A 57,671-nucleotide genomic window follows, 5' to 3' on the forward strand; every position below is an offset into this window, starting at 1 on the left:
CCTGGAACAACGGCCCATACTCCAGACCGATCGCCGCCATGTCGTCATACAGGTGCCCGACATCAACCGGCCGGGCACCCGCCGGCGGCCACTGCGCCAGCCCGAGCAGCGGCTGCTCCGTCTGTCCGGCCAGGATGCCCTGCCCGTGCTGGACCCACTCGCCCGCGCCGGCGTTGCGGGAGTGGATGCTCACCTGGCGGCCACCCGACTCATCGCATGGCCCGGCCACCAACTGGACGTGTACTCCGCCGTCGGCCGGCACCAGAAGGGGCGCCTGGAGGGTCAGTTCGAGCAGGTGCGGGGAGTCCAGTTCCTGGCCGACGCGGAGCGCCAGCTCCACCAGCGCCGCGCCCGGCACCACCACCCGGCCGTTGACCTGGTGATCGGCCAGCCACGGCTGCGCGGCGAGCGACAACCGGCCCGTGAAGGTGTGGGTGTCGGAGTCCGGTGCGGAAATGGCGGCACGAAGCATGGGATGGTGGATGGCGCCCAGTCCGGCGGCGTCCACATCACCGGAGTCAGGGCTGACCGGCACCCAGAACCGCTCGTGCTGGAAGGCATAGGTCGGCAGGTCCACGAACCGGCCCGAAGCGAGGACCGCTTCCCAGTCCACGCCGATACCGTGAACATGCAGCCGGCCCAGCGCTTCGACCAGCGCCCGGACCTCGTCCCGGTCCTTACGCACAGCCGGCACGAACACCGCATCCACGCTCTGCTGCGCCAACCCCGTCAGCACCCCATCCGGACCCACCTCCAGGAAATGAGCCGCCCCGCAAGCCGTCACCCCATCCGCGAACCGCACCGCACCACGCACGTGCTCGACCCAGTAGGCAGGGTCGGTCAGCTGACCAGGCTCGGCCAGACGACCCGTCACGTTCGAGACGACCGGAATCGCCGGCTCGTGGAAAGTGATGTCGCTGATCGCCTCCGCGAAGTCGGCCAGCATCGGCTCCATCAACGGCGAATGGAACGCATGCGACACCCGCAACCGGCGCGTCCGCACCTGCGCGCGGCTCTCGATCTCCGCGATCGCGGATTCGTCACCGGACACCACCACCGCAGCCGGACCGTTCACCGCCGCGATGCCGGCGCGGTCCTCGTACCCGTCGAGCAGCGGCAGGACGTCCGCCTCCGGAGCTGCGACGGCCAGCATCGCCCCACCGGAAGGCAACGCCTGCATCAACCGCGCACGAGCCGCCACCAACGTGCAGGCATCCTCCAACGAGAACACCCCCGCCACATAAGCAGCAGCAATCTCCCCGATCGAATGCCCCACCAACACATCCGCCCGCACACCCAGAGAGGTCAGCAACCTGTACAGCGCCACCTCAAAGGCGAACAACGCAGGCTGCGTCATCCCGGTTTCGTTGAGCACACCGTCCGGGTCGGCGAACATCACCTCACGCAGCGAATGCGGCAACAACGCCTCGAACCGGCCGCAGATCTCCTCCAACGCCTCCGCAAACACCGGGAAGTGCTCAACCAGCACCGACCCCATCCCGACCCGCTGGCTACCCTGACCCGCGAACAACAGGGCCAGCTTCCCGCCAGAACCGCTACCCGAGATCGCAGCAGAGGGATCGTCGGCCAGCGCCCGCAACCCGGCCACCAACTCGTCCCGATCGCCGCCCACGACGACCGCACGCTGCTCCAGCACCGCCCGGCCCGTCGCCAACGACCACGCCACATCCGACACCGGCACCGGCACCGACGACCGCGACTCCACCCACGACGCGAGCCGACCGGCCTGCGCCCGCAACGCCCGCACATCCTTCGCCGACACCAGCCACGGCACCACCGGCGCCTGTCCCACCGGCTCAGGCTCCGGCTCCGCGACCGGGCCCTGCTCGATGATCACGTGAGCGTTCGTGCCACTGATGCCGAACGACGAGACGGCGGCGCGGCGTGGCCGGTCTGCCCGGTCCCACGGGCGGGCCTCGGTCAGCAACTCGACCGCGCCGGCCGTCCAGTCCACGTGCGGCGACGGCTCGCCCACGTGAAGCGTCTGGGGCAGCATGCCGTTGCGCAGCGCCATGACCATCTTGATCACACCGCCCACACCGGCGGCGGCCTGCGTGTGACCGATGTTCGACTTCACCGACCCGAGCCAGAGCGGCTCCTGCCGATCCTGCCCATACGTGGCGATGAGCGCCTGCGCCTCGATCGGGTCACCGAGCTTCGTGCCGGTGCCGTGTGCCTCGACCGCGTCGACGTCCGCCGCCGACAGCCCTGCGTTGGCCAGCGCCTGCCGGATCACCCGCTGCTGCGAGGGCCCGTTCGGGGCGGTCAGGCCGTTGCTGGCGCCGTCCTGGTTGACCGCGCTGCCCCGCACCACGGCGAGCACCTGGTGCCCGTTACGTTCCGCGTCGGACAGCCGCTCCACCAGGAGCATGCCGACGCCCTCGCCCCAGCCGGTGCCGTCGGCGTCGGCGGAGAACGCCTTGCACCGGCCGTCGGGGGACAGGCCGCGCTGCCGCGAGAACTCCACGAAGGTGCCGGGCGTGGCCATCACGGTCACGCCGCCGGCCAGCGCCAGATCGCACTCGCCCGACCGCAACGCCTGGACTGCCAGGTGCAGGGCCACCAGCGAGGAGGAGCAGGCCGTGTCGACCGTGACGGCGGGGCCTTCCAGGCCCAGGCTGTAGGACACCCGGCCGGAGGCGATGCTGCCCGAGCTGCCCGTGCCGATGAGCCCTTCGAGCTCGCCCGGCACGGCCGACAGCTGGGGCGCGTAGTCGTGGTACATGACTCCGGCGAACACGCCGGTCCGGCTGCCGCGCAACCGGGTCGGGCTGATCCCGGCCCGCTCGATGGCCTCCCACGACGTCTCCAACAGCAGCCGCTGCTGCGGATCCATGGCGAGCGCCTCACGCGGCGAGATCTCGAAGAACCCCGGGTCGAACTGGGCGGCGTCGTAGAGGAACCCGCCGTGCCGCGCGTACGAGGTGCCGCGGCTGTCGGGGTCGGGGTTGTAGAGCTTGTCCAGGTCCCAGCCACGGTCGGAGGGGAACTCCCCCACCCCGTCGCGGGCCTGCGCCACCAGCTCCCACAGGTCCTCCGGCGACAGCACACCACCCGGATAGCGACACGCCATCCCCACGATCGCGATCGGCTCGTCGACCACCTTCGTGGCGGTCACGGCGGCCTGGGCGGCCTGCCCACCGGCCAGCTCGCCGGCCAGGAACTGTGCCACGGCCTCGGCCGTCGGGCAGTCGAAGACGAGGGTGGCCGGCAGGCGCAGCCCGGTGGCCGCGTTCAGCTGGTTGCGGAACTCGACGGCCGTGAGGGAGTCGAAGCCGAGCTCCTGGAACCGTTTGGCCGGCTCGACCGCCTCCGCGCCGTCGAAGCCGAGCACGGTCGCCGCATGGGTGCGGACCAGTTGGAGGAGGTCGGTCGGGTTCGTGCCCACCGTGCTCGTCCTGCGCGCGGGCACGCGGACCAACCCGTGCAGGAGCGCGGGCAGCGTACCCGCCTGTGCCTGGGCCTGGAGAGCCGGGATGCTCAGCACGGCCGGGACCAGGACGGGGTGTTGTGCGCGTACTGCGACGTCGAACAGGGCGAGCCCGTCGGCGACGGGCATGGGCATGATGCCGCCGCGTTCGAGGCGGCGCAGGTCGGACGCGTCGAGCTCGCCCGCCATGCCGCCGGTCGCCCACAGACCCCAGGCCAGCGAGGTGGCCGGAAGCCCTTGGGCCTGCCGCAGCTGGGCGAGCGCGTCCAGCGAGGTGTTGGCGGCGGCGTAGTTGCCCTGGCCGGCGCTGCCGAGCACCCCGGAGATGGAGGAGAACAGCACGAACGCCTTCAGATCGAGGTGCTGCGTGAGTTCGTGCAGGTGCCAGGCGGCGTCGGTTTTGGGCTTGAGCACGGCGTCCAGGCGCTCGGGGGTGAGGGCGGCGATGACGCCGTCGTCCAGGACGCCGGCCGTGTGCACCACCCCAGCCAGCCCGTCCACGCCCTCCAGCAGCCGGGCGAGCGCGTCGCGGTCGGCCACGTCGCACGCGGCCACGTCCACCTCGGCACCCAGTTCGGACAGCTCCGCGGCCAGGTCGGCCGCGCCAGGCGCGTCCGCCCCGCGCCTGCTGACCAGCAACAGGTCTCGGACGCCGTGCTCGGTGACCAGATGGCGCGCCACCAGCGCACCCAGCCCACCCGTGCCACCGGTGACCAGCACCGTGCCGTCGGGTCCGAACACCGGGTCGCGATCGGCCGGATCGGCGACCCGGCTCACACGCGGCACCAGCAGCTGACCGTCCCGCACCGCGACCTGCGACTCGCCGGTCGCCAGCGCCTGGGTCACCACTTCCGCGGCGTCGGTGTCCGCGTCCAGGTCCAGCAGCACGAACCGGTCCGGCTGCTCGGACTGCGCGGCCCGCACCAGGCCCCACGCCGCCGCCTGCGCCGGGTTCGGGACATCGTCCTGTCCCACCGCGAAGGCCCCGCGCGTGACGACGACCAGCCGCCGCCCCGGCTCGTCGGCGGCGCCGAACTCCTGCAGCGCGGCCAGCACGTCGTGCGTGGCCCGCCTGGTCGTGTCCGGGGCCGGCGTCTCGGACACCGGCACGTCGAAGATCTCGTACGGCGGCTCGGACCGAGCGGCGCGGCCGGCGGGCCGTACCCAGCCGACCGTGAACAGGCTGTCGTGACGGGCCGTCTCCTGTACGGCGGCGCTCGGGCGGAGCGTCACCGAGCCGACCTCCATGACGGGCGCCCCGGCGGTGTCGGCCATGGTCAGGGCGACCACACCGTCGTTACCCGTGGGCGCGATCCTGACCCGCAGGACCGTCGCGCCATCTGCGTGCAGCGTCACCTGGTTCCAGGAGAACGGGACGTACGGCCGTCCTGGCTCGGCCCGCGGCAGCAGACCGGCCATGGGAATGGCGTGGAGGGACGCGTCCAGGAGCGCCGGGTGCAGCCCGAAGCGCCGGGCCTCGGCCTGGGCCGTCTCCGGCAGGGCGAGTTCGGCGTAGACGGCGCCGTCCCGCTGCCAGACGTTCTGGAGGCACCGGAAGGTGTCGCCGTACTCCATGCCGGTCGCGGCCAGGTCGTCATAGACGCCGCCCGTGTCGACGGGCTGAGCGCCGGGAGGCGGCCACTGCGCGAGGTCGAGGCCCGGCTCGGGGACGGCCTGGGTGAGCACGCCCTGGGCGTTCTGCCGCCAGTCGGTGCTCTCCTCCGCCCTGGAGTAGATGGTCACCTGGCGGCTGCCCGATTCGCCGGGCTCTGTCACCACCACCTGGAGATGCAGGCTCCCCCGCTCCGGCAGGACCATCGGCGCCTGGAGGGTGAGCTCGTCGAGCATCGAGCAGCCGGTCTCGTCGCCGGCCCGTACGGCGAGCTCCACCTGCGCCGTCCCCGGCACGATCACCTGGCCGGCCACCACGTGATCGGCCAGCCACGGCTGTTCCGCCAGCGACAGGCGGCCGATGAGCGTGAGGGTGCCCGTTCCGGGGGCGGGCACGGTGGCGGTCAGCAGCGGGTGGTTCACGGCCGCCAGCCCGCCGCCCGAGGCGACGTCGCCGGTGGCGTAACCGGCGTCGAGCCAGTACCGGCGGCGCTGGAACGCGTAGGTGGGCAGGTCGACGAATCGGGTGGGGACGCCGGCGAAGTAGGCGTCCCAGTCCACGGTGACGCCTTCGACGTGCAGCCGTCCCAGCGCTTCGACCAGCGCCCGGACCTCGTCCCGGTCCTTACGCACAGCCGGCACGAACACCGCATCCACGCTCTGCTGCGCCAGCCCCGTCAGCACCCCATCCGGACCCACCTCCAGGAAATGGGCCGCCCCGCAAGCCGTCACCCCATCCGCGAACCGCACCGCACCACGCACGTGCTCGACCCAGTAGGCAGGGTCGGTCAGCTGACCAGGCTCGGCCAGACGACCCGTCACGTTCGAAACAATCGGCAGGCCCGGCTCGTGGAAAGTGATGTCGCTGATCGCCTCCGCGAACTCGGCCAGCATCGGCTCCATCAACGGCGAATGGAAAGCGTGCGACACCCGCAACCGGCGCGTCCGCACCTGCGCGCGGCTCTCGATCTCCGCGATCGCGGATTCGTCACCGGACACCACCACCGCAGCCGGACCGTTCACCGCCGCGATCCCCACCCGGTCCTCACGACCAGCCAAGAGCGGCAGGACCTCGACCTCCGGGGCAGCCACCGCCAGCATCGCCCCACCAGAAGGCAACGCCTGCATCAACCGCGCACGAGCCGCCACCAACGTGCAGGCATCCTCCAACGAGAACACCCCCGCCACATGAGCAGCAGCAATCTCCCCGATCGAATGCCCCACCAACACATCCGCCCGCACACCCAACGAAGCCAGCAACCTGTACAGCGCCACCTCAAAGGCGAACAACGCAGGCTGCGTCATCCCGGTTTCGTTGAGCACACCGTCCGGGTCGGCGAACATCACCTCACGCAGCGAATGCGGCAACAACGAATCAAACCGGCCGCAGATCTCGTCCAACGCCTCCGCGAACACCGGGAAGTGCTCAACCAGCACCGACCCCATCCCGACCCGCTGGCTACCCTGACCCGCGAACAACAACGCCAGCTTCCCGCCAGAACCACTCCCGGCGATCACTCCCGCTGTGTCCTCGGCCAGCGCCCGCAACCCGGCCACCAGCTCGTCCCGATCAGCACCCACGACCACCGCGCGCTGCTCCAGCATGGACCGCGCGGAGATCAGCGCCTTACCGGCGACGGCGGGTTCGACGTCGTTCGCCGAAGCCCAGGCGGCGAGCCTGCCCGCCTGTTCGTGCAGCGCGCCGGCGTCGTTGGCCGAGACCAACCACGGCACGGCGGGCAGGACGGGAGCGTCGGCGGGCTCGGGAACGGCCGGGCCCTGCTCGACGATCACATGGGCGTTGGTGCCGCTGACGCCGAACGACGAGACGCCGGCGCGGCGCGGACGGTCGAGCTCGTCCCACGGGCGGGCCTCGGTCAGCAGCTCCACCGCACCCGCCGACCAGTCCACATGCGGAGAAGGCTCGTCGGCGTGCAGCGTCTGGGGCAGCACCCCGTGCCGCATGGCCATGACCATCTTGATGATCCCGCCCACACCGGCGGCGGCCTGCGTGTGACCGATGTTCGACTTCAGCGACCCGAGCCAGAGCGGCTGCTCGCGGTCCTGCCCGTACGTGGCCAGAATGGCCTGCGCCTCGATCGGGTCACCGAGCTTCGTACCGGTGCCGTGCGCCTCCACCGCGTCCACGTCAGCCACCGACAGGCCGGCGTTGGCCAGCGCCTGCCGGATCACGCGTTCCTGGGAGGGCCCGTTCGGGGCGGTCAGGCCGTTGCTGGCGCCGTCCTGGTTGATCGCGGTCCCGCGTACGACGGCGAGGATGTGGTGCCCGTTGCGCTGGGCGTCCGACAGCCGCTCCACCAGGAGCATGCCCGCGCCCTCACCCCAGCCGGTGCCGTCGGCGTCGGCGGAGAACGCCCTGCACCGGCCGTCGGCCGACAGGCCGCGCTGCCGGGAGAACTCCACGAAGACGTTGGGCGTGGCCATCACCGTCACGCCGCCGGCGAGGGCGAGGTCGCATTCGCCCGACCGCAGGGACTGCGCCGCCAGGTGCAGCGCCACCAGCGACGACGAGCAGGCCGTGTCCACGGTCACCGCCGGCCCTTCGAGGCCGAACGTGTACGCGACCCGGCCGGAGGCGATGCTGCCCGCGCTGCCGTTGAGCACGAACCCTTCGAATCCGTCCGGCGCCTGCGGCAGGCGGGTGCCGTAGTCGTGGTACATCACACCGGCGAACACGCCGGTGCGGCTGCCGCGCATGGCCTTCGGGCTGATCCCGGCCCGCTCGATCGCCTCCCACGACGTCTCCAGCAGCAACCGCTGCTGCGGGTCCATCGCGGTCGCCTCGCGTGGCGAGATGCCGAAGAGCCCGGGGTCGAACCGGTCGGCGTCGTGCAGGAAACCGCCCTCACGGGCGTAGCTGGTGCCGTGGTGGCCGGGGTCGGGATCGTACAGGCTCTCCAGGTCCCAGCCACGGTTGTCGGGGAAGGTGCTGATCGCGTCGCCCGCCTGGGTGAGCAGCCGCCAGAGGTCCTCGGGGGAGGCCACGCCGCCGGGATAGCGGCAGGCCATGCCGACGATCGCGATGGGCTCGTCGGCGGGCGCGGTCCGCACGGCTGCCTGCTCGGCCCTGGAGGCGCCGCTGAGCTCCGCGTACAGGTGCTCGGCCAGCTCGCCGGGGGTGGGGAAGTTGAACAGCAGCGTGGCGGGCAGTCTCAGGCCGGTGGCGGTGTTGAGCCGGTTGCGCAGCTCGACGGAGCTCAGCGAGTCGAAGCCGAGGTCCTTGAACGCGGTGCCGGTGTCCACCGTGTCGGCGTTGGCGTGGCCGAGCACGTGCGCGACGTTCGTCCGGATGAGGGACAGCAGCGCGCCCCTGTCGGCCCGCGCGCTCGCGGACCTGGGCGCGGCCGTCTTCCGCGTCGGCGCCTTGACCAGGGCGCGGAAGACGGCGGGGATCTCGTCCTGGCGGCGCAGCGCGGCCGTGTCCAGGCGGGCCACGATCTGCACGGGCTTGTCGAGGGCGATCGCCGCGTCGAACAGGGACATGCCCTCCGCCACGGGGAGCGGCGCGAGCCCGACCCTGCTGAGCCGCGCCACGTCGAGCTGGCTGAGCGCGCCGGCCATGCCGTTGTCGGACTCCCACAGCCCCCACTGGAGGGAGACGGCCGGCAGTCCCCGGGCCCGGCGGTGCAGGGCCAGGGCGTCCAGGTACGCGTTGGCGGCCGCGTAGTTGGCCTGCCCCGCGCTGCCGACGGTGGCGGCGACCGACGAGTACAACACGAAGAACGACAGGTCGAGGTCCTGGGTGAGCTCGTGCAGGTGCCAGGCCGCGTCCGCCTTCGGCCCGAAGACCCGGTCGACGTGGTCGGGCGTCAGCGAGGTCACGGCGCCGTCGGCCACGATCCCGGCCAGGTGCACGACGCCCGTCAGGGGATGTTCGGCGGGGATGCCCGCCAGCAGGGCGGCGAGCTCGTCGCGGTCCGCCACGTCGCAGGCGGCCACGGTGACCTGCGCGCCGAGCTCTGTCAGCTCGCTCACCAGGTCGCCGGCGCCGGGCGCCGCGGGACCGCGCCGGCCGGCCAGCAGCAGGTGGCGTACGCCGTGCTCGGTGACCAGCCGCCGCGCGGCCAGCGCGCCGAGATCTCCTGTGCCGCCGGTCAGCAGCACCGTTCCACCCGCCGCCGCACCCGGACGCTCGGTCGCGGGCGGGCTCGTCACGGGGACGATGCGGGGCACGTGGATCTGCCCCTGCCGCAGGGCGGTCTGCGGCTCGCCGGACGCGCAGGCACGCAGCATCGCGTCCGCCGAATCGGGGTGCTCGTCGGTGTCGACGATGACGAAGCGGCCGGCGTGCTCGGACTGGGCTGAGCGCACCAGCCCCCAGACGGGCGCGGTGGACAGGTCCGGCGCCTCGCCTTCCGTCACGCTCACCGCGCCGATGGTCACCAGCGCCAGCCGGGACCGCGCGAACCGCTCCTCGGCCAGCCACTCCTGGAGGAGCGCGAGCACCTCGTACGTCCTGTCGCGGCCGTCGCCGGACCCGACCGGCGCCAGGACCAGGTCGGGAACCTCCTGGTCAGATCCGACCGCATCGCCCAGTGACGACAGGTCGTCGAGCATCAGCACCCGCTCCGGCACCGGCCCGGCGGCGGTCGAGGTCACCCAGTCCAGCGTGTACGGGGTGCTCCCGGCCCGCAGGGCGGTCGTGACAGGCCGGACCACCAGCGAGTCCACCGTGAGGATGGGCGCGCCGGTGTGGTCCGCGACGCTCAGCGCCAGCTCGCCCGGCCCCTTCACCGTCGTACGGACACGTGCCGCCGTCCCGCCCGCCGCGTGCGGGGAGACGCCGGACCAGGCGAAGGGCAGGTAGGGCTGGCCCGGCTCGGTACGCGGCAGGAGGTCACCCAGCGTGATGGAATGCAGCACGGCGTCGAGCAGCGCCGGGTGGAAACCGAATCGCTCCGCGCCCGCCTGTGCCTGCTCGGGCAGCACGATCTCGGCGTAGACCGTGCCGTCGTGCTGCCAGGCGCCCGCCAGTCCCTGGAACGCGTCGCCGTACTCCAGGCCCGTCACCGCGAAGTCGTCGTAGAGGGCGCCGACGTCGATGGGCCGCGCGCCGGGCGGCGGCCACTGCGCGAGATCGAAAGCGGGCTCGGCGGCGACCGGGCCGAGGGTTCCCTGGGCGTGCCGCTGCCATGCGGGGTCGCCTTCCGTACGGGAGTACACGGCGACGCCGCGCCGCCCCCCGTCATCCGGCCCGTCGATGACCACCTGGAGTTGTACGGAGTGCTCGTACGTGATGACGAGCGGAGCCTGGATGGCCAGCTCGGAGAGCGTCTCGCAGTCCTCGGTCTCCGCGGCGGCCCGCAACACGATCTCAAGGAAGGCGGTGCCGGGCAGGATGACCGTGCCGTTGACCACGTGGTCGGCGAGCCAGGGCAGCGCGGCCAGCGAGAGCCGCCCGGTGAGGGTGATGGAGTCGGAGTCGGGCGCGGGCACGGCGGCGCTGAGGATCGGATGCTCCACCGCGCTCAGCCCGGCGGCCGTCACGTCACCGACCGACCTGCCCGACTCCAGCCAGAACCGCTCATGCTGGAACGCGTACGTCGGCAGATCGACCAGCCGGCCCGGGGCCAGCGCCGCCGTCCAATCCACAGCAACGCCCTCGACGTGCAGCCGCCCCAAAGCCTCGACCAGCGCCCGGACCTCGTCCCGGTCCTTACGCACAGCCGGCACGAACACCGCATCCACGCTCTGCTGCGCCAACCCCGTCAGCACCCCATCCGGACCCACCTCCAGGAAATGAGCCGCCCCGCAAGCCGTCACCCCATCCGCGAACCGCACCGCACCACGCACGTGCTCGACCCAGTAGGCAGGGTCGGTCAGCTGACCAGGCTCAGCCAGACGACCCGTCACGTTCGAAACAATCGGCAGGCCCGGCTCGTGGAAAGTGATGTCGCTGATCGCCTCCGCGAACTCGGCCAGCATCGGCTCCATCAACGGCGAATGGAACGCATGCGACACCCGCAACCGGCGCGTCCGCACCAGCGCCTGGCCCTCGATCTCCGCGATCGCCGCCTCGTCACCGGACACCACCACCGCAGCAGGACCGTTCACCGCCGCGATCCCCACCCGGTCCTCACGACCAGCCAGCAACGCCAGCACCTGCTCCTCAGGCGCGGCGACGGCCAGCATCGCCCCACCGGAAGGCAACGCCTGCATCAACCGCGCACGAGCCGCCACCAACGTGCAGGCATCCTCCAACGAGAACACCCCCGCCACATAAGCAGCAGCAATCTCCCCGATCGAATGCCCCACCAACACATCCGCCCGCACACCCAACGAAGCCAGCAACCTGTACAGCGCCACCTCAAAGGCGAACAACGCAGGCTGCGTCATCCCGGTTTCGTTGAGCACACCGTCCGGGTCGGCGAACATCACCTCACGCAGCGAATGCGGCAACAACGGCTCAAACCAGGCGCAGATCTCCTCCAACGCCTCCGCAAACACCGGGAAGTGCTCAACCAGCACCGACCCCATCCCGACCCGCTGGCTACCCTGACCCGCGAACAACAACGCCAGCTTCCCGCCAGAACCGCTACCCGAGATCGCAGCAGAGGGATCGTCAGCCAGCGCCCGCAACCCCGCCACCAACTCGTCCCGATCGCCGCCCACGACGACCGCACGCTGCTCCAGCACCGCCCGGCCCGTCGCCAGCGACCACGCCACATCCGACACCGACACCGGCACCGGCACCGGCACCGGCACCGACGACCGCGACTCCACCCACGACGCGAGCCGACCGGCCTGCGCCCGCAACGCCCGCACATCCTTCGCCGACACCAGCCACGGCACCACCGGCAGCGGCCGGTCCTCGTGGACGGTCTCGCCGACGGGATCGCCCTGCTCGATGATCACGTGAGCGTTCGTGCCGCTCACGCCGAAGGAGGAGACGGCGGCGCGTCGGGGGCGGTCTGCCTGGTCCCACGGGCGGGCCTCGGTCAGCAGCTCGACCGCGCCGGCCGTCCAGTCCACGTGCGGAGAAGGCTCGCCCACGTGAAGCGTCTGGGGCAGCACCCCGTGCCGCATGGCCATCACCATCTTGATGACCCCCGCGACGCCGGCGGCGGCCTGGGCGTGCCCGAGGTTGGACTTCAGCGAGCCCAGCCAGAGCGGCTGGTCCTGCCGCTCCTGGCCGTAGGTGGCGATGAGCGCCTGAGCCTCGATCGGGTCGCCGAGCTTCGTGCCGGTGCCGTGCGCCTCGACCGCGTCGACGTCCGCCGCCGACAGGCCCGCGTTGGCCAGCGCCTGCCGGATCACCCGCTGCTGCGACGGGCCGTTGGGGGCGGCCAGGCCGTTGCTGGCGCCGTCCTGGTTGATCGCGCTGCCCCGGATGACCGCGAGGACCTGGTGGCCGTTGCGGCGCGCGTCGGACAGCCGCTCGACGAGCAGCACGCCGACGCCCTCGCTCCAGCCGGTGCCGTCGGCGTCGGCGGAGAACGCCTTGCACCGGCCGTCAGGGGACAGGCCGCGCTGCCGCGAGAACTCCACGAACGTGCCCGGCGAGGCCATCACCATCGCACCGCCGGCCATCGCCAGGTCGCACTCGCCCGACCGCAGGGCCTGCGCCGCCAGGTGCAGCGCCACCAGCGACGACGAGCACGCGGTGTCCACGGTCACCGCTGGGCCCTCGAACCCCAGCGTGTACGACACCCGCCCGGAGGCGACGCTGGCCAGGCCGCCGGTGAGGAGATAACCCTCCACGTGGTCGGCGCCCTCGTACCGGCGGGGGCCGTACTCCATGGGCGCGATGCCGGTGAACACCCCGGTCTGGCTGCCGCGCAGCGTGGCGGGGTCGATGCCGGCGTCTTCGAGGGCCTCCCACGAGGCCTCCAGCAACAACCGCTGCTGCGGATCCATCGCCAGCGCCTCGCGCGGCGAGATGCCGAAGAACGCCGCGTCGAAGTCGGCGGCGTTGTAGAGGAAGCCGCCGTGCCGGGTGTAGGTGGTGCCGCGCTTGCCGGGGTCGGGGTCGAAGAGCCGGTCCAGGTCCCATCCGCGGTCGGTCGGGAACTCGCCCACCGCGTCGCGGGCCTGCGCCACCAGCTCCCACAGGTCCTCGGGCGAGCGCACGCCGCCTGGGTAGCGGCAGGCCATGCCGACGATCGCGATCGGCTCGTCGTGCCCGGTCGGGCGGACCGCCGTGGCGGCGGTGGCGGAGCCGCCGAGCAGCTCGGTGCGCAGGTGCTCGGTCAGCGCCTGCGGCGACGGGTAGTCGAACAGCAGGGAGCTGGGCAGGTGCAGGCCTGTGGCGGTGTTGAGCCGGTTGCGCAGCTCGACGGCGGTCAGCGAGTCGAAGCCCGCCTCCTTGAACGCGCCCGTGGCGCTGATGACGTTCGGCGTCACGTGCCCGAGCACCAGGGCCGCCTGGCCGCGTACGAGGTCGAGCAGCGTGCGTTCCTGCTCCTCGGGGCTCTGCCCGCGCAGGGCCTGCGCCAGCGGCACCTCGTCCGGCCCGCCGGCCGCGCGGCGCTCGATCGGCTTGCGCAACATCGCGCGCAGCATGACCGGGGCGGGGTCGGCGACGCCCGCCAGGCTGAGGCGGGCGGGCACCGTCGTGACGGCGTTCCCGGCGAGCGCGGAGTCGAGGAGTTCCAGCGCCTTGCCCTGCGGCATCGGGGCGACGCCGAGCCTGGCCCACCGGGCGAGGTCGGCGGTGGCGAGCGTGCCGGCCATGCCGCCGGCGGAGTTGTCCCACAGTCCCCAGGCCAGGGCGGTCGCGGGCAGGTCCAGCGCGCGGCGGTGCCGGGCGAGGGCGTCGAGGAAGGCGTTGGCGGCGGCGTAGTTGGCCTGGCCGGCGCTGCCGACGGTGGCGGCGACCGACGAGAACAGCACGAACGCGGACAGGTCGCGGTCGCGGGTCAGCTCGTGCAGGAGCCAGGCCGTCTCGGCCTTGGTACGCCACACGGTGTCGAGCCGTTCAGGGGTCAGCGCGGGCACGACGCCGTCGTCGAGGACGCCGGCGATGTGCACGACGCCGGTCAGGCTCTCGCAGGAGCCGACGAGCCCGGCCAGCGCGTCCCTGTCGGTGACGTCGCAGGCGACCAGCTCGGCGTGCGCGCCGAGCTCGGCCAGCTCGGCGGCCAGCGCCACCGCGCCGGACGACCGCGGGTCGCGGGTGACGAGCACGAGGTTCCGTACGCCGTGCGTGGCGACGAGATGCCGGGTCACGGTACGGCCCAGCGCGCCGGTGCCGCCGGTGACCAGCACCGTGCCGTCGGGGTTCCAGGGCGAGTCGCCCGCCGGCCGGTCCCGGCGGGCCAGTCTCGGAACGTGGATCGTGCCGGCTCTGATCGCCAGCTGGGGCTCGTCGTAGGCGAGCGCGGCGGCGACGATGCCGTCGGCGGCCCTTACAGTGGCGCTGTCGGTGGGGCCGTCGGTGGCGCTGTCGATGGGCCCGTCGAGGTCGAGGAGCACGAACCGGTCCGGGTACTCGGTCTGGACCGACCGGACCAGCCCCCACACGGCCGTGGCGGCGAGGTCGGGGGTGTCGCCGGTCGCGCCCTCGGTGACGATCACGAGGCGGCCGGACGCGGACCGGTTCCCGCTGAGCCGCTCCTGGACGGCGGCCAGCACGCGCAGTACGGCAGCGCGGGCGCGGGCGGGCTCGTCACCGTCGTCGGCGGGGCTCTCCCAGGGCAACAGCACGTCGCCGGACCCGGCCGCGGGCCCAGCGGCGGGCCCAGGAGCAGGCGCGGCTCCGGCGGCGGGCACCGGGACCCAGTCGACCTCGAACAGCCCGACGTGCTCGGTGGGCCGTTCGGCGGGGCCGGGCGCCTCCAGCCAGTACCGCTGCCGCTGGAAGGCGTAGGTGGGCAGGTCGACGTGGAGCGCGGGGGTGGCGCCGAAGTAGGCGTCCCAGTCGACGGTGACGCCGCTGGCGTGGAGCCGTCCGAGGGCCTGGACGAAGGTGCCGGCCTCCTCGCGGTCCCTGCGCGCGGCGGGGATGAAGACACCGTCGGCGAGCGCCTGCTGGGCCATGCCGGTGAGGATGCCGTCGGGCCCGACCTCCAGGAGGACGGCCGCGTCGGCGGCGGCCACGCCGTCGGCGAACCGCACCGCCACGCGCACGTGCTCGACCCAGTACGAGGGATCGGTCAGCCGGCCGGGCTCGGCCAGCTGACCCGTCACGTTCGAGACGACCGGGATCGCCGGCTCGTGGAAGCCGATTCCGCTGATCGCCTCGGCGAACTCGGCCAGCATCGGCTCCATCAACGGCGAATGGAACGCATGCGACACCCGCAGCCGGCGCGTCCGGACCTGCGCGCGGCTCTCGATCTCCGCGATCGCGGACTCGTCACCGGACACCACCACCGCAGCCGGACCGTTGACCGCCGCGATGCCGGCGCGGTCCTCGTACCCGTCGAGCAGCGGCAGGACGTCCGCCTCCGGGGCGGCGACGGCCAGCATCGCGCCGTCCTTGGGGAGCGCGTCCATGAGCCGGGCCCGCGTGGCGATCAGCGTGCAGGCGTCGGCGAGGGAGAAGACCCCGGCCACGTGGGCGGCGGCGATCTCGCCCACCGAGTGGCCGATCAGCACGTCCGGCCGCACGCCGAACGACTCCAGCAGCCGGTACAGCGCCACCTCGAAGGCGAACAGGGCGGGCTGCGTCATCCCGGTCTCGTTCAGCACACCGCCGGGGTCGGTGAACATGACCTCGCGCAGCGGGTACGGCAGCTGCGGATCGAGGAGGGCGCACGCCTCCTCCAGCGCCTCGGCGAACACGGGGAACGTCTCGGCGAGCTCGCGGCCCATGCCAGGCCGCTGGCTGCCCTGCCCGGTGAAGAGCAGGGCGAGCCGGCCGGCCTGGCCGCTGCCGGTGAGCACGCCTGGCGCGTCGGAGCCGCCGGCCAGCGCCCGCAGGCCGGCCAGCAGGTCGTCGCGCTCGCCGCCGACGATCACCGCCCGGTGGTCGAGTGCGGCCCGTCCGGCGGCCAGAGCGGCGCCGGCGGCGGTGATCGGGATGTCAGGCGTCGCCCAGGCGGCGAGCCGTCCGGCCTGCCCGGCCAGCGCCTCGGGGGTCTTGGCGGACAGGATCCAGGGCACCGCGGGGAGGTCGAACTCCTCGTCGGGGGCGGGTACGACCGGGTCGCCCTGCTCGATGATCACGTGGGCGTTGGTGCCGCTGATGCCGAAGGAGGAGACGGCGGCGCGGCGCGGGCGGTCGAGCTCGTCCCACGGGCGGGCCTCGGTCAGCAGCTCCACCGCACCCGCCGACCAGTCCACATGCGGCGACGGCTCATCCACATGCAGCGTCTTCGGCAACGTGCCGTGCCGCAGCGCCATCACCATCTTGATCACACCGCCCACACCCGCAGCCGCCTGCGCATGACCGATGTTCGACTTCAACGACCCCAACCACAACGGCCGATCCCGATCCTGACCATAAGCAGCGATCAGCGCCTGCGCCTCGATCGGATCACCCAGCGACGTCCCCGTCCCATGCGCCTCCACCACATCCACCTCAGCCGCCGACAACCCCGCATTCGCCAACGCCTGCCGGATCACCCGCTGCTGCGACGGACCGTTCGGCGCCGTCAACCCGTTACTCGCACCGTCCTGATTGATCGCCGAACCACGCACCACCGCCAGCACCCGATGACCGAGCCGCCGCGCATCCGACAACCGCTCCACCAGCAACATCCCGACACCCTCAGCCCACCCCGTGCCGTCAGCACCAGCCGAGAACGCCTTACAACGACCATCAGGCGACAGACCCCGCTGCCGCGAGAACTCCACGAACATGCCAGGTGAGGCCATCACGGTGGCGCCGCCGGCCAGGGCCAGGTCGCACTCGCCGGTCCGCAGCGACTGCGCGGCCAGGTGCAGGGCGACCAGGGACGAGGAGCACGCGGTGTCCACGGTCACCGCCGGGCCCTCGAACCCGAACGTGAAGGCGACCCGCCCGGAGATGACGCTGGCCGTGGTGCCGGTCAGCACGTACCCTTCGGCGCTGCCGGTGGCCTCGTGCAGGCGCGGCCCGTAGTCCTGCGCCGTGGCGCCGGCGAACACGCCGGTCCTGCTGCCCCGCAACCCCGCCGGATCGATCCCGGCCCGCTCCATCGCCTCCCACGACGCCTCCAGCAACAACCGCTGCTGCGGATCCATCGCCAACGCCTCACGCGGCGAGATCCCGAAGAACGCCGGATCGAACTCCCCCGCCTCGTACAGGAACCCGCCATGCCGCGCATACGTGGTCCCGTGACTGTCCGGATCGGGGTCGTACAGCGCCGCCAGATCCCAGCCCCGGTCCACGGGGAACTCCCCGATCGTGTCCTGCTCGCGGATCACGACGTTCCACAGGTCGTCAGGGGAGCTCACGCCGCCGGGGAAACGGCAGGCCATGCCGACGATCGCGATCGGCTCGTCCGCCACGGGCCTGGCGGCCACCACGGCCTGGGTGACGTGCTCGCCGGCCAGTTCGGCGCGCAGGAAGCCGGCCAGCGCCTGCGGCGACGGGTAGTCGAACAGCAGCGAGCTGGGCAGCTGGAGCCCGGTGGCGGTGTTGAGCCGGTTCCGCAGCTCGACGGCGCTGAAGGAGTCGAAGCCGAGCGCCTTGAAGGCGGTGCCGGTGTCCACGGTCGCGGCGTTGGCGTGGCCGAGGACGAGCGCGATGCAGGTGCGTACGAGCTCGAGGATCGCCTGCTCCTGCTCGGCCTCCGGCAGGCCGCGCAGCCGGTCGGCGAGCGACTGCGTCTCCTCTCCCGAGGCGGACGGCTCCGGAGCCGCGTGCGGGGGCGGGGGCGGCGCGGAGCCGTCCGCCTCGGGAAGCCAGTGGTAGGTGCGCTGGAAGGCGTAGGTGGGCAGCGGGACGCGGCGCGCGCCCGGCAGCACGGCGTCCCAGTCGAGCGTGGCGCCCCTGACCTGCAGCCCGGCCAGCGCCAGCGCGGCGCTGCGGCATTCCGCCCCAGGATCGCGCAGTGTGGCGACGAACTGCGTGTACGGGCTGGCGGGCAGGCAGTGCTGCCCCATGGCGGCCAGCACCGACCCGGGCCCCACCTCGACGAACGTGGTGACGCCCGTGTCGGCCAGGGCGCGGATGCCGTCGCAGAACCGTACGGCCTCGCGGACGTGCCACACCCAGTGTCCCGGCGAGCACAGGTCCTCGGCGGACGCGACGGCCCCGGTGAGATTGGAGACGATGGGGATGGCCGGCTCGCGGTAGGTGAGCGACTCGGCCACCTCCCTGAACTCCGCCAGCATCGGGTCCATCAGCGGGGAGTGGAAGGCGTGGCTGACCCGCAGGCGGTGGGTCTTGCGGCCGCGGCCGCGGAACTCCTCGGCGATCTCCATGACGCGGCTCTCCGAGCCGGAGACCACGGTGGAGTCCGGGCCGTTGATCGCGGCGATGCTGACCGTGGTGTCCAGGAAGGGCAGCACCTCCTCCTCGGTGGCCTGCACGGCGACCATCGCGCCGCCGGCCGGGAGGTTCTGCATCAGCCTGCCGCGCGCCGCGACCAGGGCGCAGGCGTCGGCCAGCGACAACACGCCGGCGACGTGGGCGGCCGAGATCTCGCCGATGGAGTGGCCGATGAGCCGGGCGGGGCGCACGCCCCAGTGCTCGTACAGGCGGGTGAGGGCGACCTCGAAGGCGAAGAGCGCGGGCTGGGCGAACCCGGTCTGGTCGAGCAGGCCGGCCTCATGGGAGCCCTCGTCGGCGAACATCACGTCGAGGAGCGGACGGTCGAGCGTGCCGTCGAAGCAGGAGGCGATCTCGTCGAGCGCACGTGCGAAGACCGGGTGCGCCGCGTACAGCTCGCGGCCCATGCCGGGCCGCTGGCTGCCCTGCCCCGAGTAGAGGAAGGCGATGTCGCCGGTGCTCGGCCGGCCGGTCACGATCCCGGCGGCCGGCTCGCCCTTGGCCAGCCGGTCCAGCACTCCGGCCAGCGCGTCGGCCGGCACGTCGGCCGGCGCTGACGGCTCGTCCACGACGAGCGCCGCCCGCCGGTCGAAGGCCGTACGGGTCGTGGCCAGCGAGTACGCCAGGTCGGCGAGGCCGGCACCCGGCTCGTCGAGCAGTCCGTCGAGCAGGTGGTCACGCAGCCGGCCAGCCTGGGCGCGCAGCGCGGCCTCGCTCTGCCCAGCCACCGGCACGACCACCGGCACGGCCAGCGGCTTGTCCTGGTGCGTGGAGGCGGCGGCGGGGGCCGCCTGCGGGGGTTCGGCGAGCACCACGTGGCAGTTGGCGCCGCCCATGCCGAAGGAGCTGACGCCGGCCACCAGCGGCGCGTCCTCGCGCGGCCACGCGGACGTCTCGGTGTTGACGCGCAGGTTGAGCTCGTCGAACGGGATCTGCGGGTTGGGCGTCTCGAAGTTCAGCGACGGCGGCAGCGTGCGGTGCCTGATGGCCAGCACCGTCTTCAGCAGGCCGACGATGCCCGCAGCGCCTTCGAGGTGGCCGACGTTGGTCTTGGCGGAGCCGACGACCAGCGGCGTGCCGGAGTCCTTGGCGGTGCCGATGGCCGCGCCGAGCGCGCGGGCCTCGATCGGGTCGCCGACGCGGGTCCCCGTGCCGTGCAGCTCGACGAACTGCACGTCGGCGGCCTCCACGCCGGCCCGCCCGCAGGCCAGCCGGATGACCTCCTCCTGGGCGCGCTGGTCGGGCACGGTGAGCCCGTCGCCGCCCCCGTCGTTGTTGATGGCGCTGCCGGCGATCACGCAGTACACCCGGTCGCCGTCGGCGAGCGCGCGGGCCAGCGGCTTCAGCACGACGACGCCGCCGCCCTCGCCGCGGACGTAGCCGTTGGCGCGGGCGTCGAAGGTGAAGCACCTGCCGTCGGGTGACAGGGCGCCGAACCGCAGCGCGGCGAGCGTGCTGTCGGCGGTCAGGTTGAGGTTCACGCCGCCGACGATGGCCAGGCCGGTCTCGCCGTTGCGCAGGCTCTCGCACGCCAGGTGCACGGCGGTCAGCGAGGCCGACTGCGCGGAGTCGACGGTCATGCTGGGCCCGTTGAGCCCCAGCGTGTACGAGATGCGGTTGGCGAGCAGGGCCCGGCTGATGCCGGTGAGGCTGTGCCGGGTCAGCGCCGCGCGCCCGTTGCCCTGGAGCAGCTGGGCGTAGTCGCCGGCCATGGCGCCGATGAAGACGGAGGCGGCGCTGTCGCGCAGGCTCGCCGGGACGATGCCGGCGTCTTCGAGCGCCTCCCAGCTCAGTTCCATGAGCAGCCGCTGCTGCGGGTCGATCATCTCGGCTTCGTTCGGGGAGACGCCGAAGAAGTCGGCGTCGAATTCCGCTATCCCGTCGATGAAGCCGCCGCGCAGGGAACTCGTCTCCGGCGCGTTCCACCGCCCGCTGGGCACGTCGGTGATCGCGTCGCGGCCGTCGCGCAGCAGCCGCCAGAAGGATCGCGGGTCCGGAGCCTGGGGGAGCCGGCACGAAATTCCGACGATCGCCACCGCGTCGTCGGAAAAACTACGAGAGGAGAGTTCGTAGGACATTGAACCAATCCAAATTCCGACGGAGCGGGAACAGGGCGGGGAAACGCTCTTGCGTGGTCAGCTGACGACGTCGTACTTGCCGAATCCGGTGGCCACGGTCACCGGCTCACGAAAGAGGTCGAGCGGAGCTTGGGGGTTGAAGGCGCCGGAGTGCGCGTACGCGTCGAGCGTGCCGTCGGGGCGCAGGCCGAGCAGGTCGGGCCGCCCGTCGAGGTCGATGTCCGTGAGCGTCATGATGCGCATGTCCTGCCAGCCGCGGGCGACGGTGTACCACGTGCCCTCGGCCGTCGTGCCCGGCTTGCCGGCGAACTCGAACAGGTCCATGTCGCCGTTGGCGCGGCGGACCAGGAGGTCGGGCGTGCCGTTGCCGGTGAAGTCGGCCATCGCGACGGGGAAGTCGTCGACGTCGACGTCGACGAGCCGCACCGGCTCCTTGTCGTAGGTGTCGTTCCTGACGACGCCCTGGTCGCGGTGCGGGAAGAGGTCGATGTTGCCGGCGTTCTTGCCCCGGCCGAACGTGTCGTCGGTGCCGGTGCCCGTCACGTCGGCGAAGCCGATGGTCTCCCATTCGCGGCCGTCGTCGCGCTTGCTGGACACGCGGAGCGGTTCGGCGAACGGGCCGATCTCGCCGGGCCCGCCGAGGTTGCGCAGCAGGAAGAAACCGAATTCGCCGTTCTCGCCGGGATTGATGTCGTATTCGCTGGTGCTGAAAGCGCATATGTCGGCGCGTCCGTCGCCGGACGCGTCCACGGCGCGGACGAAGAAGAAACGCCACCAGCCGAATCCGTCCCCGATCCTCACCGGCGCGCGGAACGTATCGGTCCCGTTGAACTCACCGCTGTGCGGGTGAACGAAGAGCTCGCCGGTTTCCGTGTCACGTACCAGCAGATCCGGCAGCCCGTCGCCCCGAAAGGACCGGCACTGACCGTTCGCGAAATTCGGCGCCATTGTTTAACGCTCCTCCCCGCCAGGATTTCCCGGTCAAGCGACATCAGTATTTGCGAGGCGGGATAAGGCGGGTAACCCCTAGCAGCCCACTAAATCGGCCGGTCGGCCCCAGTGCGGGAGGGCGCGGGCATGCCGCGGACCCGGCGCGCGGGGTGGCGCGCCGGGTGCCGGGTGAGGCGGCTCAGGCGAGGCGGGAGCGGGAGCGGCTCAGGCGACGCGGGAATGGACGCGGCTCAGGCGTCGCGGGAGCGGAACAGGGCGAACGCCGCGATCAGCAGCACGGCGGTGAAGGCGGCCATCACCCCGAACCCCGGCCACGGGAGCATGCGCTCGGCGTTCTGCACGGTGGTGGTGATCTGCAGGCCGGCCTGGATGGGCCAGTACGTCTGCACCCAGGCGCCGACCCCGTCGGGCAGCAGCCTGGGCCCGATGATCGGGATGATGAAGTTGACCGCGACCAGCACGGTCGTGGCGCTCATGGTGGAGCGCAGCAGGCCGCCCAGCGCCACGCCCGACAGGCCGACCAGCACCCAGAGGAGCCCCATGCCGACGACGGCGCGCAGGACGCCCGGCTCGCCGAGGGAGGCGGTGGGGGCGCCGCCGGAGCCGAGCACGGCCTGCCCGAGGAAGAACGAGCCGAAGCTGGACACCCAGCCCATCAGCAGGGCGATCAGCGCGAACGTGGCCACCTTGGCGCCCAGCAGCCGGCCGCGCCGCGGCACCACGGTCGTGCTGGTGCGGATCAGGCCCGTGGCGTATTCGTGGGTCACCACGAGCACGCCCAGCGCTCCCACGGTGATCTGGGCGAACAGGAACCCGCCGTACATGCTGATGTAGGCGGGGTCGAACACCGCCCTGGTGGCCTCGGAGGCGGCCTGGTAGTTCTCGCTGGCGCCGTTGGCGGTCAGGGCGCCGGGGAACACCATGAGCGCGACGGCGGTCAGCATGGTGGGGATGTTGGACGGGATCGTCCGGAACTTGGTCCATTCGGAGCGGACGGTGTCCGCGAACGCCACGCTCATGCCACACTCGCCTGGAACTCGATGCTGTCACGGGTCAGATCCATGTACGCCTGTTCCAGGGAACGTTGCGGCGTCAGCTCCGTCAGCACCACCTTGGCGTCGAGCGCGGCCTTGCCGACTTCCCTGGCCTCCAGGCCGGTGACGATGAGCGCCCCGTCGGCGCCGGGGAGCACGGTGCCGCCGGCCTCGGTCAGCTTGGCGGCGAGCCGCTCCTGGTCGTCGGCGCGTACGAGCACGTTGGAGCCCTGCCGGATGAACTCGGCGATCCCGATGTCGGCGATCAGCTTTCCCTTGCCGATGACGATGAGGTGGTCGGCGGTCTGCGCCATCTCGCTCATCAGGTGGCTGGAGACGAGGACGGTGCGGCCCTCGGCGGCCAGTCCGCGCATCAGCTCGCGGATCCACTTGATGCCCTCGGGGTCGAGCCCGTTGACGGGTTCGTCGAATAACAGCACCTTCGGGTCTCCGAGCAGCGCCACCGCGATGCCGAGCCGCTGCCCCATGCCCAGCGAGAAGCCTCCAGCGCGCTTGCGCGCCACCGACTCCAGCCCGACCACCTGCAGGACCTCGTCCACGCGCTTGGCGGGGATCCCGTTGGTCTGGGCGATGCAGAGCAGGTGGTTGCGTGCCGTGCGCCGGGGGTGCACGGCACGGGCGTCGAGCAGGGCGCCCACCTCGCGCATCGGCCGGGGCAGGCCGACGTAGGCGCGCCCGTTGACCGTCACGCTCCCGGCATGGGGACGGTCGAGGCCGAGGATCGCCCGCATGGTGGTCGATTTGCCCGCCCCGTTGGGTCCGAGAAAACCGGTGACCCGCCCAGGATGGACATTGAATGACAAACCATCCACTGCCGTCTTATTGCCATAACGCTTGGTCAAATCGGTTATTTCGATCATTTTTCCAGTCCCTTCACAGACGGGAGATGGAGCGCTGCTTCCACACCATCAGTCAAGATCTTTGCACTCGACCCGTCTATAGGGTGCCCCTTCCGATAAAGGAACCGCCAGGGCATTAAGCATGGGACGGAACTTCAACCGGGTCTCCTCAAGCTCCGCGTCCGGGTCGGAACCCGCCACGATCCCGCACCCCGCGTACAACGTGGCGGTGCCCTCCTCCAGGTGGGCCGAGCGGATGGCCACCGCGAAGTCGCCCTCCTGGTCGTCGTTCATCCACCCGACAGGGCCGGCGTACCAACCGCGGTCGAAGGGCTCGGCCTCGCCCAGCCACTCGAGCGCCGCGCGCCGCGGCTGCCCGCCGACGGCGGGCGTCGGGTGCAGCCGCTCGACGAGGTCGAGCACGCTGGCCGACTCCGGGTCGGCTACCTCGCCGACGATGCGGGTGTGCAGGTGCCGCAGGTTGGGCAGGTCGAGCACGTGCGGCTCGTCCGGCACCGTGACAGTGCCGCAGACCTGCTCGAACGCGCGCCGCAACGTCGCGGTGACGATCTTCTGCTCGCGCCGGGACTTGTCGTCCTCCAGCAGGGCCGCGCGCAGGCACGCGTCCTCCGCCGGGGTCGCGCCGCGGGGCATGGACGCCGCCAGGCTCATCGACTCGGCCCGCCCGCCGCGCAGGCTGACCAGCCGCTCCGGCGTCGCGCCGACAAAAGCCTGCCCGTACGCCGCCACGGCGAACGCGGTGCTGCCCGGCTGCGTGTCGAGCAGCGTCCCCATGACCGAGGGCAGGTCGTAGCCGCAGGGCGAGGTGACCCGCAACTGCCGGGCCAGCACCGCCTTGTCGAACCGGCCGCGCCGGATCTGCTCGACGGTGTGCGCGACCAGCGCCTTCCACTCCGACGCCGACGGGACCTCGATCATGTTCGTGCCCGCGAGCTGCGGGCTGGGGCATGGCCGCACCCCGGCGGAGCCGAGCAGGGCGGCGGCGTCCGCGGCCGTCCGCGCGGGACCGTCGGCCGTGGTGCCTCGCGGGTCGACGCACACGCTGAGCGCCAGCGTGGCCCTGCCGTCCCGGTCCTGCGTGATCAGCACGCGCGGCACCCACATCAGGGCCTCCGGCAACGAACCGGGACGCGGCGCGAAGGCGAAGCCGCCGACCAGCGCAGGAACGCCACGCGCTCCGGGACCGTCGGCCACGGCTGTCCTGGCCGCCTTCTCCCAGCCGCGCCGGATGCCGGCGAACCTGTCGCGGCCGAAATGCGTGAAGTCCGTGGCGCTGCCCATGGCGATGACGCTGGTTTCGGGCGACACCCAGACGAAGGTGCGCGTGGACCGCTCGAACAGCGGTCTGAGCAGCCCGGCCGGATCGAAGGGGCCGATGTCCTGGCGCCAGATCGCCAGGGCGGGGCACGCGTTGTTGCGCGCCTCGATGGTCGCTTTGGCGTGCACTTCCCGGAAACCCTGCAGGTCGATGTCTACGACGTGCATCGGCGATCGTCCTCTGCGTGCGTGGGGTCAGTGGAACATGCCGGCGAGCGTCTTCTTACTGACCTTGCCGAGCGGGGTGAGCGGGAGTCGGGGAACGATCTCCAGGCGGTCGGGGAACTTGAAGGCCGCGACACCGCGGTCGCGCAGGAAGGCGGCGAGCTCCGCCAGCGTCGGCGCCGTGCCGCGAGGCACCACGCAGGCGCAGGTCCGCTCGCCGAGCACCTCGTCAGGCAGGCCGACCAGGGCGACCTCCCTGACACCTGGATGGGCGAGCAGGTGGTTCTCCACCTCCTCGGCCGCGATCTTCTCCGCCCCCCTGTTGATCTGGTCCTTGACGCGTCCTTCGAAGATCACATGCCCGGTCGGCAGCAGCCGTACCAGGTCTCCGGTCCGGTAGAAGCCGTCTGCGGTGAACGTCCTGGCGTTGTGCTCGGGTGCCCGGTAGTACCCCCGCACCGTGTACGGGCCGCGCGCCAGGAGCCGGCCCACCTCGCCGGGAGCGACGTCGCTGTCGTCCTCGTCCACGACCCGGACCTCGTCCGCCGGGGAGACGGGCAGCCCCTGGCTGACGAGGACCACGTCCTGCGGGTCGTCCCACCGGTGGAACCCGCACAACCCCTCGGCCATGCCGAAGGCCTGCTGGAGCCGGCAGCCCAGCGCGGGCTCCACCCGGCGGGCCATCTCGGGCTGGAGCTTCGTCCCGCCGATCGTGACCCGCCGCAGGCTGGACAGGTCGTACTCGTCCCACTCCGCCGCCTCCATCCACAGCAGCGCCGCGCCAGGGATCAGCCCGGTCTCGGTCACTCTTTCCCGTTCGATGAGCGGGAAAGCCTCGTCCGGGCTGGGGCCCGGGGCCAGCACGAGGGTCCCGGCCGCGTGGAAGGTGGCCAGCAGCCCGTGGGTCAGCGGCCAGTTGTGGCTCAGCGGCAGGCTCACCAGGTGAACGGTCTCCTCGCCGTAGTCGCACGCCTCGGCCACCGCGCGCCCGCTGTACGACCATTCCTGGTGGGCGCGCGGCACCAGCTTGGGAACGCCGGTCGTCCCGCCCGACAGCAGGAAGAGCGCCACGCCGGCGGGGTCGGGCCTGGGCAGGTCGACCGGATCGCCGTCCAGGGGAAGCGCGGCGAAGTCCCCCGGATCCCCCGCGACCAGCACGTGCTTGAGCGTGGGCACCCGCGCCGTCACCTCGGCGGCCAGCCCTCGGTAGTCGAAGCCGACGTGCACGTCGGGAATGACGTACGCCACCGCGTCGGTGAACTCGCAGAAGTACGTGATCTCGCTGCTGCGGTGGGCCGGCAGCGCCAGGACCGGCTGGGCGCCGATCCTGAACAGCGCGAACATCAGCGTGACCAGCTCCGGGATGTTCGGCAGCTGCACGACCACGCGGTCGTCGGCGCCGATGCCGATCCGGTGCAGGCCGGCCGCCATCCGGTCGGTCCTGGCGTCCAGCTCGGCATAGCTCCACCGCTCCCCGCCCGCCACGAGGGCGGTCCTGCCGGGGTACGAGCGGGCCAGCCCGCGCAGGAGCTCGCCCAGCGTCTCGTCGCGCCAGTAGCCGGCCGAACGGTACCGCTCGGCGAACTCCTCAGGCCAGGGGGTGCATCCATCCAGCACGTGTCCGTCCTTTCCTCGGCGGGGGCCTCGCGGGCCGACCGCGATCTCAGCCGGGATGGCTCAGCTCATGGCCTCGGCGAGCAGGTGCTCGGCCAGCTCGGCCGGGGTCGGGTAGTCGTAGATCGCGTCGGCCGCCACCTCGATGCCGGTCAGCTCGACGAGCCGGTTGCGCAGCTCCACCGCGGCCATCGAGGAGAAGCCGAGCTCGAAGAACTCCGCGTCCTGCTCGACCGCGTCGGGCATGGGCAGCTGCAGGATCGCCGCCGCCTCGCCGCGCACCACGCCGAGCACGATGTCCCGGTGCTCCTCGGCCGGACTGCCGGACAGCAGCCGGCGGAAGGCCGCCGCGTCGTCGACGGCCTCGCCGGAGCCGTCATCCTCCCCGGCCGCCTGCGGGATCTCCTCCAGCAGCCGGACGTGGCCGGACGCGTTGAGCGCGGCCCAGTCGGTGTCGGCGAGCACGAGCGTCCTGTCGCCCTGGTGCAGCGCGTGGCGGATGGCCGACGCCGCGTCCCCGGGCTCCTTCAGCCCGGCGGCCACGGCCAGCGCGGGCTGTCCCGCGGCCAGCCGCTCGTCCGCCAGCGCGGCGAAGAACTCGTACGCCTCGGCGCCGTCCCCGCCCCAGGCGGCCCGCGCGGGGGCCAGCATGACGAAGATTCCCACGCCGGCGGCTCTGGCCGGCTCGTCCAGCACGCGAGCCGCCTCCGCCGTCGTGCACACGACCGCCGACACCCCTCCGGCGCCCGCATGCCCGTTCACCGCGCCGGTCGGGTTCAGGACACCCGCGGCCGCGGCGAGGCCGGTCATGCCCGGCTCCCCCGGAGGGCCGGCGGCCGGTCCGGTGAGGACGGTCACGCCCGGCTCGCCTTCGAGGCCGGCGGCCGGTTCGGTGAGGACGACCCGTTCCGCGCCGTTGCGGGCGGCCCATCTGGCCAGTTCCGTGGCGGTCTCGTCGAGGTGGCCCGCCAGCAGGACCGTGCCGCCGGGCCGCCACTCGCGACCGACCGGGGTGCCGCGCGGCGGCGCGGGCCGCAGCCTGCGGGCGAAGACCCCGCCGGAGCGTACGGCCACCTCGGCCTCGCCCGTCAGCCCGGACAGGACCCCGCACAACCGGCGGATGGCCTGGTCGTCGAGCCTGACCGGCAGATCGATCAGCCCGCCGCGCCGCAGCAGCCCCTCGCCGGCCGCGCTCCGGAGGCCGCCCCAGTCCGCGGCCGTCTCGGGTCCGGCCACGCGGTCGGACGGCACCACCTGGATCGCGCCGCGGGTGAGGAACCAGACCGGCGCCGAACCCTCGGGGACCGCCGGAGCCCGCACGCCGTCCGGCAGCAGGCACACGATGCCCGCCACGCCACCGTCGGAGGTACCAGGCAGCACGACGGTGTCAGCCGCGCCTCCGCCGGAAGAGCCGGGCGTCTGGGGCAGCACCACCGTGTCCGCCCCGTGGGCGGCCAGCCCCGCTGCCAGTGCCTCCACCGGTGCGGCGTCGTCCCCCACCACCAGCCAGGTACCGGAGAGCGCGGGGGCGGGCAGGTCCGTGAGGGGGCGCCAGCCGAGCTGGTAACGCACGTCCCCGTGGCCGGCGCCGTCCTGGCCGCGCAGCCGGGCCAGCGCGGGCAGCAGGTCGGCGACCGTGGCGCCGCTCTCCAGGCCGAGCACCGCGAGCAGGCCGTCGAGGTCGTCGCGGCCGACGGCGTCCCAGAGCCCCTGGTCGGGCCGTACGTCCTCCTCCTGGCGAGGAGGGTCGGGCCAGTACCGCTGGCGCTGGAAGGGGTAGGTGGGCAGCGGCACGGCCCGCCCTGAGCCGATCACGGCGGCCCAGTCGACGCCGACCCCGTGCGTGTACGCCTGGGCCAGGGCCTCGATCAGGGTGCCGGTCTCGGCCCGGTCGCGGCGCAGCGCCGGAGCGGCCACCCCGGTCCAGCCGTCCAGGCAGTCCTTCACCATGGCGGACAGCACCGCGTCGGGGCCGAGCTCGATGAAGGTGGACACGCCCTGGTCGCGCAGGGTCCGTACGCCGTCGCAGAAGCGCACGGCCTGGCGCAGGTGGCGGGCCCAGTACTCCGGCGAGGTCAGCTCCTCGACGGTGGCGAGCTCGCCGGTGACGTTGGAGACGACGGGGATCTCCGGCGGCTGGAAGGCCAGCCCGCGGGCGACGTTCACGAACTCCTCGATCGCCGGCTCCATCAGCGGCGAGTGGAACGCGTGGCTGACGGTCAGCCGCCTGGTCTTGCAGCCGCGCGAGGCCAGCCGCTCGGCCAGCTCCAGCACGCTCGCCTCGTCGCCGGACAGGACCAGCGACGAGGGGCCGTTGACGGAGGCGATGCCGACGCGCTCCTCGTGCCCGGCCAGCAGCGGCAGCACGTCCTCCTCGGTCGCGCCGCGCACCGAGACCATGGCGCCGCCGGGCGGCAGCGCCTGCATGAGGCCGCCCCTGGCGGCCACGAGCGTGACCGCGTCGTCCAGCGACAACACGCCGGCGACGTGCGCGGCGGCGATCTCGCCGATCGAGTGTCCGGCCAGGAAGTCGGGCCGCACGCCCCACGCCTCCAGGCAGCGGAACAGGGCGACCTCGACGGCGAACAGCGCGGCCTGGGTGTACCGGGTCTGGGCGAGCAGGTCGGCGTCGCCGGTGATGACCTCGCGCAGGGGCCGGTCGAGGTGCCGGTCGAAGCGGGCGCAGACCTCGTCGAAGGCCGCGGCGTACTCGGGGTAGGCCGCGTACAGCTCCTCTCCCATGCCCGGCCGCTGGCTGCCCTGGCCGGTGAAGAGGTACGCCGTCCGTCCACGGGCGGCCGAGCCGGTGATCACGTTGTCGGCGGGAGTGCCGGCGAGCGCGGACTCCAGCCCGGCGACGAGCTCGTCGCGGGTGGCGCCCAGGACGACCGTCCGCCGCTTGAACGAGGCCCGCGTCGTGGCCAGCGACCAGGCGACGTCCGCGGCCCGCCGGTCGGCGCCCAGGTGGTCGCGGAGCCTGCGGGCCTGCGCCTTCAGCGCCTCCGCGCTCTTGGCCGACAACACCCACGGGATGACCGGGCGCGGGGTCTCCTCGGCCTCGGCGGGTTCGTCCCGCTCCGGGGCCTGCTCGATGATGACGTGGGCGTTGGTGCCGCTGATGCCGAACGAGGAGACGCCCGCGCGGCGCGGCCTGCCCGTCTCCGGCCACGGGACGGCCTCGGTGAGCACCTTGACCGCGCCCGCGTCCCACGCGACGTGGGTGGTGGGCTCGTCCACGTGCAGCGTCCGCGGCAGCACGCCGTGCCGCATGGCCATCACCATCTTGATGATGCCCGCGACGCCGGCCGCGGCCTGGGTGTGGCCGAGGTTCGACTTCACCGAGCCGAGCCAGAGCGGCCGGTCCTCCGGGCGGTCCTGACCGTACGTCGCGACGACGGCCTGCGCCTCGATCGGGTCGCCCAGCGTGGTGCCGGTGCCGTGGCCCTCGACGGCGTCGACGTCGGCGGTGGTCAGCCGCGCGTCGGCCAGCGCCTCCTCGATGAGCCGCTGCTGCGAAGGGCCGTTGGGCGCGGTCAGGCCGTAGCTGGCGCCGTCCTGGTTGATCGCGGTGCCGCGCACCACGGCCAGGATCGGGTGGCCGTTGCGCCGGGCGTCCGAGAGCCGCTCGACCAGCAGCAGGCCCACGCCCTCCGCCCAGCCGGTGCCGTCGGCGCCCGTGGCGAACGACTTGCAGCGGCCGTCGGGGGCGAGGCCGCGCTGGCGGCTGAAGTCGACGAACACGCTGGGCGTGGAGAGCACGGTGACGCCGCCGGCCAGGGCGAGCGAGCACTCGCCGCGCCGCAGCGCCTGGATCGCCATGTGCAGGGCCACCAGCGACGACGAGCAGGCCGTGTCGATGGTGACCGACGGGCCCTCGAAGCCGAAGGTGTACGACACGCGGCCGGAGGCGACGCCCGCCGAGATGCCGGTGCCGACCAGGCCCTCCAGGTCGCTCGTCGGGTTCTGCAGGTGGAAGCCGTAGTCGTGGTACATCAGGCCGACGTACACGCCGGTCCGGCTGCCGCGCAGCGTGCCCGGGTCGATGCCGGCGTTCTCCATCGCCTCCCACGAGCCCTCGAGCAGCAGCCGCTGCTGGGGATCCATGGCCACGGCCTCGCGCGGCGAGATGCTGAAGAACGCCGGGTCGAACGTGGTGGCGTCGTAGACGAAGCCCCCCTCGCGGGTGTACGTGGTGCCCGGGTGCTCCGGGTCCGGGTGGTAGAGCTCGTCCAGGTTCCAGTTGCGGTCGGCGGGGAACATCGACATCGCGTCGCCGCCCTCGGCCACCAGGTTCCACAACCCGTCCGGGTCGGTGACGCCGCCGGGCAGCCGGCAGCTCATGCCGACGATGACGATCGGCTCCTCCTCGCCGGACTGCGTCCTGGCCGAGGCGGCCGACCGTGGCCCGTCGAGCAGCCGGGTCCGCAGATATTCGACCAGGCCGGCGGGTGTCGGGTAGTCGAAGACGAGGGTGGCGGGCAGCCGCAGGCCGGTGGCCGCGTTCATGCGGTTGCGGAATTCGACGGCGGTCAGCGAGTCGAACCCGGCCTCGTTGAACGGGCGGTCCTGCTCGACGGCGCTGGGGTCCCGGTAGCCGAGAACGGTCGCCACCTGGCCGAGCACGAGGTCGAGCAGCACCCTGGCGTGCTCGGACTCCGGCATGCGGGCCAGGCGCTCGCGCAGCTCCGACGCGGCGGCCGGGTCGTTGCCCACCACCCGCCGCTTCGACGTGGGGACCAGTTCCTGCAGGATCGTGGGGAGCGCCCCGAACTGGGCCGCCATCCGCAGCGCGGCGAACTCCAGCCGGATCGGCACCAGCGCCGCCCGGTCCGCGGCGCAGGCGGCGTCCAGCAGCGCGAGCCCGTCGGCGGTGGACAGCGGCGCGACCCCGGTGCGGGCCAGCCGCGCCCTGTCGGTCTCGCTGAGCGTCCCGGTGAGCCCGCTGTCCTGCTCCCACAGGCCCCACGCCAACGACAGCGCGGGCAGGCCGAGCCTTCCGCGCCGCTCGGCGAGGGCGTCGACGAACGCGTTGGCCGCCGCGTAGTTGCCCTGGCCCGGCCCGCCGAAGACGCCGGCCGCCGAGGAGAACAGCACGAACGCGGTCAGCGGCAGGTCCTCGGTCAGCTCGTGCAGGTTCAGCACGGCGTCGGCCTTGGCCCGCAGCACGGTGTCGATCCGCTCGGGCGTCAGCGCGGACAGCACGCCGTCGTCCAGGGCGCCGGCGGTGTGCACGACGCCGGTCAGCGGATGCTCGGTGGGGATGCCGGCCAGCACGTCCGCCAGCGCCTGCCGGTCGGAGGCGTCGCAGGAGGTGACGGTGACGTCGGCGCCGAGCGCGGTCAGCTCCGACATCAACTCGGCCGCGCCTTCCGCGGCGGGGCCGCGGCGGCTGATCAGCAGCAGATGGCGGACGCCGTGCTCGCTCACCAGGTGGCGGGCGACGATCCCGCCGAGGGTGCCGGTGCCGCCGGTGATCAGTACGGTCCCGTCGGGGTCCCACGAGGCGGCGGCCGGTCGCGTGTCCACGGGTGCCTCGGAGCCCGCCCCTGCTTCCGCGGGTGCGTTGGCACGCTGCCGGGACAGTCGCGGCACCAGGGCCTCGCCCCCGGCGAGCGCGATCTGGGGTTCGCCGGACGCGACCGCGGCGGGCAGCGCCTGCCACGACTCGTCCGTGCCGTCGAGGTCGAGCAGGACGAAACGGCCCGGGTTCTCCGACTGCGCCGAACGGATCAGCCCCCACACCGCGGCGACCGGCAGGTCGCCGCCCTGAGCCATCGTGCCCTGGGTGACGATGACGAGGGGCACGTCGGCGTACCGCTCCTCGGCGAGCCACGCCTGGGCTGCGGCCAGCACCTCGCCGGTCGCGTTGCGGGCTCCCGCCGCCGGATCGGCTCCGGGGTCGGGAGCGCACACCAGGAACGCCAGGTGCGGCGTGGCGCCGTCCAGGTCGAGGGCGCTCACCTGGGCTCCCGCCGCTTCGAGCGCGGCCGTGAGCCGGGTGCCGTCGCCGCCGACGATCGCGTACCGGGCGCCGTCGTGCCCGGTGACCGGGCCGGCGGCCGGGCCTGCGGGCACCCAGTCGAGGGCGAACAGGGCGTCACGCAGCGGGTCGGTGGCGGCCTTGAGGTCGGCGGCGGCCATCGCGCGGACGACCAGCGAGTCCACGGAGGCGACGGGCGCGCCGGTGGCGTCGGCGACCTCGATCCGCACCGCGTTGGAGCCCTCGGGCGCGAGCCGGACCCGCAGCGTGGCGGCTCCGGTGGCGGCCAGGCGCACGCCGGTCCAGGCGAACGGCAGCACGGGCCCGCCGGTGGCCTGGGCGGGGAAGAAGTCGCCCACGGCGAGCGGCTGCAGCGCCGCGTCGAGCAGCGCCGGGTGCAGCCCGAAGCCGCCGGCCTCGGTGCCTTCCGGCAGGGCGACCTCGGCGAACAGCTCCCGGTCGCGCCGCCACACGGCCCGCACGCCGCGGAAGGCGGGGCCGTAGTCGACGCCGATGCCCGACAGCAGCTCGTACACGCCGTCGGCGCCGACGGCGGTCGCTCCGGCGGGCGGCCACGACGCCTCTGCGAAGGCGGCCGCCCCGGTGTCCCTGGCGAGGAAGCCGGTGGCGTGCCGGGTCCACGGCTCGTCGTCGAGCCTGGAGTGGATGGTCAGCGCCCGCCGCCCGTCCTCGTCGGGCGCGCCGACGGCCACCTGCACCTGGACGCCGCCGCGCTCGGGCAGGACCAGCGGGGCCTGCAGGGTCAGCTCCTCCAGCAGGTCGCAGCCGGCCTCGTCGCCGGCCCTGACGGCCAGCTCCACGAAGGCGGTGCCGGGCAGCAGCACCTGCCCGCTGACCATGTGGTCGGCCAGCCACGGGTGGGTCTTCAGCGACAGCCGGCCGGTGAGCAGCACGCCTTCGCCGTCGGCCAGCGACACGGTGGCCGCCAGCAGGGGGTGCCCGGCCTGGCCCATGCCGAGCTGGGTGAGGTCGGCGTTCGACTGGATGTTCTTCGGCCAGTACGGCTCCCGCTCGAAGGCGTAGGTGGGCAGGTCGACCCGGCGGGGACGCGCGGGGGCGTAGGCCTGGGCCCAGTCGACGTCCACGCCGCGCACCCACAACTCGGCCGCGCTGGACCACAACCGGCGCAGGCCGCCGTCGTCGCGGCGCAGCGTGCCGACAGACACCGCCTCGCCACCCGACTCCTCCAACGTCTCCCGCATGCCGATCTGCAACACCGGATGCGCACTGGCCTCCACGAAGAACCGGTGACCCGCCTCCGCCAGAGCACTCACCGCCGGAGCGAACCACACCGTCTGCCGCAAATTCTCATACCAGTACGCGGCATCGACCTCGGTTCCGGCCAACCACCCCCGCCGCACCGTCGAATACCACGCCACCCCCGCCTCACGCGGCCTCACCGGAGCCAGCAACCGCGCCAGCTCCTCCTCAATGGCCTCCACATGCGCCGAATGCGAGGCATAATCCACCTCGATCCGCTTGGCCCGCACCCCCTCCCCCTCACAACGAGCCAGCAGCTCATCGATCGCATCCACATCGCCCGACACCACCGTCGAAGCAGGACCATTCACAGCAGCAACCGACAACCGGCCGTCCCAACGCGCCAGCAGCTCACCCACCTCACCCGAGCCGAGCGGCACCGACGCCATACCACCACGCCCAGCCAAAGCCACGATCGCCTGACTACGCAACGCCACCACCCGAGCGCCGTCCTCCAACGACAACGCCCCCGCCACCACCGCAGCCGCGATCTCCCCCTGCGAATGCCCGACCACCGCCGCCGGAACCACACCGACAGACCGCCACACCTCCGCAAGCGACACCATCACCGCCCACAACACCGGCTGCACCACATCCACCCGGTCAAAACCAGGCTGGCCGTCCTCACCCCGCAACACACCCGCCAACGACCAATCCACAAACCGAGCCAGCACCGCCTCACACTCAGCCATCCGCGCCGCGAACACCGGCGAACACTCCAGCAACTCCACACCCATACCGAGCCACTGCGACCCCTGACCAGGGAACACGAACACCGACTTGCCGCCACCACCGGCGACACCCTGCACCACGTCGGGCACCGGCACGCCGTCCGCCAGGCCGTCCAGACCGGCCAGCAGCTCGTCCTGGCCGGCGCCCACCACCACCGCGCGGTGGTCGAAGGCCGTCCGGCCCGTCAGCAGCGACCAGCCGACGTCGGCGGGGCTCTCGCCGGGACGGGAGCGCGTCCACGCGGACAGCCGCCCGGCCTGCCGCCGCAGGCTCTCCGCGCCGCGCCCCGACAGCAGCCAGGGGACCGCGGGAGGCTCCTGGCGCGACCCGTCCTCGGCCGGCGGCGCGGCGGCCGGCGGGGCCGGCGCCTCCTCGATGATCACGTGCGCGTTGGTGCCGCTCATGCCGAACGACGACACGCCGGCCCTGCGCGGCTCCGCCCCGGCGGGCCACGGGCGGGCGTCCGTCAGGAGCTCCACCGCGCCCTTCGACCAGTCGATGTGCTCCGAGCGCTCCTCCGCGTGCAGGGTCGCGGGCAGCACGCCGTTGCGCAGCGCCATCACCATCTTGATGACGCCCGCGGCGCCGGCGGCGGCCTGCGCGTGGCCGATGTTGGTCTTCACCGACCCGAGCCAGAGCGGGCGCTCGTCCGGCCGGTCCTGGCCGTAGGTGGCGATGAGCGCCTGCGCCTCGATCGGGTCGCCCAGCTCGGTGCCCGTGCCGTGCGCCTCCACGGCGTCCACCTGGACGGGCGCGAGCCTCGCGTCGGCGAGCGCGGCGCGGATGACCCGCTGCTGCGACGGGCCGTTCGGTGCCGTGAGCCCGTTGCTGGCGCCGTCCTGGTTGATCGCCGAGCCGCGGACGACGGCCAGCACCGGGTGGCCGTTGCGGCGGGCGTCCGACAGGCGCTCGACCAGGAGGACGCCCGCGCCCTCGGCGAGCGCCATGCCGTCCGCGGCGGCGGCGAACGCCTTGGAGCGGCCGTCCCTGGCCAGCGCGCGCACCCGGCTGAAGCCGATGAACGTGCCGGGCGACGACAGCACGGTGACCGCTCCGGCCAGCGCCAGGGAGCAGTCGCCGTTGCGCAGCGCCCGTACCGCCAGGTGCAGCGCCACCAGCGACGACGAGCAGGCCGTGTCGATCGTGACGGCCGGCCCCTCCAGGCCCAGCGTGTACGAGATGCGGCCCGACACCACGCTGGTGGCGACGCCGGTCATCAGGTAACCCTGCAGCTCGGGCGGCGCCTGCGTCATCAGCGTGAGGAACTCGGAGCTGTTGGCCCCCACGAACACGCCGGTCCTGCTGCCGTGCAGGGCCGCCGGGTCGATGCCGGCCCGCTCGATCGCCTCCCACGACGTCTCCAGCAGCAGCCGCTGCTGCGGGTCCATCGCCTGCGCCTCGCGCGGGGAGATGCCGAAGAACGCCGGGTCGAACGCCGTGACGTCCTTCACGAAGCCGCCCTCGCGGACGTACGAGGTGCCGAACGCGTCAGGGTCGGGGTTGTACATCGACTCCAGGTCCCAGCCGCGGTCGTCGGGCAGCCCGGAGATGGCGTCGGTCCCGCCCGACACGATCCGCCACAGGTCCTCGGGGCTCTCGATCTCCCCGGGGTAGCGGCATCCGATGCCGACGATGGCGATCGGCTCGTGGTCCTTGTCCTCGGCCGCCTGCAGCCGCTTCTTGCTGTCGTGGAGCTCGGTCGTCACCCGCTTGAGATATTCGACGAGCTGTTCCTCTGTCGCCATGCTGTTGCCTTCCTAGCCGTCGGTGACGCCTGCTCAGGAGAGTCCGAGTTCGCTGTCGATGAAGTTGATGATCTCGTCGGCGGTCGCCGAGCTGAGCTGGCCCGCCACGTCCTCCGCGGCGGTGTCGGCCTCGTGGTGCCGTTCCTTCCACGAGAAGGCCAGCTGTTCGAGCCGGGAGGTGATCTCCCCTGCGGTGGCGCAGCCGGCCGCCATGACGGCCAGCCTGGCCTCGATCCGGTCGAGCTCCGCCAGGATCTGCTGCTCGGCGCTGTGGGCCGGCGGCGCCAGCTCCTCCAGCAGGTGCCCGGCGAGCGCGGCGGAGTTCGGGTAGTCGAACACCAGCGAGGCCGGCAGCCGCAACCCGGTGACCGTCTTCAGGCGGTTGCGCAGCTCCACGGCCGTCAGCGAGTCGAACCCGATCTCCTTGAACGCCCGCGCCGGTTCGACCGCCTCGGGCCCAGGGAAGCCGAGCACCGCGGCGACGTGGCCGCGTACCAGGTCGAGCAGCATCGGCAGCCGGTCGTCGTCGGGAAGGGCGGCCAGCCGGTCGGTGAGCGAGTCGGCCTGCGGCGCCTCGGCCGCCACCACCGCGCGGCGGGTGGCGATGCGGACCAGGCCGCGGAACATCGGGTGCCCGAAGCCCTTGGCCGCTCCCGCGCGCAGGACGGCGAGATCGAGGTTGATCGGTACGAGCGCCGCCTCGTCCACGCCCAGTGCCCGGTCGAGCAGCTCCAGGCCCTGGTCGACGCCGAGTGCTCCCATGCCGGACCGGCTGAGCCTGCCCAGGTCGGCCTCGTCGAGGTGCCCGGTCATGCCGCTGCCGCTCTGCGGCGTCCACAGGCCCCAGGCCAGGGACGTCGCGGCCAGGCCGCGGGCCCGGCGGTGCTGGGCGAGCGCGTCCAGGAACGTGTTCGCCGCCGCGTAGTTGCCCTGCCCCGGGCTGCCGAGCACGCCGGCCGCGCCCGAGTACAGGACGAACTGGGCCAGGTCGAGGTGCTCGGTCAGCTCGTGCAGGTTCACGGCCGCGTCCACCTTCGGGCGCAGCACGGCCGCGACCCGTTCCGGGGTGAGCGAGGAGATCATGCCGTCGTCGAGCACTCCCGCCGTGCTGACGACCCCGGTGAGCGGGTGCTCGGCGGGGATCGCCGCGAGCAGTCCGGCCAGGGCGTCGCGGTCGGCGGCGTCGCAGGCGACGATCCGTACGGCGGCGCCCAGCCCGGTCAGCTCCTCCTCCAGCGCCGCCGCGCCGTCGGCGGCGGGGCCACGCCGGCCGGCCAGCACCAGGTGCCGGACGCCGTGCTCGGTGACCAGGCGCCGGGCGGCCATGGCGCCGAGCGCGCCGGTCCCGCCGGTGACGAGCACGGTGCCGTCGGGGTCGAACGCGGGCGGCGCGGTCAGCACGACCTTGCCGATGTGGCGGGCCTGGGCGACGTGCCGGAACGCCTCGGGGGCGCGGCGCACGTCCCAGGTCCGCAGCGGCGGCAGGCGGAGCGCGCCGCGCTCGAACAGCTCGGCGATCTCCGCCAGGATCTCGCCGGTCCTGGACGGGTCGAGCAGGGTGAGGTCGAAGTTCTGGTAACGAACTCCGGGCAGGCCGTCGGGGTCGCGCACGTCCGTCTTGCCCATCTCGATGAAGCGCCCGCCGGGCCGCAGCAGGCCGAGCGAGGCGTCCACGAACTCTCCAGCGAGGGAGTTGAGCACGACGTCCACGCCCGCCTCGAAGGTCCGCGCGAACTCCAGCGTCCTGGAGGAGGCGATGCGCTCCGCCGGGACTCCCAGCTCGCGTACCGCGGGCCACTTGGGCTCGCTCGCGGTGCCGTACACCTCGGCGCCCAGGTGGTGGGCGAGCTGCACCGCGGCCATGCCGACACCGCCGGCGGCGGCGTGCACGAGCAGCGACTCGCCGGCCCTGAGACCGGCCAGGTCCACCAGGGCGTGGTAGGCGGTGACGAAGGCGATCGGCACGGACGCGGCCTGCGCGTACGACCAGTCGCCGGGGATGCGGGCGAGCATCCGGTGGTCGGCGACCGCCTGCTGGGCGAACCCGTCGATGATGCCCATCACCCGGTCTCCCGGCGCGAACGCGGTGACGTCGTCCGCCACTTCGATGACGACGCCGGCGCCCTCGCCGCCCATGGGCGCGTCGCCCGGGTACATGTCCAGGGCGATCAGCACGTCGCGGAAGTTCAACCCCATGGCCTGGGTGCTGATGCGCACCTGGCCGGGGGCGAGCGGCGCGACGGGCGCGGGCATCAGGTCGAGGTCGTCGACCGTGCCGCGGCTGGTCACGTCCAGCCGCCAGTTCGCCGCCCCGGCGGGCGGGACGAGCGCGCCGCCGCTGCCCGGACGGCCCAGGCGGGGCGCGTACGCGGTGCCCTTCCTGATCGCGAGCTGGGTCTCCCCCGTCGCGAGCGCGGCGGGCAGCGCACGGTACGACTCCGGGTCGCGGTCGAGGTCGGCGATGACGACCCGTTCGGGGGTCTCCGACTGCGCGGACCTGACCAGGCCCCAGACCGCGGCGTTGACCAGGTCCGCCACCTCGTCGTCCGCGGTGGCGCCGACCGCGCCGTGGGTGATGAGGACGAGCCTGGACGCCGGGTGGTCCTCGTCGGCCAGCCACGTCCGCAGCAGGTCGAGCACGTGGCAGGTCCGGTCGTGCACCGCCGCCGCCAGTTCGCCGCCGTGCCCGCCCTCCAGCGGTACGGCCACCCAGTCGGGCACCTGCCCGCCGGCGATCAGGTCGGCCACGGACCCGGTGGCAGTGAACTCGGCCACGGACCCGGTGGCAGTCAGGTCGGTGAGGGTGTCGGGCGCCTGCGGGGCGGCACCCGGCACCGCCAGGGCCGACGGGTCGCCGACGACCGCCCACCGCTGCTCCCCCGCGGGTTCGCCGGTGGGGACGGGCGCCCATTCGAGCGTGTAGAGCGCGTCGTCGTCCGCGACTCGCGCCGGCGTGCCGAGTTCGGCGGGCAGGGGGCGCAGGATCAGCGAGTCCACGTCGGCGACAGGGACGCCGGTGGTGTCGGTGACGGCCAGCGCCACGCGGTCGGCGTCGCGGGGCGTGAGCCGTACGCGGATCGACGCGGCGCCCGTCGCGTGCAGCCGCACGCCGGTCCAGGCGAACGGCATGCGCGGCCCGTCCTCCGCGGTGGCCGCGTTGAGCGCGACGGCGTGCAGGGCGGCGTCGAGCAGCGCGGGGTGCAGCCCGAACCCGCCGGTGCCGGTGTCGTCCGGCAGGGCGACCTCGGCGAACAGCTCCTCGTCGCGCCGCCAGACGGCCTTGAGCCCCTGGAAGATCGGTCCGTAGCCCAGGCCGACCTCGCCGAGCCAGCCGTACATGCCGTCCAGCGGGAGCGGCTGCGCGCCTTCGGGCGGCCATGCGGCCGTCTCCTGCGCGGGCGGTGGCGCGGTCACCGGGGCGAGCACGCCGGTGGCGTGGCAGGTCCACGGGTCGTCGGCGGTCCCGCCGTCGGGCCGGCTGTGCACGGTGAGCTGCCGCCGCCCGTCCTCACCGGCGGCGCCCACGGCCAGCTGCAGCTGGACGGCGCCGCGTTCGGGGACGATGAGGGGCGCCTGGATGGTCAGCTCTTCGAGGAGGCCGCAGCCGGCCTCGTCGCCTGCCCGGATGGCCAGGTCGACGAATGCCGTGCCGGGCAGCAGCACCTGCCCGTTGACCTTGTGGTCGGCCAGCCACGGGTGGGTCCTGAGCGACAACCTTCCGGTGAGCAGCACTCCGTCGGCGTCGGCCAGCGAGACGGCCGCGCCGAGGAGGGGGTGTCCGGCGGCGCCGAGCCCGGCCGCGCCGACGTCGCCCGCGACGACGGTGCGCTCCTCCAGCCAGAAGTGCTGGTGTTGGAAGGCGTAGGTGGGCAGGTCGATGATCCGCGGGCCGGACTCGGCGTAGGTTTGCGGCCAGTCGACGTCGACGCCGCGTACCCACAACTCGGCCGCACTCGACCACACCCGGGCAAGACCACCATCATCACGCCGCAACGTGCCACACACCACCACCTCCCCGCCCGCACGCTCAACCGTCTCCTGCACCGCCATCGTCAACACCGGATGCGCGCTGACCTCAACAAAAACCCCGAAGCCCTGCTCCGCCAGCGCACCCACCGACGGCTCCAACCACACCGTCCGCCGCAGGTTCTCATACCAGTACGAGGCATCCACCTCGCCCCCGGACAACCACTCCCGCCGCACCGTCGAGTACCACGCCACGTCGGCCTCACGGGGCGTCACCGGAGCCAGCAACCGGGCCAGCTCCCCCTCGATGGCCTCCACATGCGCCGAATGCGAGGCGTAATCCACCTCGATCCGCCTGGCCCGCACCCCCTCCGCCTCGCAATGCGCCAGCAGCTCGTCGATGGCGTCCACATCACCCGACACCACCGTCGAAGCGGGACCGTTCACCGCCGCAACCGACAGCCGGCCCTCCCAGCGGGACAGCAGCTCACCCACCTCCGCGGAGCCGAGCGCCACCGACGCCATGCCGCCGCGCCCGGCCAGCGCCACGATCGCCTGGCTACGCAGCGCCACCACCCGAGCGCCGTCCTCCAGCGACAACGCACCCGCCACCACCGCAGCCGCGATCTCCCCCTGCGAATGCCCGATCACCGCAGCCGGAACAACCCCCAGCGACCGCCACACCTCCGCCAAAGAGACCATCACCGCCCACAACACCGGCTGCACCACATCCACCCGGTCAAGACCAGGCTGGCCGTCCTCGCCACGCAACACACCCGTCAACGACCAGTCCACGAACGGAGCCAGCGCCGCCTCACACTCGGCCATCCGTGCCCCGAACACCGGCGAGGCGTCCAGCAACTCCACACCCATCCCCAGCCACTGCGACCCCTGGCCAGGGAAGACGAACACCGACTTGCCACCACCACCGGCGACGCCCTGCACCACACCCGAGACGGCGCCATCGGCCAGCTCACGCAGCCCGGCTATCAGCTCATCCCGATCAGCGCCCACCACCACCGCACGGTGATCGAACACCGACCGCGTAACCGCCAGCGAATGCGCCACATCCACCGGCCGCGCACCAGCGCCCGCACCGGCCCACTCACCGGCCACCGCATCAGCCAACCGGCCCGCCTGAGCCCGCAACGCCTCCGCACTACGACCCGACACCACCCACGGCACCACCGGCACCCCATCCACCGGCTCACTCACCGGCCCACTCACCGGCCCACTCACCGGCTCAGGTTCCTGCTCCGTGGCGGGCCCCTGCTCGATGATCACGTGGGCGTTGGTGCCGCTGATCCCGAACGACGAGACGGCCGCGCGGCGGGCGTGCCCGTTCTGCTGCCACGGCTGCGGCTCGGTCAGGAGCTCGACCGCGCCGGCCGACCAGTCCACGTGCGGCGACGGCTCATCCACGTGCAACGTCTTCGGCAACACCCCATGACGCAGCGCCATCACCATCTTGATCACACCAGCCACACCCGCAGCCGCCTGCGTATGACCGATGTTCGACTTCACCGACCCCAACCACAACGGCTCCCGCCGGTCCTGCCCATACGTCGCGATAACCGCCTGCGCCTCGATCGGATCACCCAACGTCGTCCCCGTGCCATGCGCCTCCACCACATCCACCTCAGCCGCCGACAGACCGGAATTCGCCAACGCCTGCCGAATCACCCGCTGCTGAGACGGACCATTCGGCGCCGTCAGACCATTACTCGCACCGTCCTGATTCACCGCACTGCCCCGCACCACGGCGAGCACCCGATGCCCCAGCCGCTCGGCATCCGACAGGCGCTCCACCAGCAACATCCCGACGCCTTCCGACAGGCCGAAGCCGTCCGCCGCGCCGGCGAAGGACTTGCACCTGCCGTCCCTGGCGAGCGCGCCCTGCAGGCTGAACCCGATGAACCCGACAGGGCTGCACATCACCGTCACGCCACCGGCCAGCGCGAGGTCGCAGTCGCCGTTCCGCAGCGCCTGCACGGCCAGGTGCAGCGCCACCAGCGACGACGAGCAGGCGGTGTCGACCGTCACGGCCGGACCTTCGAGGCCCAGCGTGTAGGCGACCCGTCCGGACACGATGCTGCTGAGCGTGCCGGTGACGAGGTGCCCCACCGATTCCAGCGGGATCTGGTCGGAGTTGCGGCCGTACTCCTCGTAGGCGGCGCCCACGAACACGCCGGTACGGGTGCCGCGCAGCGAGGCGGGGGCGATCCTGCCGTGCTCGATGGCCTCCCACGAGGCTTCGAGGAGGAGCCGCTGCTGCGGGTCCATGGCCAGGGCCTCACGCGGCGAGATCCCGAAGAACGCCGGGTCGAACTCGCCCGCGTCGTACACGAATCCGCCGTCCTGCGTGTACGAGGCGAGCGGCGCGTCCGGGTCGGGGTCGTAGATGCCCTCGACGTCCCAGCCGCGGTTGTCGGGGAGCGGGGAGATGGCGTCCCTGCCCTCGAAGACCAGCCGCCACAGGTCGTCGGCGTTGTGCACGCCGCCGGGCAGCCGGCAGGCCATCCCGACGATCACGATCGGGTCGTCGGCGACGGGGCCGCCCGCTCCGCTCGCGGGCACGATCTCGGCCTGCGTGCCGAGCAGCTCGTCGCGGACCAGGCTCGCGAGCACCTTGACGTTCGGGTAGTCGAAGATCACGGTCGCGGGCAGCCGGACGCCGAGTGCGGCGTTGAGCCGGCCGCGCAGCTCGACCGCCGTGACCGAGTCGAAGCCGAGGTCCTTGAAGGCCCGGTCCACCTCCACCTCGGCGGGGGCGTACCCGAGCACGGCGGCCACCTGCTCGCGCACCTGCTCCACCAGCAGGCGCTCGCGGTCCTCGTCGCTCATCGGCAGGAGGCGGGCGCGCAGTTCCGAGGACTCGGTGGTGGTCTCCGTCTCGTTCTCGCGGACCGCGAGGGCCTCGGGTACGCCGTCGAGCAGGGGGCGCGGCCGGGAGGCGGTGAAGACGGGGGTGAAGCGCGCCCAGTCGACGTCGGCGATGACGAGGTTGCCCTCGCCGTCGTCGAGCGCCTGCCGCAGGCCGTCGATGGCCATCGCGGGATCCATGAACGCGACGCCGGTCCTGCGGGCGTCCTCCTCGTCGAGGAGGGTGGTCATGCCGCCGCCCGCGGCGTCCCAGAAGCCCCAGGCCACGGCCGTGCCGGCGAGGCCGCGGCCGCGGCGGTGCGCGGCGAGCGCGTCGAGGTAGGCGTTGCCGGCGGCGTAGGCGCCGTTGTGCGCGCCGCCCCAGATGCCGGCGCCGGAGGAGAAGAGCACGAAGGCGTCGAGCGGGACGGTGAGGATCCGGTCCAGGTTGGCCGCTCCGGTGATCTTGGCCTGGGTTGCCCGGACCAGCTCGTCCGGCGTGAGCCCGGTGATCGTCTGGATGTGGGGCACGCCCGCCGTGTGGAAGACCGACCGGATGGTGTCGCCACCGTCCTCGACCTCGCGTACGAGTGCGGCGAGCGCGTCGCCGTCGGCCACGTCGCACTTGGCCACGGTCACCCGCGCGCCGAGCTCTTCCAGCTCGGACACCAGTTCGGCGGCTCCCGGCGCGTCGGCGCCGCGCCGGCTGGTGAGCACCAGGTGCCCGGCGCCGCCGCCGGCGAGCCAGCGCGCGACGTGCGCGCCGAGGCCGCCGGTGCCGCCGGTGATCAGTGCGCTGCCGCGCGGCCGCCAGCCCTCGGCGGGGCCGGTGCCCGTTCTGGGCGCCCTGGTGAGCCTGCGGGCGAAGACACCGGAGGCGCGGACGGCCACCTGGTCCTCGTCCTCGATGCCGGCGAGCACGGCCACCAGGCGGGCCGCCACCCGCTGGTCGATCGTCTCCGGCAGGTCGACGTGGCCGCCCCAGCGGCCAGGGTGCTCCAGGCCGAAGACGCGGGCGAGCCCGGCGACCGCGGCCTGTTCGGGGTCGCGCAGCAGGTCGACCCGGCTGACGCTCTCGGCGCCGTCGGTGGCGACCCAGAGCGGCGCGTCCACGCCGGCGTCGTCCATGGCCTGCATCAGCGCGAGCGTCTCGGCCGGGCCGCAGAAGAGGGACAGCACGCCGGCCGGCTGGTCGTCCTCGCGCAGCAGCGCGGCGAGGTCCTCCCTGCCGGCGGCACGGACCGTCACGCACCGGGCCCCGTGCCGTTCGAGCGCGTCGACGACGCAGCTCACCGCGTCGTCCGCGTCGCTGCCTGCGTCCCCGTCCGGGGTCCTGCCGGCCGGGACGACGACGCGCCACGTGCCGGACAGCGCGGGCGGTTTCCCGCCGGGAACGGTGAGGGGCGCCCAGGTGACGCGGTAGCGCCAGGAGTCGAGCACGTCCTGGTCGCGCCTGCGCCGCCGCCAGGATGACAGCGCCGGCAGGATCGCGGCCAGCGGGGAGCCGTCCTCGATGCCGAGCGTGGCGGCGAGGGCGGCCACGTCCTCCCGCTCGACCGCCGCCCAGAACTCGGGGTCGACGGAGTCCACGGCCGGCTGCTCCGCCGCGCCGGTGCCCGGCATGTACCAGAAACGCTTGCGCTGGAAGGCGTACGTGGGCAGGTCGACACGCCGGGGGCAGGCGTCGGCGAAGTAGGCGTTCCAGTCGACGGTGACGCCCCGGCAGTGCAGGTGGCCGAGCGCCTCCGCGAAGGCGCGGGCCTCGTCGCGGTCCTTGCGCGCGGCGGTGACGAAGGCCGCGGCGTCGTCGCCGTCGAGTGTCTGCCTGGCCAGGCTGGTCAGGGTCCCGTCGGGGCCGATCTCCACGAACACCGTGGCGCCGCCGGCGCGGGCGGCGGTGACGGCGTCGGCGAAGCGGACCGCCTGGCGTACGTGGTCGACCCAGTAGCGGGCGTCGGTGAGCTGCCCGGCCTCCGCCTTCCTGCCGGTGACGTCGGAGATGACGGGGATGGCGGGCTCGTGGTACGTGAGCGACCCGGCGACCTGCCCGAACTCCTCCAGCATCGGCTCGACCAGCGGCGAGTGGAAGGCGTGGGAGACGCGCAGCCGCCGGGTGCGCACCTGCCGCCCGGCGAGCGCTTCGGCGATCTCGTCGATGTCCGCCTCGGAGCCGGAGACGACAACCGCGCCCGGCGCGTTGACGGCGGCGATGCCGGTCCGGCCGGCGCGGCCCTCCAGCAGCGGCAGCACGTCCTCCTCGGGTGCGGCGACGGCGAGCATGGCGCCGCCCGCGGGCAGGGCCTGCATGAGCCGGGCGCGGGCGGCGACCAGCGTGCAGGCGTCGGGGAGCGAGAGCACGCCCGCCACGTGGGCGGCGGCGATCTCGCCGACCGAGTGCCCGGCGAGCACGTCGGCCTCGACGCCCAGCGAGGTCAGCAGCCGGTACAGCGCCACCTCGAAGGCGAACAGCGCGGGCTGGGTCATGCCCGTCTCGTCCAGCACGCCGTCGGGGTCGGTGAACATCACGTCCCTGATGGGGTGCGGCAGCAGCGGGTCGAGGACCTTGCAGACGTCCTCCAGCGCGTCGGCGAACACGGGGAACGTCTCGGCCAGCGCGGCGCCCATGCCGACCCGCTGGCTGCCCTGGCCGGCGAACAGGAAGGCGACCTTGCCGCCCGCCCCGGCGCCGGTGACGGTTCCCGGCGCGGCGGAGCCGCCGGCGAGGGCCAGGAGCCCGGCCATGAGCTCGTCCCTGCTCTCCCCCACGATGACCGCGCGCTGGTCCAGCGAGGCCCGGCCGGTGGCGAGCGACCAGCCCACGTCGGCGGGGCGCAGGTCCGGCCGCTCGTCCAGCCAGCCGGCCAGCCTCTCCGCCTGCGCGGCGAGCGCCTGCCGGTCGCGGGCGGAGACCGCCCACGGCACCAGCGGCAGGGCGAGCCCGGCGGCCTCCTGCTCGTCCTCGGCCGGCGCCTCCTCGATGATCAGGTGGGCGTTGGTGCCGCTGAAGCCGAACGCGGAGACGGCGGCGCGTCGGGGCGCCTCGTCCCGCTCCCATTCCCGGCCCTCGGTGAGCAGCTCGACCGCGCCGGCCGACCAGTCGACGTGCGTGGACGGCTCGTCCACGTGCAGCGTGCGCGGCAGCGTGGCGTTCCGCAGGGCCATCACCATCTTGATCACGCCGCCGACGCCCGCGGCGGCCTGCGCGTGGCCGATGTTCGACTTGAGCGAGCCCAGCCAGAGCGGCCGGCCGCCGTCACGGTCCTGCCCGTACGCGGTGATGAGCGCCTGCGCCTCGATCGGGTCGCCCAGGGTCGTGCCGGTGCCGTGTGCTTCGACGGCGTCGACCTGGGAGGCCGACAGTCCCGCGTTGGCCAGCGCCTGCCGGATCACCCGGACCTGGGAGGGCCCGTTCGGGGCGGACAGGCCGTTGCTGGCGCCGTCCTGGTTGACCGCGCTGCCCCGGATGACGGCCAGCACCTGGTGGCCGTTGCGCTGGGCGTCCGACAGCCGCTCGACCAGCAGCACGCCCACGCCCTCGCTCCAGCCTGTGCCGTCGGCGGAGTCGGCGAACGACTTGCACCGGCCGTCGGCGGACAGTCCGCGCTGCTGCGAGAACTCGATGAACGTGTTGGGGGTGGCCATGACGGTGACGCCGCCGGCCAGCGCCAGCGAGCACTCGCCGCGGCGCAGCGCCTGGACGGCGAGGTGCAGGGCCACCAGGGACGAGGAGCAGGCCGTGTCGATGGAGACCGCCGGCCCCTCCAGGCCGAGCGCGTACGAGACGCGACCGGAGATGACGCTGCCGAGCGCCTCGGCCCGGAAGTAGTCGTGGTACATGACGCCGGCGTAGACGCCGGTGCGGCTGCCGCGTACCGAGGCCGGGTCGATGCCGGCGCGTTCGAACGCCTCCCAGCACGACTCCAGGAACATCCGCTGCTGCGGGTCGGTCCCGAACGCCTCGCGCGGGGAGATGGCGAAGAAGCCGGCGTCGAAGTCGGCGGCGTCGTAGACGAAGCCGCCCTTGCGCGCCGTGGTCGTGCCGGGGTTGTCGGGGTCGGGGTGGTAGAGGTTCTCGCTCCAGCCCCGGTCGGTGGGGAACTCGGAGATCGCGTCGCCGCCGCCGTCGACGAGCCGCCACAGCTCCTCGGGCGAGGTGACCCCGCCGGGGTAGCGGCAGCTCATGCCGACGATCGCGATCGGCTCGTGCTCCCTGCCCTCGATCTCTCGCAGTTGCTGCCTGGTCTGGTGCAGGTCGGCCGTGACCCGCTTCAGGTAGCCCCGGAGCTTGTCTTCGTTTGCCATCAGAGCCTCCTGAGGGGGCCGTCGCCTTCAGGCGATGGAGGAATCGGAAGCCGGAGGGCCGCCAAGGCCCGAGCGTGGATTGGCAGAACCTCAGACATGGTCGCCACCTCCGGATAGGATTGAGCTTGTGCTTTCGGGCATCGGTCAGGGCTTGGCCGTCGTCTCCCGCGCGAGCGGGGCGAGAAGCTGCTCCCTTCATGGAGCGGAGGAGTCACCGAACTAGCCCTTCTCAGTCGCTGCGAAATATCAAGAGATCTCAAGCTCGTTGTCGATGAAGGCGAACATCTCGTCGTCGGAGGCGGACTCGATCTGGTCCACGACGTCGGATGTCCCGCCTGGGCCGTTGAGGCCGGACAGGAGCTCCTTGAGGCGCGTGGTGAGCCGGCTGCGCACCGTGCTGTCCTCGGCGAGTGTGGCGAGTGATTCTTCGATCTGGTCCAGCTCCGCGAAGAACCGCAGGATGCCGGCCTCCTCGTCCTTCGTCTCGGCGAAGTACCCCATGAGGTGCTCGGTCAGGGCGACCGGGGTGGGGTAGTCGAAGACGGCGGTGGCGGGGATCCGCAGCCCCGTGGCCTTGCCGAGCTGGTTGCGGAACTCGACCGCGGTCAGCGAGTCGAACCCGAGGTCCTGGAACGGGCGCTGGGGGTCGATCGCCGATCCGTCGCTGAAGCCCAGCACGGTGGCCGCCTGGCCGCGGACGATGTCCGCCAGCGCCGAGCGGCGCTCGTCGGGTTCCAGCGTGGCCAGCCGGTCGGCGAGCCCGTCGCCGGTGCCGGCCCGCCGTACGGAGGTCCTGGCGCTGGTGCGGGCCTGCACGAAGCGGGCGGGGATGAGCAGTGCCTTTCCTGCCGGTACGGCGGCGTCGAACAGGGTGAGTCCGTCGTCGGCGGACAGCGGCGCCAGCCCCATCCGCGCCAGCCTGCGCAGGTCGGCCTCGGACAGCTCGCCCGACATGCCGCCCTGCTCCCACAGCCCCCACGCCAGCGACGTCGCCGCCAGCCCTTCGGCGGCCCGCAGCTGGGCGAGCCCGTCGAGGAAGGCGTTCGCCGCCGCGTAGTTGCCCTGACCCGCTCCCCCCAGCACGCCCGCCATCGACGAGAACAACACGAACGCCGACAAGTCCAGACCACGCGTCAGCTCGTGCAGATGCCAGGCCGCATCCGCCTTCGGCCCCAGCACCCGGTCCAGCCGCTCACCCGACAACGACGTGACCACGCCGTCGTCCAGCACGCCCGCCGTGTGCACCACACCCGCCAGCTCGTCCACGCCCTCCAGCAGCCGGGCGAGCGCGTCGCGGTCGGCCACGTCGCACGCGGCCACGTCCACCTCGGCACCCAGTTCGGACAGCTCCGCGGCCAGGTCGGCCGCGCCAGGCGCGTCCGCCCCGCGCCTGCTGACCAGCAACAGCCGCCTGACCTCGTGCTCGGTGACCAGATGGCGCGCCACCAGCGCACCCAGCCCACCCGTACCGCCCGTGATCAGCACCGTTCCGTCAGGTCCGAACACCGGCTCCGGCTCCGCCAGGTCCGCGGCCCTGCCGAGCCGCGGCGCAAGCAGCTCACCGCCCCTGATCGCCAGTTGCGGCTCCCCGGTGGCCAGCGCCTGGCCGACCACCGCCGGGTCCAGCCGGTCGGTGTCCGCGTCGCCGTCGAGGTCCAGCAGCACGAACCTGCCGGGCTGCTCCGCCTGCGCGGCCCTGACGAGCCCGCCCACCGCCGCGTGGGCGAGGTCGGGACGCTCGCCGGGGGCGGTGGCGACGGCGCCACGCGTGAGGATGACCAGCCGCGCCGATTCGAGCTGCTCCTCGGCCAGCCAGCTCTGCAGCAGTTCGAGGGTCTCGTGCGTCGCGGCGTGGTGGTCCCCGGCCGGGCAGCGGACCAGGACGGCCTCGGGCAGGTCGGCCGGGTCGTGCAGCGAGCCGAGGGTGGCCGCGTCCGGGTAGGTCGCCGCGCCGGTGCCGAGGTCGTCGGCGCCGAGCAGCGCCCACCTGACCGTCTCCTGCGCGGGCTCGCCGGTGACGGGCGTCCACTGGATCTCGTGGAGTGCGCCCCTGTTCGTGCCGCCCAGTCGCGCGGCGGCCAGGGGGCGCAGGGAAAGGTTGTCGACGACGGCGACCGGCGCGCCCAGCTCGTCGGCGATGGCCAGCGTGACGGCGCTCCCACCGGCGTTGGCGAGCCTGACGCGCAGGCTCGTCGCCCCTGCCGCGTGCAGGGACACGCCCGACCAGGCGAACGGCAGGTACGGCCGTCCGGGCTCCGGCCGGGGCAGCAGGCCGCCCAGCGCGGTGGCGTGCAGCGCGGCGTCCAGCAGCGCGGGGTGCAGCCCGAACCGGCCGGCATCCGCGTGCGCCTCCTCGGGCAGGACGATCTCGGCGAACACCTCGCCGCGCCGCTCCCAGGCGCTGGTCAGCCCCTGGAACGTCGACCCGTAGTCGAGCCCGATCGCCACCATGTCGTCGTAGAGGTCATGGACGGCGACCGGCTGGGCGCCCGCGGGCGGCCACTGCGCGAGATCGACGTCGGGCTCCGGCACGGTCGCCGTGAGGGTGGCCTGCGCGTGCTGGGTCCACTCGGTGGAGTCCTGCGCCCGCGAGTGGATGGCCAGCGCCCGCCGGCCCGGCTCCTCGGTGGCCGTGGACACCAGCTGGAGCTGCACGCCGCCGTCCTCGGGCACCACCAGCGGGGACTGGAGGGTGAGCTCCTGCAGGTGCGGGCAGCCGCTCTCGTCCCCGGCCCGGACGGCGAGCTCCACCAGCGCCGTGCCCGGCACGATGACGCTGCCGCCGACCACGTGGTCGGCCAGCCAGGGGTGCGTGGCGACCGACAGCCGCCCGCTGAAGATCACCGTCTCGCCGCCGGCCACCTCGGTCGCCGCGCTGAGCAGCGGGTGCTCGACGGCTCCCAGGCCCGCGGTGGTGACGTCGCCGGTGCCGGGTCCCGGCCGGAGCCAGAAGTGCTCGTGCTGGAAGGCGTAGGTGGGCAGATCCACGCGGGACGGGCGCGCCGCCGCGAAGTACGCCGCCCAGTCGACGGTGACGCCGTGCGCGTGCATCCGGCCCAGCGCCTGGACGAACGTGCCCGCCTCGGGCCGGTCCTTGGCCCTCGTGCTGACGAAGGTCTCGTCTCCCGTGAGGGTCTGCTGGGCGAGCCCGGTCAGCGTGGTGTCGGGGCCGAGCTCGACGAAGACGGTGGCTCCGGCCGTACGGGCGGCGGCGACGCCGTCGGCGAACCGGACGGCTCCGCGTACGTGCTCGACCCAGTAGGACGGGTCGGTCAGCCGGCCGGGCTCGGCCAGGCGGCCGGTCACGTTGGAGACGACCGGGGTCGTGGGCTCGTGGAAGGTGATGCCGCCGATCGCCTCGGCGAACTCGGCGAGCATCGGCTCCATCAGCGGCGAGTGGAAGGCGTGCGAGACCCGCAGCCGCCGGGTGCGCGCCTCCGTCCGGCTCTCGATCTCCGTGATGGCCGCCTCGTCACCCGAGACCACCACCGCCGCCGGACCGTTGACCGCCGCGATGCCGGCGCGGTCCTCGTACCCGTCGAGCAGCGGCAGGACGTCCGCCTCCGGGGCGGCGACCGCCAGCATCGCGCCACCGGCGGGCAGCGCCTGCATCAGGCGGGCGCGGGCCGCGACCAGCGTGCAGGCGTCCTCCAGCGAGAACACCCCCGCCACGTGGGCGGCCGCGATCTCGCCGACCGAGTGCCCGGCCAGCACCGCGGGCGCGACGCCCAGCGATTCCAGCAACCGGTACAGGGCGACCTCGAAGGCGAACAGCGCCGGCTGGGTCATGCCCGTCTCGTCCAGCACCTCGGCGGGGCCGCCGGCCATGGTCGCCCGCAGCGGGTGCGGCAGCAGCGGGTCGATCACCCGGCAGATGTCGTCCAGCGCCTGCGCGAAGACCGGGAACGCGTCGGCGAGTTCCCGTCCCATGCCGACCCGCTGGCTGCCCTGGCCGGCGAACAACATCGCCGCCTTGGCCCTCGACCGGGCCAGGCCGGTCTCGACCGCCGGCTCGCCGTGCCTGCCGTCGGCCACCGCCGCCAGCGCCGCCAGCAGCTCGGCGCGGTCCGCGCCGGCGACGACCGCACGGTGCTCCAGCACCGCCCTGCCCGTCGCGAGCGACCAGCCGACGTCGGCCACGTCCAGGTCCCGGCGCGACTCCATCCAGGTGCGCAACCGTGCCGCCTGCGCCGCCAGCGCCTCCTCGCTCCTGCCGGACAACACCCACGGCACCACCGGCAGCTCGGCCGCCGGCTCGGGCACCTGCTCCGGCTCGGCCGGCGACTCCTCCAGCACGACGTGCGCGTTGGTGCCGCTGATGCCGAAGGAGGAGACGGCGGCGCGTCGGGGCGCCTCGTCGCGCTCCCACGGCCGGGCCTCGGTGAGCAGCTCGACCGCGCCGGCCGACCAGTCCACGTGCGTGGACGGCTCGTCCGCGTGCAGGGTCCGCGGCAGCTCGCCGTTCCGCAGGGCCATGACCATCTTGATGACGCCCGCGACTCCGGCGGCGGCCTGCGCGTGGCCGATGTTGGACTTGATCGACCCCAGCCACACCGGCCGGTCCTCGGCGCGGTCCTGCCCGTACGTGGCCAGGATCGCCTGCGCCTCGATCGGGTCGCCCAGGGTCGTGCCGGTGCCGTGCGCCTCGACCGCGTCCACGTCGGCCGCCGACAGGCCGGCGTTGGCCAGCGCCTGCCGGATCACCCGCTGCTGCGAGGGCCCGTTCGGGGCGGTCAGGCCGTTGCTGGCGCCGTCCTGGTTGACCGCGGAGCCGCGCACCACGGCGAGCACCTGGTGCCCGTTGCGCCGCGCGTCCGACAGCCGCTCCACCAGCAGCACGCCCGAGCCCTCCGAGAGCCCGACGCCGCCTTCCGACTCGGCGAACGCCCGGCACCTGCCGTCGACGGACAGGTTGCGCTGCCGGGAGAACTCGATGAACGTCCACGGCGTCGCCATCACCGTCACGCCGCCGGCCAGGGCGAGGTCGCAGTCGCCGGACCGCAGTGCCTGCACCGCCAGGTGCAGCGCCACGAGCGACGACGAGCACGCCGTGTCCACGGTCATCGCCGGACCTTCGAGCCCGAAGACGTACGACACGCGGCCGGAGGCGACGCTGCCGGAGTTGCCGGTGCCGATCAGCCCTTCGAGCTGGTCGGGCACGGAGGACAGCTGGCTGGCGTAGTCGTGGTACATGACGCCGGCGAACACGCCGGTCCTGCTGCCGCGCAGCGCGGTCGGGTCGATCCCGGCCCGTTCGATCGCCTCCCACGACGTCTCCAGGAGCAGCCGCTGCTGCGGGTCCATGGCCAGGGCCTCGCGCGGGCTGATCCCGAAGAAGCCCGGGTCGAACTCGCCCGCGTCGTGCAGGAAACCGCCGTGCCGGGAGTAGGAGGTGCCGCGGTTGCCGGGCTCGGGGTCGTACAGCGTGTCCAGGTCCCAGCCGCGGTCGGCGGGGAACTCGGAGATCGCGTCGCCCCCTTGGGCGAGCAGCCGCCACAGTTCCTCAGGGGATTCGACGCCGCCGGGGAAGCGGCAGGCCATGCCGACGATCGCGATCGGCTCGTCGTCGGCCGCCGTGTTCCGCGCCTGGACGGCGCTCTCCTGCGTGCCGAGGAGCTCGCCTGCCAGGTAGCGGACGAGCGCCTCCGGGGTCGGATAGTCGAAGATCAGGGTGGCGGGGAGCCGCAGGCCCGTGACCGCGTTGAGCCGGTTGCGGAACTCGACCGCCATCAGCGAGTCGAATCCCAGCTCCTGGAAGGGCATCCCGTCGTCGACCGCCGACGGGTCGGCCAGGCCGAGCACCACGGCGACCTGGGAGGCGACGAGATCCCGCAGCGCGGCCTGCTGCCCGGCCGGCGGCAGGGCAGCCAGCTGCTGCTTGAGCGTGGCCGCGGCCTCCGACGCGGCGGTCACCACGCGCCTGCCGGACCCGGAGACCAGGCCGCGCAGCAGCGGGGGAACGGCGTCGGCCTGGGCGCCCATGGCCTTGATGTCGAGGTGCGCGGGGACCAGCAGGGCGCGGTCGTGCCGGAGCGCGGCGTCGAACAGGGCGAGCCCGTCGTCGGCGGACAGCGGCGTCACGCCCATCCGCGCCAGCCTGCGCAGGTCGGCCTCGGACAGCTCGCCCGTCATGCCGCCCTGCTCCCACAGCCCCCACGCCAGCGACGTCGCCGCCAGCCCTTCGGCGGCCCGCAGCTGGGCGAGCCCGTCGAGGAAGGCGTTCGCCGCCGCGTAGTTGCCCTGACCCGCTCCCCCCAGCACGCCCGCCATCGACGAGAACAACACGAACGCCGACAAGTCCAGACCACGCGTCAGCTCGTGCAGATGCCAGGCCGCATCCGCCTTCGGCCCCAGCACCCGGTCCAGCCGCTCACCCGACAACGACGTGACCACGCCGTCGTCCAGCACGCCCGCCGTGTGCACCACGCCCACCAGCGAGTCCGCGACCGAGGTGATCACTCCGTAGAGCGCCTCGCGGTCGGCCACGTCGCAGGCCGCCACGTCCACCCGGGCGCCCAGCTCCGACAACTCCGCCACCAGCTCGGCCGCGCCGGGCGCCTCCGCCCCGCGCCTGCTGACCAGCAACAGCCGCCTGACCTCGTGCTCGGTGACCAGATGGCGCGCCACCAGCGCACCCAGCCCACCCGTACCGCCGGTGATCAGCACGGTCCCGCCCGCGCCGAACGCGGGCCGCCCCTCACCGCTCGGCACGGTCCGGCTCAGCCTCGGCACCCACACCTGGCCGTCGCGCACGGCCAGCTGCGGCTCGTCCGAAGCCAGAGCCTCGCCGACCGCGTCGCCGTCCGCGTCGCCGTCGAGGTCCAGCAGCACGAACCTGCCGGGCTGCTCCGCCTGCGCGGCCCGCACGAGCCCCCACACGGCGGCCTGATGCACATCCTGTACGGGCGCGTCACCGGCGGGCACGGCGCCCCGGGTGACCACGACCAGCCGCGACGCGGCGAACCGGTCGTCGGCCAGCCACTCCTGCAGCGCCGCCAGCACGTCGTGGACGGCCAGGCGGGAGCCGGCGGGCGCTTCGATCAGCACGCGCTCGGGAACCGTCGCGGCTCCGGCCAGCGCCGCCAGGCTGGAGACGAACTCGTGGCCCGCCTCGGCCGCGTCGTTCTGCGGCAGCCTCACCCAGTCGAGCTGGAACAGCTTGTCGCGATGCTTTCTCGTGCCGGAGCCGTCCTGCGGCCCGACCGGCACCGGGCGGGCGGCCAGAGCGCCGATCGTGGCCACGGCCAGCCCTTCGGTGTCCATCAGCGTCACGGAGACCGCTCCCTGGCCGGCCGGGGAGATCCGCACGCGCAGTCTCGTCGCCCCGGACGCGTGCAGCGCCACATCGCTCCAGGCGAACGGCAGGTACGGCCTGCCGGGCTCGGGATCGGCCAGGAACCCGCCGAGGGAGATCGCGTGCAGGGCGGCGTCGAACAGTGCTGGATGCAGCCCGTACCCGCCGGCGTCGGTGTCGTCCGGCAGCGCCACCTCGGCGAAGACGTCGTCGCCCCGCCGCCAGGCCGCCCGCAGCCCGCGGAACGTCGTGCCGTAGTCGAGGCCCATGCCGGCGAGGTCGTCGTAATGCTCGTCCAGGGCCACGGCCCGCGCCTGCTCCGGCGGCCAGGTGCCGACCGGCTCAGGGACCGCCGCATCGGCCGCGGCGAGCACGCCCGCGGCGTGCCGCACCCAGTCGGTCTCGTCCTGGATCCGCGAGTAGATGCCGAGCTGCCGCCGCCCGTCCTCGTCCGGTGCGCCCACGGCCAGCTGCAGCTGGACCGCTCCTGGCTCGGGGACGATGAGCGGCGCCTGGATGGTCAGCTCTTCGAGGAGGCCGCAGCCGGCCTCGTCGCCTGCCCGGATGGCCAGCTCGACGAGGGCCGCGCCGGGGAGGAACACCTGCCCGTTGACCTTGTGGTCGGCCAGCCACGGGTGGGTGGCGACGGACACGCGGCCGGTGAGCACGACCTCTCCACCGGCGGCCAGGCCGGTGAACGCGCCGAGCAGCGGGTGGCCGGTGGCCTCGAGTCCGAGGCTGGCCGCGTCGCCCGCGCCCGCCGAGCCTTGCAGCCAGTAGCGCTGGTGTTGGAAGGCGTAGGTGGGCAGGTCGATGATCTGCGGGCGGGACTCGGCGTAGGTTTGCGGCCAGTCGATGTCGACGCCGTGGACCCACAACTCGGCCGCGCTGGACCACAACCGGCGCAGGCCGCCGTCGTCGCGGCGCAGCGTGCCGACGGACACCGCCTCGACGCCCGACTCCTCCAGCGTCTCCCGCATGCCGATCTGCAACACGGGATGCGCACTGGCCTCCACGAAGAACCGGTGACCCGCCTCCGCCAGAGCACTCACCGCCGGAGCGAACCACACCGTCTGCCGCAAATTCTCATACCAGTACGCGGCATCGACCTCGGTTCCGGCCAACCACCCCCGCCGCACCGTCGAATACCACGCCACCCCGGCCTCACGCGGCCTCACCGGAGCCAGCAACCGCGCCAGCTCCTCCTCAATGGACGCAACGTGCGCCGAATGCGAGGCATAATCCACCTCGATCCGCTTGGCCCGCACCCCCTGCCCCTCACAATGAGCCAGCAGCTCATCGATCGCATCCACATCGCCCGACACCACCGTCGAAGCAGGACCATTCACAGCAGCAACCGACAACCGGCCGTCCCAACGCGCCAGCAGCTCACCCACCTCACCCGAGCCGAGCGGCACCGACGCCATACCACCACGCCCAGCCAGAGCCACGATCGCCTGACTACGCAACGCCACCACCCGAGCGCCGTCCTCCAACGACAACGCCCCCGCCACCACCGCAGCCGCGATCTCCCCCTGCGAATGCCCGACCACCGCCGCCGGAACCACACCGACAGACCGCCACACCTCCGCAAGCGACACCATCACCGCCCACAACACCGGCTGCACCACATCCACCCGGTCAAAACCAGGCTGGCCGTCCTCACCCCGCAACACACCCGTCAACGACCAATCCACAAACCGAGCCAGCACCGCCTCACACTCAGCCATCCGCGCCGCGAACACCGGCGAACACTCCAGCAACTCCACACCCATCCCCAGCCACTGCGACCCCTGACCAGGGAACACGAACACCGACTTACCACCACCACCGGCGACACCCTGCACCACACCCGACGCGACGCCATCGGCCAGCTCACGCAACCCCGCCACCAGCTCATCCCGGCCAGCACCCACCACCACCGCACGGTGATCGAACACCGACCGCGACACCACCAGCGAATGCGCCACATCCACCAGCGGCGCCCTCTCACCGGCCCACTCACCGGCCACCGCATCAGCCAACCGGCCCGCCTGAGCCCGCAACGCCTCCGCACTACGACCCGACACCACCCACGGCACCACCGGCACCCCATCCACCGGCCCATCCACCGGCCCACTCACCGGCTCGACCTCGATCTCGGCGACCGGGGACTCCTCGATCACGATGTGCGCGTTCGTACCGCTCACGCCGAAGGAGGAGACGGCGGCGCGGCGGGGACGGTCGTGGCGATCCCACTGCCGGGACTCCGCCAGGAGCTCGACCGCGCCGGCCGACCAGTCCACGTGCGGCGACGGCTCATCCACGTGCAACGTCTTCGGCAACACCCCATGACGCAGCGCCATCACCATCTTGATCACACCAGCCACACCCGCAGCCGCCTGCGTATGACCGATGTTCGACTTCACCGACCCCAACCACAACGGCTCCCGCCGGTCCTGCCCATACGTCGCGATAACCGCCTGCGCCTCGATCGGATCACCCAACGTCGTCCCCGTGCCATGCGCCTCCACCACATCCACCTCAGCCGCCGACAGACCGGAATTCGCCAACGCCTGCCGAATCACCCGCTGCTGAGACGGACCATTCGGCGCCGTCAGACCATTACTCGCACCGTCCTGATTCACCGCACTGCCCCGCACCACGGCGAGCACCTGGTGCCCGTTACGTTCCGCGTCGGACAGCCGCTCCACCAGCAGTACGCCGACGCCCTCGCCCCAGCCGGTGCCGTCGGCGTCGGCGGAGAACGCCCTGCACCGGCCGTCGGGGGACAGGCCGCGCTGCCGCGAGAACTCCACGAAGGTGCCGGGCGTGGCCATCACGGTCACGCCGCCGGCCAGTGCCATGTCGCACTCGCCCGACCGCAACGCCTGCGCCGCCCAGTGCAGGGCGACGAGAGAGGAGGAGCAGGCGGTGTCCACGGTCACCGCAGGGCCTTCGAGCCCGAAGGTGTACGACAGGCGACCGGACACGACGCTGCCGGAGTTCCCGGTGGCGATGAGCCCTTCCAGCTCCGTGGGCACGGTGGT

9 protein-coding genes (1 of these 9 running past the window's edge) are annotated in these 57,671 nt (G+C 73.1%); all 9 read right to left on the minus strand.

The annotated features are described in order from the left end of the window. Positions 1-20,518: SDR family NAD(P)-dependent oxidoreductase (locus ACZ6SA_RS47710; protein WP_465835986.1), on the minus strand; the 20,518-nt coding region annotated here is incomplete at its 3' end. A gap of 57 nt (positions 20,519-20,575) precedes the next feature. Continuing rightward, complete coding sequence (locus ACZ6SA_RS47715) at positions 20,576-21,466, minus strand: FG-GAP repeat domain-containing protein (protein ID WP_347650447.1); 891 nt, start codon at positions 21,464-21,466, stop codon at positions 20,576-20,578. Positions 21,467-21,699: 233 nt separating this feature from the next. Then, positions 21,700-22,488: an ABC transporter permease gene (locus ACZ6SA_RS47720; protein WP_347650448.1), complete on the minus strand. Its 789-nt coding sequence runs from the start codon at positions 22,486-22,488 to the stop codon at positions 21,700-21,702. Beyond that, positions 22,485-23,384 carry an ABC transporter ATP-binding protein gene (locus tag ACZ6SA_RS47725; protein WP_347650449.1) on the minus strand — a complete coding sequence of 300 codons (900 nt, stop codon included), beginning with the start codon at positions 23,382-23,384 and terminating at the stop codon, positions 22,485-22,487. Before ACZ6SA_RS47725 ends, ACZ6SA_RS47720 begins: the two co-directional genes overlap by 4 nt. Before the next feature lie 48 nt (positions 23,385-23,432). Continuing rightward, a complete protein-coding gene (locus ACZ6SA_RS47730; RefSeq protein WP_347650450.1) occupies positions 23,433-24,869 on the minus strand; it encodes an isochorismate synthase in 1,437 nt (478 codons plus the stop codon). A gap of 27 nt (positions 24,870-24,896) precedes the next feature. Continuing rightward, entirely contained in the window at positions 24,897-26,483 is a 1,587-nt protein-coding gene (locus ACZ6SA_RS47735; RefSeq protein ID WP_347650451.1) for a (2,3-dihydroxybenzoyl)adenylate synthase, read from the minus strand. A 60-nt stretch (positions 26,484-26,543) separates the two neighbouring features. After that, positions 26,544-36,218 carry a type I polyketide synthase gene (locus tag ACZ6SA_RS47740; protein WP_465835990.1) on the minus strand — a complete coding sequence of 3,225 codons (9,675 nt, stop codon included), beginning with the start codon at positions 36,216-36,218 and terminating at the stop codon, positions 26,544-26,546. Positions 36,219-36,251: 33 nt separating this feature from the next. Continuing rightward, positions 36,252-47,348 carry a type I polyketide synthase gene (locus ACZ6SA_RS47745; protein WP_465835992.1) on the minus strand — a complete coding sequence of 3,699 codons (11,097 nt, stop codon included), beginning with the start codon at positions 47,346-47,348 and terminating at the stop codon, positions 36,252-36,254. Between the two features lie 246 nt (positions 47,349-47,594). Further along, a protein-coding gene (locus tag ACZ6SA_RS47750) for an SDR family NAD(P)-dependent oxidoreductase (protein WP_465835994.1) crosses the window boundary here: on the minus strand, positions 47,595-57,671 show its 3' portion. The gene runs 1,767 nt beyond the window's last position; 10,077 of the gene's 11,844 nt are visible here — the last part of the coding sequence; its start codon lies off the right edge, out of view; the stop codon is at positions 47,595-47,597.

The organism is Nonomuraea sp. NPDC049378, assembly GCF_055586745.1.

Excerpts from the sequence above, each read along its gene's own strand:
- ACZ6SA_RS47740 (WP_465835990.1), bottom strand. The coding sequence starts at position 36,218 with ATGGCGACAGAGGAACAGCTCGTCGAATATCTCAAGCGGGTGACGACC.
- ACZ6SA_RS47720 (WP_347650448.1), bottom strand. The coding sequence starts at position 22,488 with ATGAGCGTGGCGTTCGCGGACACCGTCCGCTCCGAATGGACCAAGTTC.
- ACZ6SA_RS47730 (WP_347650450.1), bottom strand. The coding sequence starts at position 24,869 with ATGCACGTCGTAGACATCGACCTGCAGGGTTTCCGGGAAGTGCACGCC.
- ACZ6SA_RS47745 (WP_465835992.1), bottom strand. The coding sequence starts at position 47,348 with ATGGCAAACGAAGACAAGCTCCGGGGCTACCTGAAGCGGGTCACGGCC.
- ACZ6SA_RS47725 (WP_347650449.1), bottom strand. The coding sequence starts at position 23,384 with ATGATCGAAATAACCGATTTGACCAAGCGTTATGGCAATAAGACGGCA.
- ACZ6SA_RS47715 (WP_347650447.1), bottom strand. The coding sequence starts at position 21,466 with ATGGCGCCGAATTTCGCGAACGGTCAGTGCCGGTCCTTTCGGGGCGAC.